Source organism: Nitrosospira sp. TNL200 (assembly GCF_055386305.1).
Genome location: NZ_AP041003.1, coordinates 1,207,198 through 1,263,683, shown reverse-complemented (window position 1 = coordinate 1,263,683; position 56,486 = coordinate 1,207,198). Strand labels below are relative to the sequence as shown.

The following is a 56,486-nucleotide window of genomic DNA, read 5'->3' as shown; positions in this document are numbered from 1 at the left end:
CATGCGTCGTCGAATTGTTGATGGCAAAGGCGAGGTCGCTCAGGCCGCTGCCAAAATCCGGCCGCATTACCCTTTCGCCTTTGGCGGTGGATAGAATGATCCAGATGGACTGGCGCACGGCTTCCTCGTACCGGGCAACGGCAAACCGCGCCGGCTGCCCGGCATTTTCCTCCGGCGCCACCGGAAATCCCCACCCAACCCCGAGAACAGACAATGGCATCAGTTTTTTCCTCATTATCGATCATCTTTTCGATTCACCCACGGGCTCGTGCACGCGTATCGGTCAATTCCCTTCAATTGATGTTGACCAGCGCCCCCTTGATATTGACTTGCGCATTGGCGGTAATGTCGATATTCGCCTGCGCCTTCAACTCGATGCCAATCGCATTCAGCTTGATGTTGCCGGTTTGGGATGTGATTTCGATATCCCCGGTCGCTTCCACCATGATCTTGTTGTCCGACGTGCTGATGACGATCTTGTTGCTCCCTGTTTTGTCGATGATCTCGATCTTCTCGTCTCCCGCCTTGTCGCATAACCTGAAGACATGTCCGCTACGCGACCTGATGCTGCGATTGTCGTTCGCCCCGTCCGGGTTGCTTTCATGCGCCTGATCCCTGCCATTCCATAAGGATCCCACCACATAGGGATGCTCGATGCTGCCATGCTCGAAGGCGAGCAGCACTTCATCGTCGACCTCGGGCAGAAAATAAGCGCCGCGGCCGTTGCCGGTCATGGGGCTCGCCACCCGCGCCCAGTTGCTCTCGTCGTTCTGGCTCAACCAGGGAAAGCGGACTTTGACCCGATGCATGTTGTCCGGATCGCGGTTGTTGGTCACGATACCCACCACCACGCCGTAGCATTTGCCATCCGGATCATGCCCCAGCATGCTGCGCAAGAGCTCGTCCGGCATCATGTCGCATTCCTCCGGGCGGAAAAACTGGTGCGATATCCCTTTTGCATCGAATAGCGGTGCTCGACCGAACACAGGTAGTAAAGCCCGCTGAAGCGATTTCCTATGCCTTCGACCTTCACCACCGTTCCGGCCCGCAGCCCCGGATCTCCTATGCACATCCCCTCGGCGCGGATATAACTCAGAGCCATCCCGGAAAGCCACTGGCGCGCCATCTGGTCCGCCTCTTCCTGGCTTTGCACCGGAGTCGCCGCCCACGTGGCGCCCGTATTGGAGAACAATTGCCGTACGCTGGATGGCCCCGAAGTCTCTCCGCCCATCAAGGTGGGCTCGCTGCCCGCGGCAGCGTGCGCGACAATCTCTTTCTTGTCCTTCGCATTCCATCCCTGGACCACGAACTCCTGCACCTGGCCCATGGTCGTCATGCGCGGGCGGAACTCCAGTAGGCCAATGTCCCGCCGCAGCGTAAGCGTGGCGCTGTCACGGATTTTCCTGGAACGAAACAAGAGCGACTTATCCTCCACCACCACTTCGTAATCGATGCGGCGCGCACGCGCGAGCAGGAATTCCAGATCCGTCTGGTTGTGCTGGAGCACATAGGGAAGCACGACCTTGCTATCCTCGACCTCCGGTTTCAAGCCGGATCCGTTCGCCAGTTGGCTCGCGATATCGCTGTCCTTGAGATTGGTGAAGGAGCGCGTTCTGCGCAGGCGCATCATCCTGTGGCGGCGGTCGTAGCCGCGCACAGTCAGGGTGGGAGGGCGAGCCTCGGGAAAATCAGGTTCCAGCCCCGTGATTTCACCACTGAATATCACCTGGAGCTGGTCGCGATACCCGATCTGGATCTGGACCGGATTACCTTCCCGAAAAAGCGCATCATCCATCCACTTTACTTTCATCTCGACCGCATCCCACCCGGAAAGCGTGATGGCGAACATGCTGGTTGCATCCACGTCCTCCAGTACGTGGATCGAGATGATATCCGCGACCGCGCCGTTGGGCAGCGGCGATCCATTGACCTGTATCCGGAATTCCGGAGCGAGCGTGTCGAATTGGTCTCTGGCTGCCATAGTGGATATTCCGTCAAATATCGTGCAGGGCCGGCAGCACCAGGACTGCTCCCGGATGCAGGCTCATCGGATCATCGATTCCGTTGGCCTGGGCGATGGGCCGCCACTTGCGCGGGTCGCCATATTCCCGGCTGGCGATCGAAGCCAGGGTCTGGCCATGCTTGACCACCCAGACCTTGGCGACGTCGGCCGACATGAGATTCTGTTCCTTGAGATCGCTGGTATTCGATTGCCACTGCCTAAAGGTGCACGTCGCCGTCGCGCGGACCGGGGTACCATCTTCCATGAAAAGCGTGAACTGATTCTGAAGCTGCTGCAATACGCCTTGGAAAAATACGCTCATGCTGCCCCAGATCAGCCTGCACACCGGCGGCCTGTGCTTGTCTCCGTGCTCCTTGACTGTCGTCAGGAGATGCAATTTATTGGTGTACTCCCGGACGCTTTTTTTCTTTTTCTCCGGGTCATCGTAGGTATCAAAGAATAGCTCGACACCAAGGGTACTGGGCTCGGACCCTGTGTACTGGGTTTCCGGACAATCGCGCTTCGCCACTTTCTCGCTTTGCCACTGGACACTCCGGCTCAGCGTGAGCCGGTTGGGATTGAACTTGGCGATGATCACGCTCTCCGGATTGCTCTCGCTGAATTGAAGCTTGCCTCCCTCCAGCTCGACCAGGATTTTCATCTGTGCCATGGCGCCAATCCCCTTCGTTCCTGTTCAATCACCAGCCGCTCCGAGATCAATCGCCAGGTCTGCGCGGCCATCTCATCGGTATCGGGTTTGCCTGTCGAAGTTTCAGCAGCAGCCACTTTGCTCCCCGGCGCGCCATGGACTCCTGCCGGGCCCTGAGAGGGTGCCGGCACCACGCCGTACCGGTCTTCTGGTGTTTCCTGCCGGGCCAGGGGAAAAGAATGGGCTGATCGGCCACGGGCATCATCAGCCGCTCGCATGATCCGACCCCAGGCAGCCCCCCCGTCCCCCATCCCTGCCTCCATTCGCTGCATCTGCGGCATTTGTGGTATCCGGGGTATCAGCACGAGCGGACGCCCGGCTGTGGCTGTATCTGCCCAGCTGCTGGCAGCGCGAGAAGGATTTGCCGGCGTTCCTTCATCCGGGCTTGCTTCCAACCTGTCGCGCCCTTTTCTCCATGGGTGGGCCTGCATCGCGAATATCCGGGATACCGGCGAAAGGACGGGCGAAAGAGCAGGCGATCCGGCAGGAGCGGAATTGGGCTTGCGTTGCACTGCCTCCTGGTAGCTATGCCATGATGGCGTGGCGGCTGACCACGACTCTCCGATTCCTGCTGCTGGCGGATGAACCGGGACTGCAATGGAACCCGATGCGGAAACAGGGCTGGCGATAGCCGTGCGGCGAAGTTCGGCATCAGATGCCCGCAATTCCCCCATCGTGCTGAGACGCTCTCCGGGAAGATACGCGAGTCCGGCGAGAATCGACTCCCCGCCGGATATCCTGCTTGCAGAGAGCGCATGAGACGCGAGGCCGGGTGTCCGCGCGAGAAAACTCCTCTCTTTTCCTCCGCTACCTGATATGGCTGGGGCTATGGCGGGGACCATTCCGCTTACCCTGTCTGCCCGGTCCACCGCACGCAACACCGTATCCGGCATCGCATGCCGTAAGGGAAAATGGGAATGCGTGGAATCGCCGTGCCGGTTTCCCTGTTCCCTTGCCGCCGGGCTGGCGGGTTGCTCCCATATCCGGGAACGGGCTATCCCGGATATTGCCTCCACGCGGGTCGAGCGTATCGCAAGGGCATCAGCCTGGGAACGCAACGGGAGCCGCCCGGCGTGATGCGCATCCATGAATCCCTTTCGGGAAAGGTGTTGCGGCTCAACCTGGCGCAGAACCAAGGTAGACGATGAGGCCGGAAAAACAGATGGGAAAACGATCGGATCCGATGCGGAACCGGCATGCCCATGCACGGCCCGATTGCCTGGCGCATTCGTGTCCTTGGAAACCACCTCTGTGCGTGTGATGCTGTCGGCATTTCCCTCCCCACTATAGATTTTCTGGGCCTCATTGGGCATGGATATATCGGGAATGGATTGCCGCGCCAGAACCGGGGGACGCGCAGTACCTGGAGCATATTCCTCGTTTGCGCTGCCCGGCTGCGTACCCGGTGTGGCAACCTGGGCATTTCGTTCCGGCCCGGCTATCGCGACATCCGTGCTGATACGCGCTTGGCCGCGGGTTCTGGCCGTCTGTACGAGAGATTTTCCATGATATGGCAGGGACCGTTGCAGCTTCGCTGCTTCAGGCAGAATGTGCCGTTCGGCATGTATGCCGATGGGAGTGCCAGCGAGCCGATTTGAATTTGAATCCGCCATGCCGCCTGCTTGTCGCGCAACAATCCCGGAGACCGGGGAAATCGCGGAAATTCCACGATTTCCCCGGTCTGGCGCCAAGGGCAGACGTGAACAGGACCCGATATCCGCGTGACGCCAATGGCTCACCGATAATGCGGATACCGGCATTTCCGAGGAAGCGGGCGGCATGCTTCCGGACGAGCCTTGCAAGGCTGCGTTACCGGACTCTGCCGTGGCCGGCATGACAGGTATCCGGATAAGCGCCGCCGGTATGCCAATCGATTCTGGGCGAACGGGGAATAGCCCTGTTTCCGCGGCCGCCAGTTCTTGTCTCCGTTTTCCGGATCGGTCATTGCCAGCCATGATCCCACCTGCGGCGATGGAAGCGGATCGCGGGGAACCAGGCAATGAGGCGGAATCCTCAGGTCTGCCCCTGGAAGTCTGCGGACTGATCAGGCTGCTTACGCCGTGAATGGCCCTGCGCACGGCATGGTTCCTTTGAACTTGCTGTGCCTGTGCCACCGCTTCCAGTGCAGGTGGGGAGCCAGATATCCGCGCAAATCCGGATTTTTCAGCCGTGGAACGGGTCAAGTCTGTCCGGGCAGATGCGCCGGAACTGCGCGCCCTTCCGGATTGGCTCGCCAGATGAATGAACTCCATGTCGAGGCTATCCTGCCCGCCATGGCCGCCGGAACCCCCAGTCGTGGGGGAGATAGCCTTTCGCGCCAGGATATGGCCAGCAAACTCGCCATGCCGCTCGAATGCCGTTTTCAAGCCACCCGCCGTTTCCCGCACCAAGGGGCTGCGGGCTGCCGGGCTTGCGCACAGGTAGCGTTGCGAGATGGAAAAACCCAGTGATCCAGGTTTATTCCAGGCCATGTCGGTTCTCGTTGTCGCGGAATGGGTCATCTTTGCTTGCCGGTCCTATAGGTTCCTATGTCCCGTGTTCCCGTGTCCTGGCTTGTTCAAATACGTCTTCCTGTCGCCTGCCACCCTATCCGAGGCCGCGATGAACCAGCTCGAGTGTTTCGAATGCGATAGCGGAAGTGCTCGCGCGCAGATCCGGTCCGGTCCATTTGACCGGGCAGGCTGCCTTGAACAGCCATGACCTCAGCTTTTCACCCTGTTCGTCGTTAAGCCTGATGTCGATATCCTTCCGTATGACCTCTCCGCGCGCCACCAGCAGGTACCAGTCCCACAGGAATCCCGCATCGCCGAGCCCACGCTTGAGCACCAGGCGCGAAGGAAACTTCGCAGGGCCGGCGAGTTGAAGCTCCTGATCGTTCATGCCTCCCACGCGCAGCGTATGGACTTCCGTCTCGAAAAGCAGGCCCGATATTTCATTGAATCCGCCGATGGCCCCATCCAGCCTGCCATCCTTGTCCCTGTCTCCCCCCACGACCTTGAGTGAAAAACGGAAAGCGGAAAAAGGATCGCGTTGCATGGCTTGTATTCCCCATCGATTTATGAAAACTCCGGGTACTCGGACTTGTTTTCATCAACACTCTCGCGATTGATGCGCTCATTGATCCTGGCAATTTCCTGGAGCCAGCGGCGCCGCTCGAGATGGTCGAGATTCATCAGCTCGGTATACGGCCAATGGAAGTGATAGGCGACATAGGCTACCTCCTCGAACAGCTCGGCCGAGGGGTAGCCTATGGCTCCCCCGAACTCTGCACCTCGACCTGAAAATTGGCGCTGCATTCGGGACAGGCAACCGCAATCCGGTTATGTCCATTCGCGTTGATGCGGCGGTACATCTCTTCGAGAAACGCGAAATCCGCCGCAAACATTTCCTCTATGACGCGCGGGTTGACTTGAGGCAGGTCCCCCAGCCGGCGTATGACCCGTGATAGAAGAATGATCGCGAGATATCCGGGATTGGATTGCACGCGCGGATCTTTCATTGGCGCAATTTCATCATTCGCCGTCGCAAGCCGCATCACTCCCTTCTTGTGGATATTTCCCTCGGCATCGACATACCCATGCGGAAGCGTGAAATCAAATTCCGTTTGCAGGCTCATTTCGTCCGATCCAGTCCTTCATGGGTAAGTTCGAGCGTGTCGATGGCGACGTCGGGGGCGGTCGCATTGAATGTCGGACCGGTCCATTTGGTGGGCCACGCCGCTACGAAGTCCCATTGCGCGGCGTCATTGCCTTCATCATCCATCAGGATGATGGAACCGTTCTTCCGCGCATCTTTTATTTTCCCGTCCATGACCTGCTTGCGCCATTTCCAAAGATCCAGATCGTCTGTTATGCCCCGCTTCAGCGTGATATTGGCGAATTTCTTCAACCCCGGCAGCTTCGAAATGGTCATCGTCTTGTCGTCTCCCACGCGGTAGTCGACCGAGTCCGTTGCGGAGTCGAGGCCGGATACCTCGCGAAAACCAGCCCGCTGTATCCCGTCGATCTGGACCCTGAACTTGAATCCGCGATAAGGATCTCTTCGTTCTCCTGTGCTTGCCATGCTGTTTGCCTCCTCGATTTATGAAACATTCAACCCAGTCACAGCGATTGCGCTGGCGCTTTGGATAATACGAACCACAACAAATTCGGCGGGAACAGCCGGCGCCAGGCCGACATCGGTGACGATGGCTCCCGCCTCCCGGCTATCCCTGGCGTTGGTCTCGGCATCGCACTTGACAAAGAATGCCTGTGCCGGGCTGTCCCCCGCCAGCGCGCCCTGGGCAAACAGATCCTGGCAGTGAACGGTAAGCCGCTGGGCAACCCGCTCCCATAAAATCGGATCGTTCCCCTCATAGACGATGTCCTGCATGTTTTGCCTGATCCATCGGGCCAACGTAAGGAACAGCCGCCGGACGTTGACGTATCGCCATTGAGGCTGTCCGCTGAGGGTTCTCGCTCCCCAGATCCGGATTCCCCTTCCCGCGGAACCGCGCAGGCAATTCACGCCGGCTTCGTTCAGCGTCCCATGCTCCGTGTCTGTCAGGTCGATGCCTGGTTCAAGCATGCCTTCGATCACTTCGTTCGCTGGTGCCTTGTGCACGCCAGTCCGGGCATCCGTGCGGGAGTAGATGCCGGCGATGTGGCCGCAGGGAGGCACCAGCACCGGGGCATGGAAATCGGCGTAGCCGTTTCCGCGATATCTGTTTTCCAGGATCAGCCGGTCACAGGGAAGTGCTGTCTCCGGCCTCGTATCGGGCCGTGTCAAAAGCAATTTCCTCACGTACATCCAGGGGAAATAGAGCGCGCCCGGCCCCGGCGGCAGGCTGCGCCATTGCGATATCGCCTGGGCGGTTCGGTCATCCGATGCCGCAGCAAGTCCCCGCCCGCTTTCCGGCCCATCCAGGATGGCAAAACGATCACCCATCCTGGCGCAATGCTCCAGCACCGCGGACTGGATTTCCTGGACAGCGCGGGCACCCGCTTTGCGAATAGGGGCCGACATCGCGTCAGGCACGCAAACGAGATCCGCATCTTCGCAGCTATCCAGCGCCGCGCCAGGAGCAAGCAGGCGCAGGAGGGCATCGCTCATTTTTGCCGCGCCATTTTCACTACTTGGGACAGGCGCCACGAAACAATGCTCTCCCCCATTTTCGAAAAACCCACGCACCGCATAGCCGAGGTAGCTTTCAGGCGATGGTTTGCAGAAATGCAGGAACTGCTGCCAGTGGTCGATACGATGGATTTCCGCGGAAGAGTCTCTGCTCCGGGATATCGAATCGCCGAATCCGGCAAAGATGGGCACGGCAGTCTGAAATGCGGCTTGCGCACGCACCGGACCCGGCATCTCGTAGTACACGCCTGGCGCACGGTAGCGCGTGGGCATTTCGCGATGGCCGATCCCGCTTTCCATGGTCAGCGGCGGTTACCGGACATCACCCGGCCAACAATCGTCATGGCGGGCCGCATCAGATTTTTTCCTGGCCTGTGGATTGGGAAATCCGGAAAATGACAAATTCCGCCGGCCGCACGATAGCCACGCCAATTTCTGTAATCACCTGTCCCAGATCGCGCACTTCCGGCGGATTCAGTTCGGCGTCGCATTTCACATAAAATGCTTCTTCCGGAGTCAGGCCGAAAAGCGCGCCGCTGCGCCAGACATTAGTCAGGAACGCGGTCACGTTGAGGCGGATCTTTCCCCACAGCATATAATCGTTCGGTTCGAAAACCACCCATTGCGTGCCTTTGTCGATGGATTCCTGCAGGAAAAGGAAGAAACGGCGCACAGGGATATATTTCCATTCCCCATTGCGATCGCCGCCGATGGTTCGGGCGCCCCATACGGTAACCGCTCCGTTGATGGTGCGTATCACATTGACTCCCTGGGGATTGAGGATTTCCTGTTTCGGCTTGCTGACGTAGTACATGACGCCGGTGGCGCCGCGTACCACACAATTCGCCGGAGCCTTGTGCACGCCGCGCTCCTCGTCGGTACGCGCGTATATCCCCGCCATATGGCCGCTGGGACCTACATAGGTGCGTCCCCGGTATTTCGCTTCGACACCGCGCACCGGATCGGTATCCTGCAACTGTTTCGCCGGATCCACCACTTCGATCTGCGGAAAATAAAAAGCCGCATTCTCGCTCGGGCGCGGTATCGGTTGCTCGCCGGATTCGGAATAGGTCAGTTTCTCGATATCGAAGTCATTAGGATCGCCGACCACTTTCGGACTATCCAGGATGGCAAAAACATTTTCGTGGTTTTCATCCTCGCTGTAATCGATAAGGGCGTTCCACACATCCGGTGTCTTCGGCAAGCCTGGCGCCGCGATGATGGCGACTTCATCGATCGACTCGAAATTCATCAGCACCTTTTCGAGCTCGGCGGGAGATCTTACCCGGGCCACGAAGCAACGTGATCCTCCATTTTTGAAAAACCCGTGGACCGCATGGGTCAGCTCATAATGGCCGGGATACATTGGCCTGGAGGCGTCCGCTCCGGACCTGAATGCAGAAAAAGGCCCAAAGCGTTTCGTATATTCCGTGAAATTCGTGCAAAATTTGGTGTCTCCCGGCGCAACATCCACGTCAAACCTTTTGAGGTAGTACGGACGCTGATCGACCGGTTTCAACAGGTCGGCATCGGGCTCGCCGTGATCGTAGGTGAGATCTTCGCTCTCGGCGGATCCCGCCGCCGGCGCGGGAACCGCGGACACCTCACTTCTGGCGGCGGTTATTTCCTTGTCCTTGTCTTTTATCTGCTTCGCAAGCCGCTTCTCGTCGTCGCCGGGCGCCACGGTCGCCTGTGCAGCCTTGAGATCATCCATTTCGCGCTGCAGCCTGGCAAGCCGGGCATCCGGCGTTTCCACGGGCGTACCTGCCGGACCTGGAGCGGCACTCGTTTTTTCGATTTCCTGGCGGGCAACGACAGGATCGTAATCGTCATTCACCACGGGATAATAAAGCGTATCCGGCACGATGCCGATGAATGCCGCCGTGTTGGTTCCCACCCCGGCTATGGGCTGTCTGGCGGAAGGTATTTCCTCCACGTAAACGCCGGGGGCGCGATAAGTCGTTCTTGCCATTTTTCCTCCCTTTCGGATATGAGTCCTATGAATCGGTATGAGCCGATAACCCAGTTCTTCGAGCCCCAGGATCCCATCCTGAAAACAGGCCTCAAAACAGGTACCCGGTCCACAAAAAAACTTGATCCCCTACCCCAGCGATTGCGGCGGATCGCAGGCCGCGCCTGCCGTTACTGCTGCGGCTGCATGACAAGCTCTATCCGATACCCATCTTCAGCCTGGCGATCCTTTACTTCCTTTTTCCTGGCGTCCTCCTGCACCGAGACGATCTGCTCGGCACGCATGCCGGGCTTCCTGTCTACTGCAGTGATCACATACCGCCCGCCGGGACAATCCAGGAAAAAGAACAGGCCGTCCGCGCTCGATTCCGCCTGCCGCAGTGCCTTGCCGTCTGCAAACCCGGTACTTGCCGGCTGCGATCTCCCGGTACGCAGCGCCGCCTTTTCCATGGCTGGGCGGATATCGAGCTGGATGCCCGGCATCGGGTTATGCTTTGCATCGGTTACCCGGCCGCAAACACTGACGTAATGGCTTATCCTTTCCTGGCTCGTCCATGCGCTCATGACGCGTTTCCAGCCTGCATGCGAAATTCGAGCACTTTTTCAGTAACCAATCCCACCACTTCCGGCTGCGCAGCATCCACCGCCAGGGTAACGGTATAATTGAGCGCCGCCTTGGGCTTTCCTCCGAGTGCCTGCCAGAATTCCCCAAGGCTCTGCAGGCGCCCAGGCTGCAGGGTGCTGACCGGAAGAGGCAAGTCCTGATCCAGGAGGCTGCCCTGAAGCACCTCTTCGGGGAGAGTCCGGTAGCGCAGCAGCGCCCGTATCACCTCCCCAAGCAGCCGATGCTCATCCTCAGATGGATCCGCAACGCTCTGGCTTGGCCACGCGGTTATGAGGTAGGACGCGTCTATCCGCACGGGGGCCACTGTTCGTGTCGCCGTCCCATCCATATGCCGGTCCAGATACACCTCATTGCTTCGCAACTCCAGGTTTTCGCGTATGTCATACAGAAAGAGATCGATCGCCGGCAAGGTAACGGAAGACGGAGGAAATTGATCGTCCGGAGCACCGAAACTGACATGCACCTGCTCGGCCAGCCCCTTGGGCAGCTCCCGCTTCAACAGCACGGCCAGCGTTTCATCCAGATCATTGATCATGATTGCTTTCGATATTTCCGATTTATCGCGTAAACCGCATGCATAGCTGATTGACTTTGACAGATGCAACATCCGTGCCAGCAGAGCCATATAAAATAGAGTTTGGAATCCGCAAGTTAAACAACCTGTCCGATCCACTATAAGTTGCGGCAGCCGTCGGAATCTCCTGCCGCATCGATGGAAATCGTCGTTCTCTATTCGCTAAACCATTTCAATCAGTGACTTATATGCATGGGTTATTTCCAACCCAGGGTGGGTCGTAGTTGCGGGACTAGCAGCCTGCCGGACTTGAAGAATCGAAGCGAAAATGTGACTGGGTGAGGGTGGATTTTTGACGATTTTGAAGACCAATAGTCGTTCTATTAGTCGAAAAAGCGGCGAAATATAGACCAGCCAGATGCTTTTGCAGCCGATTTCCTTTAGGGAAGCGCTGAATAAATCTCCGCTGGCGCGGCGGTGGGTTTGCGGGATGGGATGCGCGAAAGGCGACGACGCGAATGGTTGATCCCCTTCGCTAGGAGCCTGACAAGGCAGACCACTCGCAAAGCCCCGCCCCATAAGGGTTGCAGCAAAATCGGGCGAGACCGCGCAGGGCGGAGCAGTGTCGTCCAGAGGAAGATGCGACCCCGTAGCGGGCTGCTGGCGCCCCATGTATGCTTTGGCGCGCTCTGGCATCCCCGCCGCTGCCCGATCCCCGCTTCGCGGGGCCCCTCGGGCCACGCTCTGGGGAACCATGGCGTTGCGCTCCTTGGCATCGTAGTCCAAGCTACGACCTGCGTCGCGCGCCGCCTTATGATCATCCCGATTTTACCAGCAACGCGCTCAGCGAGGAGTTATTCAGCGCTTCCCTAGGTCCGACAGGCTGCTAGAGCCGGCAATCATCTCCCTTTCCGCCCCCGGATACCGAAACAACCATCCACGCCAGCAGCCAACTGCAAGAAACACGCGGGAAAAAATGCATTGGAACTGTGTGGAAACATGGCGCGACTGATGGGGAAATCGGGCAAATCGAAAAAGTGGGTGGACTTTGACCCATGTTGGCATTCTGTCAGTAGCGGCACAAGCAACTGATTTACCGTGAAAAATAATTCCTGATCACCTATCCGGTCCGTGCTGTTCCCGATCGGTGGACAGGTATACCCCACTCCCGCAGGCGAATCAAAAGTTGATTAATGCCTGATTTTAAATATTTTATTTTTGTAATACCTCGGCATGAAATTTGCTTTGAAATGAATCATGGAGCCCTGAAAATCCCTATCCGGATAGTTGCCGCTGGTTTCCTGGTTTCAGGGAAATAGGGAAGTATTCGCTTCAGAAGATCTTTATCGGCAGCCAATAGCAGCCATCGGATGGTCAGCATGGATTATTTACGGAGCTTATGGAGAGCGCTTGCGGGCGGTCCTGGGTCTACTGGCTGCAAGGCCGCCATCGTTCCTTTATTTTTCGCATACGGGTTTCTCCCGTATGAGCTCACGCATGCCGGCGCGTTCCAGCTTTTATCGGTCAACGAACACCCTCCCGGCACGGTAGCGGCAACCGTTGCGATCCTGACCGGGGACAATCCTCGCGCTATCGCCTTCCGGCTGAAGGTGAATGAGCACACCGTCGGCGCGAACGATATAAAGCCTGCTTCAGCAGTTGCGTTCGATACGTCGATTATTCTCGAAATCGACCAAAGCGGATCGATGGGAACCAACCGTATCAGGCAGATCCAGGAGGCGTTGCGGACGGTTCTGGGCAAGCCCGAGTCGAAACCGAATCTCGCCCTGTGGGCTTTCGACACCGAGGTAAGAAAAATCCAGGGCTTTTCGAGGGACCCAGCCAAGATATCGAAAAGCATCGCTGAAATCAGCGCCAGATACGGGAGGGACAGCAAAACCAAGCTGTTCGAAGCCATCGAGCTGGGTCTCTCGGAGTTGCGCAGCCGCGATGGCAAGGATCTCAAGCGCCTGATCGTCATCACGGATGGAAGGGATGACGGGAGCAGCATCACGGAGGACGTGGTCGCGAGCAAGGCCAACGCGCAAAACATCGCCATCGATGTGATCGGATTCGGCAATGTTGCCGCTCCGGACGCTGAACTGCTTGCGCGTCTGACGAAAAACACCGGGGGGTATTTTATTCCTGTGCGCTCCGCGCAGGATTTATCGCGGGAACTCTATAAATTGTTCAATATGGCCCCGCCCCGGACATTTGACGTGACATTCCGCTACCAGCCTTCCCCCGATGGACGGCAAGCGGATTCCGCCCAAGTGGAATTCAACCCGTCCGGCAAAGCACCTGCGATACAGGCAGTTGCGCAGAGGCTTTCGGCATTTCAAGCTGTGCAAGCTGTGGGTTCGCCAAAATCCGCTTCCAGCGATAAAACCAGGGAGGGAAATCTCGACGTGGGAACGCTACTGGGTATCCTTATAGGCATCATTGTGGCCATTGTCCTGTTCGTGATGGTAAGAAAACGGCCGTCTCCTCCCCCCGCTCCGCTGCCGCCGCCCGTGACCACGCCTGCGCGGCCTGTACCCGTACGGCGTGCGCGGACATCGGTGGGCTTCACATTCCCCGATCCTGCCCCCGGACGGCCCGCGGCTTTCCTGTACTGCACTGCCGGTCCCCTCAAAGGGCGGAAGATTCCGGTGGAGCAGCCAGTCTTCCGGATTGGATCGGGGGAAGACAGTGAACTGCAGCTAAGCGATGATTACGTGTCGAACAGGCACGCTGTCATAAAGTATGACGAAGGCAGTCTTTACCTGAGCGACAGCGAATCGCGCAATGGAACCTGGCTGAATGATGCAAGACTGGACGAAACCGCCCGGGCGCTTAGTCCTGGCGACCGCATCCGGACCGGAAGATCGGCCTTCGAACTGCGAGCCCCGAGTGAGGAAGCTGCGGGCGAGGTTTACCAGAAAGATGAAGGAGAATCCCTGGTGCCATGAACCCGACCATGCCGTATCAGGGAGAATCGCATGGATAAGGAATCCCGAGGTGCGCTCACCAGGGAATGGTCGGTAGGCGCGCGTTCGGAAACAGGTTATGTTCGCAATGAAAATCAGGACAGGATGAGTTGCGTCGGCACGCCTGCCGGTTATGCTTATATCGTATCCGATGGCATGGGAGGACATCGCGCCGGTGCGCTGGCGGCCCAAATGACGATCGAAACCTTGACGCGGGCCTTGCCCGGCATCCAGTCCATTCCATGCGCCCCTACTCAAATAAAGCAGGCACTGGAGGAAGCTAACCGGAGAGTGTACGAGCAGGGGCATTCGGGCAATGCCGAAACGCAGGGCATGGGTGCGACCGTTGTCGTGCTGTTCGTAGCCGGCTCGCAGGCGTTGATCGCCCATGTGGGAGACAGCCGGGCTTACATCTATGCCGGTGGCACGCTGCGGCAGCTCACCAGGGACCATAGCTGCGTCCAGAAAATGGTGGATGCAGGCCTGCTTGCCGCAGCCGACGCGGCATCGCACCCGGATGCCGGCGTATTGGACCGGGCAATCGGGGTGCTGCCGGATGTGAAGGTGGAACTTTCCGGCTGGATACCCCTGCACGGCGGCGATCGCATGCTTCTGTGCTCGGATGGCCTCCACGGATATGTCACGGACAGCGAAATCATGACCGTCCTCGAATATAAAGCCAGCCCGCAAGAGCTGACAAACCGCCTTGTCGATCTTGCGCTGCAGAAAGGGGGGGAAGATAACATTACGGTCCAGTTGCTTGAGTACGGACGCTCGCGGAAAAACGCATGGTCGAAAATAATCCGGTGTATTGCCTGCAAAAAGACAAGGCGGGCAGCGAAAGCTTCCGGAATACAACATTCCGCACCATTCCCACTGCCTGTTTCAAGCAGGCCGATAGTGCCAATTATCAGGAATTCTGCAAATGGACTCCAGATCAAAATCTGAGGGCATTTTCGGGTGGTGGAAGAAATTTACCGGATCTGATTCGTCTGACAGTCCCCGCGTATGTGAAAAAGGACATCCGATGGATCCCAACTGGAAGACCTGCGCCTATTGCGAGGCCGAGAACCGCGCCCACCAGAAGACAGCTCAGGAACCTTCCCAACCTGTTTCAAGCGAACCACTGCAAAGGAGCACAGCCATGGAAAGAACAACCACGAAGGTGGAGGGCGCGATATCGCAGGAAGGCCAGGGAGAAACAAAATTCGATACCTCTGGCTTCAATCCATATGAGGATGCCCCGCCCCCTAGAAGACCCTCCCCCACCCATCAACGGAGACTTACCGGCGTGCTGGTCACGTTCAAGTGGAGGCTGCAAGGGGAGTTGTTTCCACTATACGAGGGACGCAATGTCATCGGATCGAACGAGACCTCCGATGTGCACGTCACGACGGACAGGATGATGTCCGGCGAACATGCCGTGATTCTCTGCCGCGCCGGCAGGGACGAATTGCACGACATGCTGAGCACCAATGGCACCTTTCTCAATGAGAAATATGTGGAAAGGGATGGCGCAGACCTGGTAGATGGTGCGTTGATCAAGGCGGGAGCCACTATTTTCGAGTTCCGGAAATTTACCAGCGGAGGCGAAAGGCGTCCGGAAGGAGAAAGAACCGGCTATTACGAGGATGAAGGCGGCAGCGGGCGATCCCGCTCCCAGGGAGAAACATCGATCTGACAATGAGGCTACGGCAAGAGGAAGCACATCTGGTGGGATTCGCGGCAATCGATGGAGGGAACACCGTGAGGATTAGCGCTGTAATGCTGTTGGCCGTGATGACGGGGTGCAGCACCATGGGGGAAAAGCCGGGAAGCTCGGGAATGGCTGCGCTGGAATGCGGCGCAGTGGGCGCCGGCCTCGCCACCGCAATATGCATCGCGGCGGGCGGCAGTGCCGCGGCCTGTGCCGGCGCCGCCGCTGGCGGTGGAGCGCTGGGAGCCGGGATCTGCTATACGTATGCCCAGAAGTATGAAAAGCGCCGCCAGGAGCTCGCCGGAAAAGAGAATGACCTGGACGCGCGATTGAAATATGTGCGTGGGCTGAACGCAGACTCCGAAAAACTGAACCAGGACCTGAGCACGCGCGTGGCACAAGTCTCGAAGCGCACCGACAAGATCGTGGCGCAAATAAATGAAGGCACCATTTCCCAACAGGAATTGGTCAGGGAAAGAGAAGGACTGCTCAAGGAGGAAAATACGGCGAAAGACCAGATCGCGCTTGAGAAAAGCGCACTGGAAGACATGAAGCGGTTCCAGGTGCGCCAAGCCAGGGCAGGAAGCCAAAGCGCGGAACTGGATGCCGAAATCCGCAGGCAGGAGCATCTGCTGGCCGAAACGCAAAATGCAACCCGGGCGCTCGCGGCACAGCGCCAGCGGATATAGCCTGGATATCATGCCATTGTGGCGGATGAGATGACGGACGGAAGAGCAGGCATCGGCACATTGACAGCGGCAGCGCTTTTAGCAGCCGGCGTCGGCGGCTGCACCGTCATACAGCTCAAGAAGGACGTGGAGGCCGATGAGCTGCGGGTGGCGACCAAGGAAGAAGAGCTCAAAACCCAGGAGGCGCGGCAGGCTTCGTTGCGGGAGCAGATCGCCTCGCTGCGCAAGGATCTTGAAACCCGTCAGGTCACAATGGAAGACTTGCAGTCGCGCCTTGCTCAATTGCAGCAGGCAAACATGAATATGCATGCCCGTACCCAGGAGCAGCAGGCGCTTAGGCGCCGTCGGGAAATAAAATTGACGGCGCATCAGAAAGAACTGGCCGACATCCAGCAAAGCAACGCAACTATCGAGGAGAAGAAAAGAAAGCTGGAACATCTCAAGGAAGAAATCAGGAAATCCCTCAATCTCCTGGTGCACTCCTGATTCGGCATGGAACAGATATGCATCCGCAAAGAAGTCGCCATCCTGGTATTGATGGCGGCCTTCCTTGGCGGCTACGTTGCCGGGCCTGCCCTGCCCTGGATGAAGGAAGCAGACGTTCCGTCAGGTGCGCGGCCGTCTGAAACCAACGAACCGGCAATCAGGCACTACGCGGAAGCACTGGTTCATATAGAGCGCGACGCAATGTTTTCAACACCTGCCGACAGCCCCCAGGAAATCGTCGCTTCATCCCTGAGAGCTTATCTCGGGCAAAAAGATCCTTACTCGGATTTCCTCACGAAGGAAGAATATGCAAAATTCATGGAGGCGAGCCGCGGGGAGCAGACTGGGATTGGCATGGATATCGAAAAACGGCGCAATGGAGACATCCTCTGCTATCCCATCCCGAATGGTCCCGCCGCACAGGCGGGAGTCAAGCCGGGAGAGCAGTTGCTTTCGCTCGATGGCGTTGCCACGCGCGGGAAATCCCTTCCCGCTATCGTCTCCCTGGCTGCCGGCAGACAGGGAATCCCCATCGTGGCCGAACTGGAGAACAGCAGCGGCAACCGCAGGCTGGTGTCCATCATTCGCGCCAGATTCTCTGCCCAGCCGGTATCGGAATATACCCATCGCTCCAGCCGCATTATCAGGCTTGCCAGCTTCACGCCCAATACCAGACAGGAGCTCGACTACCTCGTTTCGAAACAGCGCCAGCATGACCATATCATCATCGATCTGCGCGGCTGTGGCGGAGGGGATTTTTATGCCGCGGTGGATTCGGCAATGCTCTTCCTGGCAAAAGGCGAAGAGATCGTTTCGGTAAGCGGGCGGTCCGGCAGCCAGGATTATTCGGCCACGATTTCGCATGCGCCTCCCGCGCAGCGCATTTTCCTGTGGCAGGATGAATTCACCGCCAGCGCAGCGGAGATATTCATCGCCGCGCTCACGGAAAATGATCGCGGCATTTCGGTCGGCACGGCAACCGCCGGAAAAGGAACCCGGCAGGACATCATCAAGCTGCAGGATGGCGCAGCATTGATTCTGACCACCGGGTACCTTCTGACCCCGCGGGGAGTCCAATTCGACGGCTCAGGTTTGAGACCCATGCATCAGGTCGAGGGGGATGCTCCCGATGAGGATGACTTTTTAAGCAAGACGGCGATGTTGACGGGTTGAGTGAGCCTGAAGGAATGGAGCGATGGCATGGAAAACGATGACCTGGTCGGCACGATAGTTCATGGCAGCTATGCCATCATCTCCAAGCTCGGCGAAGGCGCGATGGGAAGGGTTTACCTGGCCGAAAATGCCCTGGTGAAGGACAAGAAATACGCTATAAAAGTTCTCAAACGGGAATTGACCCGGAGTCCAAATTTCAAGCAGCAGTTCTATGATGAGGCCGCGCACCAGGCGCAGCTTTCCCATCCCAATATCGTTCAGATGTACGATTATTTTCAGGTGGGCGAGGACTATTTTCTTGTCCTCGAATACGTCGACGGCCGCTCGCTGGCCGACATGATCGATGCGCTGGGTGGTCCGATGCCGGAGAAGCAGGCCCTGGCCATCTTCAAGGGCATCCTCGCGGGTCTCAATTGCGCGCACGAGAAAGCCATCCTGCACCGCGATATCAAGGCGTCGAATGTGATGGTCGATAGTTCCAACCGCGCCCTCCTGACCGATTTCGGCATCGCACGGCAGATTGGGAGCGAACATGCGGCCAATCTGGGACGCGTCATTGGCACTCCCGAATACATGAGCCCGGAGCAGTTCGTCAATTCCGACAAGATTGACCACCGGTCGGACGTGTATTCGGCAGGCATTCTCCTGTTCGAAATGCTTACCGGGCAGCTTCCATTCAAGGGCGCCACCCAGGACGTACTTAAGGCGCAGCACGTAGGCACGCCCATTCCCAATCCTCGCACGATCAATCCCAGGCTCAAAAAACCCCTTGTTGAAATGATATTGAAGGCGACCGAGAAGAATCCAGACGCCAGATATCAGGGCTGTCTCGCTTTCCTGAAAGCGATCGAATCGTATGAACGGGGCACAAGCTGGAAAATCTGGGGACTGAGCCTGTCCATCCTCCTCGCGGCAAGCATATGGTATTTTGTGCAAAACCTGAAAGCAGTCAGGACCCTGGCAACCCTTGCAACCGATAACTATGCGTTGCTATGCCGGGAAGCGGAGATATTGAAGCGCAAGGAAACAGGCTTGCATGTCGCGTCGGAAACCGGCAACGCGGAGATGGTGGAAGCATTTTCACGACATGTGAAGGACCATAATGCGAATATCGAGAAATTTTATGAAGACTATGCCAACGCACTCCGCGAATTGGCAAAATTCCGCACGGCTACCGCATACAAGGTATTTGCCGCGCCGGAACAAATAGATGAAGCGCAGCGTGCGCGATACGAGCAGGCCGATGAATTGAAGCGGGCGCAATTCTGGGGACTCACCGGCGGGGACTACGAGAGATTCAGGAATAGCGGCGAAGATCCATCGAAGGCAGCGATGCTGGCGCAGTGCCCGCCCTGACGGCAGTCTGGAGCAAGGCGGCAGCCTGCCGGTCTTTCTATTCGAGATAAAAAGGAGAATTGAAATGGAACTGCAGGTAAAACGGACGGATTTCTTCGATAACAGCACGATAGGCGAACTGTCGGTAAACGGACAATTTGAATGCTATACGCTGGAAGACAAGGTCAGGCCGGTCAAGATCAAGGGAGCGACCGCGATTCCGGCCGGACGCTATGAGGTCATCATCAACTACTCCCAGCGTTTCGATCGTCTGCTCCCGCTTTTGCTCAGCGTCCCCAATTTTGAGGGCGTGCGTATCCATCCCGGCAATACAGCGGCCGATACCGAGGGGTGCATATTGGTGGGTATGACGAAAGAGCAGGAATTCATAGGTCAAAGCAGGGTGGCGTTCGAACAGCTTTTCGCCAAGCTGAAGCCCGCGTCCGAAACTGAAAAGATATTCATCGAGATAGCATGAAAGTACAGGCACTCCGCCAAATCACACTGGGCTTCCTGAAAACTTTCGCTCTTGGCTTTGCTATCCTGGCTTCTTCCAGAGCCTCGGCGCAAGAGGCGCCCACCCCCTTCCTGCACGACAAGACATATATGCTTCCATCGGGGAAAAAAGTTGCAGTGAAATTCCGCGAACGCCGCTGCGCCCCTGGCGAATGCCGCGAGGTCGACGCGGGCGTCTGGGGGATGGATGGAGGCATACCCCGATTTGTCACCGAAACTTTCTCGGTGGTCATCGACGGCAAGCAATTCCTCATTCCCGAGAAATTCTACAGGGACCTGACCAATACCACCCATCTCGCCGTTTCCGAAATACATGAGCAAATCATCATGGAACTCCAGGGAGGAGAAGGCACCGGTGCCTACAAGGCCAAATTCATGCTCGGCGGCATGTGCGGATTCGAGCGAAAAATTTGCGGTGAAATATGCAATGAAATCTGGGAACAAAGTGTGTGGCATAACTCGTTCGCATACACGTCCGATCCATTTTGCAAAAGCGGAATTCAGTGAAAACCCATTCCGCAAATATCAATCGAAACTCGACAAGGAGACCCGGCCATGCCGAATCACGTTTGTAATGGCGCAACGCTGACATGCAGTTTCGGGCTCGCACCGGGTCAGCTTGCCGTATTGCCCGTCAACAGGATGATGACAAGCAGCCAGCCCGCAGCCACCATCATGGATTACAAGCCCATGGTAAATATCCTGCCCTTTGGCGCATGCACCAGTCTCGCCAATCCGGCCGTGGCCGCAGCCACATCCGCGGCTTTTGGCGTGCTTACCCCGCAACCCTGCATCCCCTTCACGGCGGCCCCCTGGGTGCCGGGCGCCGCAACTGTCCTGTTGGGAAATCAGCCCTCCCTGGATAATGTCTCGACGCTCAATTGCATCTGGGGAGGAATTATCCAGGTTGCCGCTTCCGGACAATTCAAGGAACTCATCCCATAGTATTGAACCTGGCTGTATTCGAACCGCCCCGAAAAGCCATCTACCTCTTTCGCGTTTCCCTTTCCCATGTTCCTCCAGTTTTCTTCTCTGACGGGCATGCTTCTTCCCGGATACTCCGTTCCCCCCGGCATTTTGTACGTTACCGCACAGACCGGGAAGACAGGGTACGAGATTCTCAATTCCCTATATTTAATATAGGTATTAGCGCGCTCGAACAAGGTTTTCGGAAAACACCGGTATAGGCGAACTTAAAGGGGGATCGCATGAACTACGAAGAGTATGAGCCTTGCCGCAAGGGAAAAGCGGATGCGCAAAGACTGTTTGCCGCGGAAGACGGCATGGCTGAATCAGGAATCAGGACGGACAAATTTCTCCTTCTGGGCCGCTCCGAGGCCTTCATCCGCATGATTGCGTTAATCGACAAACTTGCAAAAGTGCAAGCGCCGCTACTCATCGAAGGCGAAACCGGAACAGGCAAGGAAATGGCGGCACGCGCCATACATTATCGTGGAGCCCGGCGCGACCAGGCATTCGTTCCGATAAATTGCGGAGCGGTTCCGGATAATCTGGTCGAAAGCGAACTTTTTGGACACGTAAAGGGCGCATTTACCGATGCCCGGATAGACCGGCCTGGCCTGGTGGAAACCGCCGCGGGAGGAACCCTGTTTCTCGACGAAGTCGATGCCCTCACGCCCCGAGCCCAGGTGACGCTGTTGCGATTTCTCCAGGATGGCAGTTACCGCCCCATCGGCGCCCGTGTAGAGCGCAAGGTGAATGTCCGCATCATCGCTGCCACCAATAGCCGCCTGGAGGACTTGGTGAAAATGGGGGCTTTCCGCCCGGATTTACTGTACAGGCTGCGAATTCTCGGGATGAAGCTGCCGCCGCTTCGTGAGCGGGAAGATGACGCCGCATTATTGGCGAATGCCTTTTTCGAGCGCTGCAAGCAGCAGTTTCCCTGTAATGCCAGGGAGATCGATGAGCGGAGTTGCAGTTGGTTCCGAAGCTATCCCTGGCCGGGGAATATCCGCGAACTGGAGGGATTGGTATACCGCCAGGCGGTCATCTGCGATGAAACCACGCTGCGATTGACATGCCCCGCCGGAATCGACTCCGGAGTTGAAGATGGAATCGGCCACCGCATGGCCAACCTATGCACACACAGCTATTCCACCTACTCGTCGGCGAAATCCGCGGCATTGGAACAATTTGAACAGGAATATCTCAGCCGTTTGATGACGCGAGCACATGGCAATGTCAGCCAGGCTGCCCGTCTCGCAGGAAAGGAGAGGCGCGCGCTGGGCAAACTGTTAAAAAAGCATGGAATCAGGGCGCGCGAACTGTGACAAAACTGACCCAGGTGGGTGATATTTGGCACACTTGCCAGAACCCGTTAAACAGGCCCCGCACCTGGGTTTGTTCAGGTGATCGCTTCCCGGTTCGGCATCCGGACACGCATCCCTCTCGCATGAAAAAACTGATGTCCCGCTTTGTCAACGCATGCAGCTGCCAGGCAGTTTCTTATACAAGGGCACAATTTTTGCTTCTGTATTGAACAGATCAATTGCATATCATCGCACGTTCAAGGAAGCAATGCCGATGACACCCACCGAGAGGACAAAGTCCGAACCCGGACCGTATACAGGTACGGATCCCCGCCTGGAAATAATAGAGTATCTGCACCTGCATCCCTACGCTGCAGACACCGTGGATGGCATCATCCACTGGTGGCTCTCCCGTCAGCGATACGAGACGGCAAAGGCGGTGATACAGCGCGCCCTCGACGACCTGGTAAACCAAGGCGTCATCGATTGCGTGCAAGCCGCGGACAATACCAAGGTTTTCCGGCTATCCCCGGATCGCAAATCGCAGGAATCGCCGAGGAATGAGTAGAGAAGATAAAAAAGAATCAGGAAGCACTGAATAAATCCTCGCCAGCACGGCGGAGATTTGTTCAACGCTTCCTTAGGAGATCCGCTTAGCCTCTGCGCCAGCTGGTGCCTTGAGGACCATCCTCGAGAACGATGCCTGCCTCGAGCAGTTCCCTGCGAATACGATCCGCCTCCCCGAAATTCCTGCTCATCCGCGCAACGAGGCGTTGCTGGATTAGCTCGTCCACGTGCTTCGGATCCAGGCCGGTGCCACCCCCCGTGGCCTCCTGCAAGTAATGTTGCGGATCCTGCTGCAGCAATCCCAGCATTCCCCCCAGGGTTTTCATTAAGACGAGATCCTTGCCCGACCCGGTTCTATTGGCCTCGCTAGCTAGCTCAAACAGCACGGCAATGGCATCGGAGGTATTGAAATCATCGTTCATCGCATGCCGGAAGCGCTGCGCATACGGCTGCTCCCAGTCCGGCTCCGCCGTGACGCCTTGCGCTTCGACCGCCTTCAGTGCCGTGTAAAGCCGATCGAGCGCGCGCCTGGCGTCTTCCAGATTCTGGTCGGAATAATTCAACGGGCTGCGGTAATGTGCCCGCAGGATAAAAAACCGCACCACCTCCGGCTGATATCGGACAAGAATCTCGCGCACGGTAAAGAAATTCCCCAGCGATTTCGACATTTTCTCGTCGTCGACCCGAACAAAACCATTATGCATCCAATAGTTGACGAAAACATGATCGTGCACGCCTTCGCTTTGCGCTATTTCATTTTCGTGATGGGGAAATTGCAGGTCCTGTCCGCCGCCGTGTATGTCGAAATGCCAGCCCAGGTAATGTTCGCTCATGGCGGAGCATTCGATATGCCACCCTGGCCTGCCCATGCCCCACGGCGACTCCCATTGCGGCTCTCCAGGCTTGCCTGCCTTCCAGAGCACGAAGTCGAGCGGATCCCGCTTGTGCACGTCTACGCCGACCCGTTCACCCGCGCGCAGATCATCCAGCGATTTACCCGAGAGCTTGCCATAATGGGGAAATTTGTGCACCGCGTAATACACATCGCCGTTATCCGCGCAATACGCAAGATCCTTTTCGAGCAATGCGCGAATCATGGCGACCATGTGCGCCACATGATGCGTAGCTCGGGGTTCGCACGTGGGCGCAAGCACGCCCAGAGCAGCCGCATCTTCCTCCATTGCCCGGATAAAGCGGTCCGTGAGAACTTCGATCGGCTCGCCGTTCTCAAGCGCCCGCCTGATGATCTTGTCGTCGACATCGGTAATGTTGCGCACGTAGGTGACATCGAAACCGCTTGCCCGCAACCATCGCACCACCATGTCGAACACGACCATCATGCGCGCATGGCCCAGATGGCAATAATCGTAAACGGTCATGCCGCAGACATATATTCCGACCTTGCCGGGCACTATGGGCACAAAGTCCCGTTTTTCTCTGACAAGGGAATTGTGAATTTTGAGCATATGGCGAGATTGTGGACTGAGCAGGCTTCTTGGTAGAATTTTGGGGTAGAATCCGGGGAAATATTGAGGTACCTTGAAGTCATGCGCAGACGCGACGCCAGGGAATCCGGCGGCCGCCAAAGCGGGATGCGGAGATCGGCACGTCGCTCCAGCCTGGCGAAGCAGTCCTTCCGGAAGCAATGTTCAATGCGGCTTGCAGCAATATCAAACACCCTCCGCGCATGTCTCCAGCACAGGAGACCGAGCCGCGATCTCACCATTTCCTGCCGGCCATTCCGGTCCAGGAAATAATTCCTTCCGCACCAAGCCTTGGTCAGGAGCTTTCTTCGACACCCCATGAACAAGAGGGGCAGTATAGCATAATGAAAACACGTAATTTTCACCGGATAAACGTACCCATGGCCATTGCTGCCTCGGTTGCCGCCGTGCTGCTGGCGGGACCCGCTGCGTTCGCCGATGAAAATGAGGACGTTTCCAAACTGTACAAACAGGGAAGCCTGAGCAAGGCGCTGGAGCGGGCGGACGCTTATCTCGCGTCTCATCCCAGGGATGCGCAAATGCGTTTCCAGAAAGGACTGATTCTAACTGAGCAGAACGAGACCGATGATGCGATAAAAATATTTTCGGCACTGTCCGAAGATTATCCGGAACTGCCGGAACCCTACAACAACCTTGCCGTGTTATATGCCAGCCAGGGTGATTATGACAAGGCGAAGACAGCGCTGGAAATGGCGATGCGCACCCACCCCAGCTATTCCACGGCACATGTGAATCTGGGCGAAATTTACGCGAAAATGGCGAGCCAGGCTTATGGCAAGGCTCTACAGCTCGACAAGGAAAATACTACGGCCCAGACCAAGCTTGCCATGATAAAGGACCTGTTCACGCCGGGCAGATCCAGGGAAAGCCAGACGGCATTGGCGATGTCCGGTGGTGGCGTAGCTCCCGCCGTCACGGAAGAAATTACGGAAAAAGTACCAAAAAAAGTAGCAAAAAAAGTCCCAGAAAAAATCCCAGAAAAAATCCCGGAAAAAGTACCGGAAAAAGTACCGGAAAAATCATCGGGCAATGCCCTCGGGAAAACAGCAGAAAAAACACGGGAACAACAGGCTCCAGGGAAACCCACCCTTGCGGAAAAACCAGCGCCGGAGAAACCCGCTCCTGCGGATGATTCCGATAAAGTCCTCGAAGTCCTCGAAACCGTGGCCTCTTGGGCAAAGGCTTGGTCTGACAAGGACGCCGCCCGGTATCTCGGGTTTTATTCCAGCAGTTTCCATCCTCCGCACGGAACCTCCCGCGCCGCCTGGGAGAACCTCCGGAAGGAGCGTATTGACAAGCCGAAGTCGATTCATGTATCAATCATACATCCCACCGTCAGCTTTAAAGACGCAAGACACGCCAGGATCCGCTTCAAGCAATTGTATCATTCGGATAATTTTAAAAAAATCATGACATCCAAGACACTGGAAATGGTCAAGGTAGGAGAAAAATGGCTGATTCAGCAAGAATCGGCAAGCAAATGATGCGCCGCGGCAGCATGGCTGATCGCAGGCACAGCCAGTTCGGTTTGGCGGTTTCCACCATATTGGCGGTCTTCTGCCTTTCGCCAGCTGGCGCTTTATCCAGCGATAGCTTTTCCGGAGCAATCCCGGCTCCGGCGAGACCGGAAACCATGCTCGTCAAAAGTCTGCAGGAAATCGCGGAAAACCGGATCGACTCCGCACTGAACGGTATCGAGCAGCTTCTCAAGGCCAATCCCAATTTCCGGCTTGCCCATTTGATCAAGGGAGATCTGCTCCTCGCCCGTGCCCGGCCCATCAATAAAATTGGCGAAATGCAAGGGGTTTCGCAGCAGCATATTGATGAGCTGCGAGAGGAAGCGAGGGCCCGGATGCAGCACTACCAGGATCCGGTGCCGCTCGACAAGGTTCCCCGGTTTCTGCTGCAGATGCAGTCCGAACAAAAATATGCCCTGGTCGCGGATACGCACAAAGCCCGGCTTTACATATATCGGAATATCGGCGGTGAAGCCCATTATGTTGCCGACTACTATATCAGCACTGGCAAGAATGGCTCCCAAAAGCTGAGAGAAGGGGACAAGAAAACGCCTATTGGTGTTTATTTCGTCACGGCCAATCTGCCCCGCCAGAAACTGGCCGACTTTTACGGAAGCGGCGCATTTCCTATCGATTATCCCAATGATTGGGATAAACGCCACGGACGCAGTGGTTTTGGAATCTGGCTGCATGGCACGCCTTCGAATACCTATAGCCGCCCGCCCCGAGCCAGCGACGGTTGCGTGGTACTCGCAAACCAGGATCTCGATGCCGTGGGGGCGACACTGCAAGTCGGCGTTACACCCGTCATCATCAGCTACGGGATGGAATGGGTCAAGCCGTCTGAAAGCCTCCCCTTGCGTGAGAAACTATCTCGTTACCTGGAAAATTGGCGCCAGGACTGGGAAAATGGCAATATTGATGCTTATATCCGGAACTATGGGCAAGACTTCGCCAGCGGGAAGCAAAACCTGGATGAGTGGATAAAGCACAAGCGCGAGGTAAATGCAGCCAAGCCACGGGTGAAAGTAAAAATCAGTAATGTGGGTATGTTTTCGTATCCGGGCAGGGACGATCTCGTTGTAGTCAACTTCGACCAGGAATATTCAGACGACAACCTTTCCAGAAAAATGAAAAAACGGCTATATTGGAAAAAAGAAGACAAGACGGGGCATTGGAAAATCGTGCACGAAAGCGCGGTCTGCCGAGCCGGCAAGATTGATATGTTATTCTTTCCAGGGGAACCATGCACATCACCAGGCACATCATGAAGCTTATCCCGGTCCTGCTGCTTCTTTGCAGCACGGCATCCTCCGTTGCCGGCGAAATCACGCATCCCCAGGTCGAAATAAAGACCAATCTGGGCAGCATGATACTGGAACTGTATCCTGACAAGGCGCCGAAAACCGTTGAGAATTTTTTGCAGTATGTAAAGGACGGCTATTATGCCGGAACGATTTTCCACCGTGTCATTCCCCGGTTCATGATCCAGGGCGGCGGAATGGATAAGGAATTCAGGCAGAAACCCACAAGACAACCCGTCGGGAACGAAGCGTCCAATGGCCTGAAAAACGACATTGGCATGGTTTCCATGGCACGGACCTCTGACCCGCATTCGGCTTCGTCGCAATTTTTTATCAACGTCGCCAATAATGCATTCCTGAACCATACGGCGCCCACTCCGCAGGGCTATGGCTATACCGTATTTGGCAAGGTGGTGAAGGGAATGGATGTCGTCAACAGGATCGCCGGGGCGCCAACAGGACCGGGAGGCCCCTTTCCGGCGGATGTGCCGCGCTCGACGGTGATCATCGAGGATGCACGGCTCCTCCCGGAATCCCCGCAGCGGGCGGGCACTCCCGGGGAGACCAGCAGTAAGACCAATCCATAAAAGGGGAAAATATGATCAAACTTGAAACGACTCTCGGCGATATCACTCTTGAGCTCGACAGCGAAAAAACGCCGCTCACCGCGAAGAATTTTCTGGAATACGTAAACAGCGGCCATTATGACAACACCGTGTTTCATCGGGTCATAGATGGCTTCATGATCCAGGGAGGAGGATTCGAACCGGGCATGAAACAGAAGCAGACCCGCGCCCCAATTCAAAATGAGGCTGCCAACGGCCTCAAAAATGAAAAATATACCATCGCCATGGCCCGTACGTCCGACGTGCATTCCGCAACCGCGCAGTTCTTCATCAACGTCGCGGACAATTCCCCCCTGAATCATACTTCACCCACGCCCCACGGCTTTGGTTATTGCGTGTTTGGCAAGGTCGTGGATGGCAAGGACGTGGTGGACAAGATCAGGAAGGTAAAGACAGGCAGCCGAAGCGGTCATCAGGATGTTCCGCTGGAAGACGTGGTAGTGCGTAAAGCCTATGTGGTTTGAAGCGCATCTTGCAGAGTTCCAGGATCGTCTTGATGCGGGCTCGCCGGTAGACAGAACAAGGATACATGCAATCGACATCCGGCACCTCCGGACGCTGGCCGGTCCGGAAGACTCGCCGGAACCCGTGGGACAGGCGTGGGCTACGGGGATCATCGCCAACTTAACCCAGTGAGGAAACCATGCTCGTCTTTCGTTTTTTAGCCGCCATCGGTATCGGTATCGCGTCACTTACGCTCAATGGATGCGCGACCACGACTTCCGCAGGAGCGGTGGGCGCAGACCGGTCCCAGCTGATGCTCGTCTCCTCCGACCAACTGGAGCAAACCGCCGCGCAAGGTTATACCAAGCTGAAGAACGACTCCACGCAAAATGGAACGCTCAATAAGGATCCCAAAATGCTGGCGCGATTGCAGGCCATTGCCCGCCGGATCGAACCCCAAACCGCCGTGTTTCGCAAGGATGCGCCTGGCTGGAAATGGGAAGTGAACATAATCGACAGCAACGAGCTGAACGCCTTCTGCATGCCAGGGGGGAAAATCATGTTCTACTCCGGACTGATCAACCAGTTACAACTCACCGACGCGGAAATCGCGGTAGTGATGGGACACGAAATAGCTCATGCGTTACGCGAGCATTCGCGGGAACAGGTATCCCAGGCGATCGCAGCCCAGGCCGCGCTGGGCCTCGGATCTGCGGCGCTCGGCCTCAGCCAGAATACCGCAGCGCTGGCCAATGTCGGTTATGAAGCCCTTATTGCAACCCATTTCAGCCGTACAGACGAGGCCGAGGCAGACCGCATCGGCCTGGAACTCACCGCGCGCGCGGGCTATAACCCTCGCGCGGGAGTAACCTTATGGCAAAAAATGATGAATGCCAACCAGGGCGGACAGCCACCCGAATTCCTCAGCAGCCACCCTGCCGACTCCTCGCGCGTCCAGCAGATCGAATCATTGCTTCCGGTCGTCACGCCGCTGTATAACGCGTCGCGACGCTAGCAGCGACGGGGCGCCGGACCGCGCCAAAGTACTGTTGGGGCGGGCGCCTACAATCTGCTATGGGGTTGCATCCCTGTGGATGCCTAGGTGGCTGCCAGACCTCTCGCCAGATCCGCCTGGATATCCTTCGCTGCTTCCAGCCCCACTGCGATGCGCAGCAGGCCGTCCGTAATTCCGGCTGCGTCCCGGCTTTCCTGGCTGATGCGGGCATGGGTAGTGGTGGCGGGATGCGTCAAGGTGCTCTTGGTATCGCCCAGATTGGCGGTAATCGAAATCATGCGGACGGAATCCACCACCCGCCAGGCCGCATCCTTTCCATTCTTCAATTCGAAGGACACAATGCCCCCGCCGGTTTTCTGCTGGCGCCGCGCGAGATCATATTGTGGATGCGACGTCAGGCCGGGGTAATGAACTTTCGCCACGCTTGGCTGCGATTCCAGCCAGCGTGCAATCTCCAGCGCGTTGCTGGAATGCGCCTCCATGCGAATCTTCAGCGTTTCCATGCCTTTCAATATCACCCAGGCATTGAAGGGGCTCAGGCTCGGCCCAGCAGTACGCAAAAAACCGAATATCCCCTGCTCCATCACCAGGTCCCGGCTTCCCAGCACAGCCCCGCCCAATACCCTTCCCTGACCCTCCAGATATTTTGTCGCGGAATGGATTACCAGATCCGCACCCAGTTGCAGCGGCCTTTGCAGCGCCGGGGAACAAAAGCAGTTGTCCACCGCGAGCCAGGCGCCCGCCTTTTTTGCAACGGAAGCCAGCGCGCCAATATCCGAAATTTCGGTAAGCGGATTGGATGGCGTTTCCACGAATAATAATTTCGTACCGGGCCTCATCGCCGCTTCCCATTGGGAAATATCCGTAGCGGAAACAAATGTCGTCTCGATGTTGAAGCGCTTGAGAATATTGGTGAAGAGATTCACGGTAGCGCCGAACAGGCTGCGCGATGCGATGATATGGTCGCCGGCGGAGAGCAGGCCCATCGCACACGCAAGAATTGCCGACATGCCTGAAGAAGTGGCCACGCACGCTTCAGCACCCTCGAGCGCGGCCAGGCGTTCTTCGAAAGCGGTAACCGTGGGGTTGGTGAAGCGCGAATAGATATTTCCGGGTTCCGTGCCGGAAAAACGCGCTGCGGCCTGGGCGGCATTCTCGAATACGAAGCTCGAAGTCAGGTACAGCGCTTCCGCATGCTCATTGAACTGGCTGCGATGAATACCCGTGTGCAGCGCCAGGGTCTCCAGCTCGAAATCGTCAGACATCAGGATCTCCTTCCCAATAAAAAAACCCGTCCAGCATTTGCTAAAACGGGTTTCCCGCTTTAGCCGAATTTATAACGCGCCCGCAAGCTGAATATCAAATCGGCGCAAGATCGAAACTACACTTCCCCATTCTTTTTGTCAAATTGCTGCGATATGGCTTCCCGGAAAATTTCTGTGCCGCCGGTAATCATGCGCAAAGCGAAGCAGCGATCGGAAGGATTTTCGCATGATGCCCGCAAAGCAATCGCCTCAAACGGGGAGTGCGGAAGCCATTGTTCACATTAGCAGAGTTTGTTCAGTGCTTCCTTAGTCCACCGCCGCCAGGTTCAAATCCAGCTGGCTGCTGGTGCCAGTGCTCGTCAATGGCATGCCACTGCCCCGCTGCGCCTCCAGTATGGCAAGATACTCTTCCGTGATATCACCGGTGATATAGCTGCCGTCGAAGCATGAAGTTTCATAATGGGAAATCGAAGGATTGAGCCTGGAGACATCTTTCACGAGCGCATCGAGATCCTGGTAAACCAGGTAATCCGCACCGATTTCCCGGCAGATTTCATCATCATCCCTGCCGGTAGCAATGAGCTCATGGCGTGTAGGCATGTCTATCCCGTAAACGTTGGGAAACCGCACCGGCGGCGCAGCGGATGCGAAATACACCTTGCTCGCCCCCGCGCCTTGCGCCATCTGGACAATTTCCCGACTGGTCGTGCCGCGCACGATTGAATCATCCACCAGCAACACATTCTTTCCGCGAAATTCGACGCTCATCGCATTGAGTTTCTGGCGAACGGATTTACGCCGCTGCTGCTGTCCCGGCATGATGAAAGTCCGTCCTATATACCGGTTCTTGACAAAACCTTCCCGAAAGCTGACACCCAGGCGATTGGCAAGCTGCAAGGCGCTAGGCCGGCTGGAATCAGGGATGGGGATGACCACATCGATGTCCAGATGCCGCATGGTCCTATTGATCTTGTCGGCCAGGCTCTCACCCATGTTGAGCCGTGTTTCGTATACGGAAATACCGTCCATTACCGAGTCTGGGCGAGCCATGTAAACGAACTCGAAGATGCAGGGGTTACGCACAGGCGCGGCAGCGCATTGCTTGTTGTAAAAATTACCTTTCTCGTCGATGAAAATCGCTTCCCCTGGAGCGACATCGCGTATCAGATGGAATCCCAGCGTGTCAAGCGCGACGCTTTCGGACGCCACCAGGTACTCTGTCCCGAACTCGTTCTCCGCGCGACCGAATACCAGTGGTCGAATGCCATGGGGGTCGCGAAAAGCCAGCAAACCATAGCCGGCTATCATAGCCACTACTGCATAGGCGCCCCGGCAGCGGCGGTGCACCCCCGAAACCGCATCGAATATGGCGGCTGGATCGAGATGATAGTTTTTCGTACTCCTCTGCAGCTCATGAGCCAGCACATTGAGCAAGACTTCCGAATCGGAATTGGTATTGACGTGACGCAAATCTTCACGGAACAATTCCTGGTTGAGCTGGACGGCGTTCGTGAGATTGCCGTTGTGGCCCAGAACGATCCCGAACGGAGAATTTACGTAAAACGGCTGTGCTTCGGCTGGGGATTCGGACGATCCGGCAGTTGGGTAGCGTACATGTCCAATGCCCATGTTCCCGACCATCGAACGCATGTTGCGGGTGCGAAAAACATCCCGCACCAGGCCGTTTCCCTTGTGCATGTGGAACCTGTTATGCTGCGCGGTAACGATACCGGCGGCGTCCTGCCCCCGATGCTGGAGCACCAGCAGGCCGTCGTATAGCAACTGGTTGACGGGAGTTTGCGCAACAAGGCCAAGAATTCCGCACATAATGTTTTCCCGAGTATGCCCTAATCAATCAACTGCACAAAATCCGCAGGCCCGCCATTCGCGGCGCAGTGCCAGCATGCCTTTCCCGTAATGAAAACCCGGCGTGAATCCATGCGTCCGGCGCTAATTTTTCTGCTTCGATTTCGCATAGCTGATATGGCTGGACAGATCCGGCGGGAGCCACGGCATTACCATCAGTGCTGCCATTTCAAGCGGCTTGCTCAGCATCGCGTTCTTCCAGGCCGGCTCCTGGGGCAAGGTAGTGAATCCCGCCGCCAGGATCGCCAGCAGCACGACAAGCAGGCCGCGCGCAAGGCCAAACAGCAAACCAAAAAAACGGTCTGCAAACCCAAGCCCAGCCGTCCTCACCAGAGCCGAAATCAGCATCGTCAGCAGCCCGGCGCCCAGCAATGTGGAGAAGAAAAGCACCGCGAATGCCAAAAACACGCGTATCGATTCGCCACCGATAGAGGAAGGAATCATGGGCGCAAATCCCGATGCGAATGAATTGGCCGCCATGAATGCGGCTATCCAGCCCGCCAGCGATAGCAGCTCGCGTACAACCCCGCGCATCAGGCTCAGCAATACCGATACGGCAAGGACTGCGATAACGCTGTAATCTAAAATGGTCATGCTACACGAAATGGCGCCCTGGATCTGATGGGTTATCTATCTATCACCACTCCCTCGAATCCCAGTTTCCTGAGCCTCTCGCGGGCAGCCTCCGCTTCCTCCCGCGTCTGGAAAGGACCGACGCGAACACGCGTTATCTCGCCGTCATCCGCTTCCTTCCTGCTGTCCAGCCCGCGCGATCCCGTCCCCTTGCCTGTCTTTATGGTTTCGGTATAGGCCTTGACATCCTTCTCTTTCGAGATCAGGCTCTGCAGTTGCCGCTGCGCCTTGGCGGGATTCGCAAAAGCGCCCAACTGCACCACGAACATATTGGCGGCGATGGAACTTGTCCGAGCGCTCTCCGCGCCTGGCGCGATCTCCGGCGCGGAACTGTTCGCCGCCGGCTTACCCTTTTCCGCTACCTGGGCCGGGGGTTGCACCTTTTCCGCTACCTGGGCCGGGGGCTGTATGGGCTTGCCTGGCTGGAGCACAGCAGCCTCCTGACGCCGGGACTCGGAAGTTCCGGAATCCGGAACCCCTGCGGAAGGTGTCTGGGGGAAGGTTGCCGCTTCAGGCGGGAGCTCGTCAGCTGTATCTTCCGAAGGAATGCGGATTTCGATTTCGTGATTGCGCTGCTCCGGCTTGTTGTCCAGTACCATAGGCAGGACGACGACTGCCACCGCAACCAGCACTATTGCCCCTATGAGCCGCCTTCTGGCCCGTTTCCGGAGCTGAATTTCATCTTCACTGAGAGTCTTAGCCATCAGATTGAAACCCGCCATGCACACCCGGCCGCTCTCGATAGCGCAACACGTCGGCAACGGTATGGAATGAACCGAATACGCAGATTCTATCATTTTCGCCAGCCTGCTCACAGGCATATGCGTACGCCGCAGCCGGATCTGAAAATGCAAGCATGGTCTTCCCTGCCTCCTTTATTCCCGCAGCTGCCAGCGCCCGCGCCACCTCGTCCGCGGAAGCGCCGCGCGGCGCGTGAATATCCGCTGTCAACCATACGTCCACCCTTTCCAGAAGTGCGCGTCCTACGCCAGCGATATCCTTGTCCTTGAGCATCGCGAATACGGCATAGGTAGTCCGGTAGCTTCCCATCCTGGCCAGATTGCCGGCAAGCGCTTCAGCAGCGGCAGGGTTGTGCGCAACATCCAGCACCGTCGCGGGCCGTCCGGCTAAAACCTGGAACCTCCCGGGCCAGTTGATTTCCAGCAGGCTCCTTCGTATATCCCCCATCGTAACCGGAAGAATATGCCTGAGGGAATCGAGCGCCGCCAGGCAGGCGCTGGCGTTACGCAATTGATAATCGCCTCGCAGCGCCGGATGAGGAAGCGCATGCCGGCGCCCTCCCGGGCCCCAGAAACTCCATTGACTGGCGTCCGCCGAGTAACCGAAGTGCTCTCCGATATGCAGCAAATCCGCCTCGATCGAGCTGGCGTAACGGCCGATGCTCGCGGGAATATCCGGCTCGGAACAGATTGCCGTCTTTCCTCTCCTGAAGATCCCTGCCTTTTCCCACCCGATTTTCTCGCGCGTATCGCCAAGATAATCCATATGATCGAGGTCGATGCTGGTCAGCACTGCGCAGTGAGCATCAAAGATATTCACCGCATCCAGCCGGCCACCCAGCCCCACTTCCAGAATGGCCACATCCACGCCTGCCCGGCTGAAGAGCTGCATTGCCGCCAGCGTGCCGAACTCGAAATAGGTCAAGGACTCGCCGCTGGCTATCCGCGCCGCCTCCACCATCTGGAATGAGTCACATAGCTGCTCGTCTCCCGCTTCCCGCCGGTTGATACGCACGCGCTCGTTATAGCGCAGCAGATGCGGCGATGTGTAGCATCCCACTGCATATCCAGCGCTGCTCAATATGGCTTCCATCATGGCGCATGTCGAACCTTTGCCATTGGTTCCCCCAACAGTGATTATAGGAAAAGCCGGATCGAGATCGAGACTGGATCCGACCCGTTTCACGCGTTCCAGCCCCATCTCGATAGTTTTTGGGTGAAGGCATTCCAGATAACCTAGCCAATCCAGCAGCGTCTGGAATTTCGGAGCGGGTTCAATCATCCTGAATCCGCCAGCCGGACAGGGTGGATATGGATGAACGTCGAGTACCGCAGATAGTCTTTTTGGATCATATCTCTAAACTGGAAATGAGTGGCCAACTGCCGGATTTGGGATCATGGAGTGTCACGGCTGCCGGCTTGCCGGCCGGACCAGGAACACCGGAGGAATGCCGGCGGGCGGTGAAAGCGATGAGGGCAGCAAGAACGGGAAAACAATGCGGTTGCGCGCATGGCGCATCAGGGCGGCGAGACGGATGAGTGCATGAGCAATGTGCACAGGGAAGCGACCTTGTCCCGCATGCGCCTGCGATCCACTATCATGTCTATCGCTCCGTGTTCCAGGAGGAATTCGGCGCGCTGGAAGCCCTCCGGCAGGGTTTGACGCACTGTCTGCTCGATGACGCGCGGACCCGCGAAACCGATCAAGGCGCCAGGCTCGGCAATGACCACATCGCCGATAAAGGCAAAGCTGGCGGACACGCCTCCCATGGTGGGGTCGGTAAGCACCGAAATAAAGGGAAGTCGCGCTTGGCTCAACCGGGTCAGCGCTGCGGACGTCTTTGCCATCTGCATCAGCGACAGCAGGCCTTCCTGCATGCGGGCCCCGCCGCTGGCGGCAAAACATACAAAAGGCAGATGAAGATCAATGCATGCCTGGACGCCCCGGACGAACCGCTCGCCCACCACCGATCCCATCGATCCGCCCATGAACCCAAACTCGAACGCCGCTGTGATAAGAGGGATGGTTTTTACGCTGCCCTGCATGACTACCAGGGCATCATCCTCTTCGGTCTCCTTTTTGGCGGACGACAGGCGATCTGCATAGCGTTTGCTATCCTTGAACTTCAATGGATCGAGCGGCAACACTTCCGAGCCTATCTCATGGCGTCCCTCGGTATCCAGAAACAGATCGAGCCGGACCCGGGCGGAAATCCGGTTATGATGGTTGCACTTGGGGCAGACATTGAGATTGTTCCCCAGGTCGGAATAATACAGCACCGCCTCGCACGAAGCGCACTTGCTCCATAGCCCCTCGGGCACAGCCTTTTTTTCGCCACTTTCCTTGCGTTTGATTTTGGGCGGGAGAAGTTTCTGGAACCAGCTCATGGTCTGTAGGGCCGTTACCTGATACAGGGTTGATTTATTCGAGATTTCGATCAGCGCCAGGTTATCGGCCGGCTATCGTCTGGCTGGCCTCGTCCATCGCTCCACGCAGGCCGGCCACCACGCGCGCCACATTCGTCAATATCTGGTCATGTGGGGAGCGTTCTATCTCCTCGACGAGCCGGCTTCCCACTACCACGGCATCGGCGATCCCCGCAATCGCCCTTGCCGTCGCATTATCGCGTATTCCGAACCCGACGCCGATCGGGATGGAAATGGATGCGCGCAACTGGCCAAGCCTGCTGGCTACTTCGTCGAGGTCGAGCGTCGGCGCGCCGGTCACTCCTCTCAATGACACATAATATACATAGCCTTTTGCCATTTTCGCCACTTGCTCGATGCGTGTCTGCGGCGTAGTCGGCGAAACCAGGAAAATGGGATCGATCTGCCAGCGTTCCAGAATAGCGACCCACTCCTGCGATTCCTCAGGGGGATAGTCCACCGTCAATACCCCATCGATTCCGCACGCTTTGGCCCTTTGCGCAAATATCTCATGCCCCATCGCTTCTATCGGGTTTGCATACCCCATGAGCACTACCGGCGTGGAATCGTCGCGCTCCCGGAACTCGCGCGCCATTGCCAGGACATCTTTCAGGCTTACATGCCGCTTCAGCGCCCGTTCGGACGAACGCTGTATCGCGGGGCCATCGGCCATGGGATCGGAAAAGGGAACACCCAGCTCGATGATATCCGCGCCGGCTTCCACCAGCCCGTGCATCAAAGACACCATGATGGCGGGTTCGGGATCGCCGGCGGTGATAAAAGGAATCAGAGCCTTTTTATGCCGCTGGTGCAGCCGGTCGAGAGTGGCGGAAATTCGGGACATGGAATGCACGGGCCGGTCAGAGCATGATTTGAGAGGCTTGCGCCACCGTGCCCATATCCTTGTCACCCCTTCCCGACAGGTTCACCAGCAAGAGCTGGTCCCGGCCCAGCGTTGGCGCAAGCTGGGCGGCATAAGCCAACGCATGGCTGGATTCGAGGGCAGGAATGATGCCTTCATAATGACAAAGGGAATGGAATGCTGCCAGCGCTTCGCTATCGGTTATCCCGACGTATTCCGCGCGCCTGTTGTCCTTGAGCCAGGCATGCTCGGGGCCGACGCCCGGATAATCGAGGCCGGCAGAAATGGAATGCGTCTCGACGATCTGCCCATTGTCGTCCTGGATCAGATAAGTGCGGTTCCCATGCAGCACACCGGGCCTTCCTCGCGTCAGCGTCGCGGCGTGCTGGCCGCTTTCGATCCCGAGTCCCGCCGCCTCGACGCCTATCATCCGGATATCACTGTCCAGATAAGGGTAAAACAGGCCGATGGCATTGGATCCCCCGCCCACGCACGCAATTAGCGCATCGGGTTGCCGCCCATATTCCTCCTGCATCTGCAGCATCGCCTCGCGTCCGATGATCGTCTGGAAATCACGCACCATCATGGGATAAGGATGAGGTCCCGCCACGGTGCCAATGATATAAAAAGTGTCCTCGATATTAGTCACCCAGTCGCGCATCGCCTCATTCAGTGCATCTTTCAGAGTGCGGGAACCGGATTCGACCGGCACCACTGTGGCACCGAGCAATTTCATCCGGTAAACATTGGCGGACTGGCGGGCAACATCCACCGATCCCATGTAAACCACGCACTTCATTCCATAGCGCGCTGCCACCGTGGCGCTCGCCACGCCATGCTGGCCCGCACCTGTTTCGGCAATGACGCGCGACTTGCCCATGCGCCGCGCGAGAAGCGCCTGCCCGACCGCATTGTTGATCTTGTGGGCTCCCGTATGATTCAGGTCTTCCCGCTTGAGCAAAATCTGCGCGCCTCCCAGGTGGGCCGACCACCTGCTTGCATGATAGATGGGCGTAGGGCGGCCAACGTAATGCTTCAGCTCATGGGCAAGTTCGGCCTGGAATTCTGCATCGTTTCGGGAAAGCTCATATTGCGCGCGCAACTCATCCAGCGCAGCAATCAGCGTCTCGGCGACAAAAATTCCCCCATACGGACCGAAATGGCCGTATCTGTCGGGTAGATCATAAACTCTCACTGGCTCGAACTCCTCGCATGAAAGCGGCGATCTTATCGGCATCCTTGATACCCTTGGATGCCTCCACGCCGCTGGATACATCCACCGCCCATGGTTGAATCCGGCTGATCGCGAGCGCGACATTCTCCGGGCGCAACCCTCCGGAGAGGATCAAAGGCAAGCTTACATCACGTGGCACCAGGTCCCAGTCGAACCCCTGTCCGGTACCGCCGGGCTCGCCTTCCACAAACGTGTCGAGCAACAATCCTTTTGCGCCGCTATGACGGGTCGCGTATTGTATCAAATCTACCCCTTGCTTGACGCGAACAGCCTTTATATAAGGCAACGAAAATTGCCGGCAAAAATCGGGAGATTCTACACCGTGAAACTGCAGAAGATTCACGCCTGCGCGAGAGGATGTCTCAACCCAACTACGGTCGGGATCGACATAAACGCCCACTGCGGTGATGAATGCGGGCAACAGGGAAATGATTTCTCGTGCCTTATCCGGTGAAATATATCGCGGGCTTCGCTTCCAGAATACGAATCCGATGGCGGTAGCGCCCAGGCGAACTGCCGCCTGCGCATCCTCGGCGCGAGTGATGCCGCAAATCTTTACTGGTGTAGCCATATATGAATCACGTCCTCCATCGATACCTGCCTACGGCGCTTTCCGGCCAATGATGCATCCCGGCCTCGGACCTATCCATCGGGGAGCAAGAGTGATCCGGAGCACTGCTCACTCCATGCCGCCGGGCAGGCTTGGCTCCCGGGAACTTGTAGGCAATGACCTGTTCGACTTTTGCAGTACCGCCGCCAGTGGCGGTTCGATGAATTCCGGAACCTGCCATCTGGCATCATAGCCGATGCCCGCCAGATACAGGCCGGCTGCCGGAAAAGTGGGAGCGGCAAGTTCACGCCTCCGCCGGGCCAGCACTTCCGCCATCCATGCCGGGGGATATTTGCCCTTCCCCACGTAAACCAGCGAACCGACAATATTGCGCACCATATGATGCAAAAAGGCGTTGGCGCGTACTTCAAACACAATGATATCGCCATGCCGGGTGATTTCCAGCTTCGTCAGCTTGCGCACGGGCGACTTCGCCTGGCATGCAGCGGCACGAAACGCGCTGAAGTCATGCTCCCCCAGCAGAAACCCGGCCGCGGAACGCATGGATTCGAGATCGAGCGATTGATGAAACCAGCCCATCTTGCCCTGGTTGAGTGCCGGCCGTACCGGATGGGTGAGCAACAGGTACAGGTAGCAGCGCTCAGTGGCGCAGTAGCGTGCATGAAAATCGGGCGGCATTGGCAAGGCCCATAATACCGCAATACTGTCCGGCAGAAATGCATTGACTCCCCGTATCCACGCATTCATGGGCCGCTTCGCTTCGGTGTCGAAATGCACCACCTGGAATACGGCATGCACGCCAGCATCGGTGCGCCCCGCCGTCAGCACTCTGGTAGCATTGCCGGCGATCCTCGATAATGCAGCCTCCACCGCGTCCTGCACCGAGCCACCGGACGGCTGGCTCTGCCATCCGCAAAAATTGCTTCCATCGTACTCGAGGACCAGTGCGATCCTCACGCTATCCTCCCGGCATAGGCGAGGAGTTCGACAAGGTCGGCAAGTTCGTTACCTGGAGAAAAGCATTCCCAGGCGATGCGTGGACAAAATGCCCGGCCTACCACAGGAAATCCGCCAGGACCAGTGGCTGAAGAAGCGTGTAAAGATATCGTCCACTCATTATCCTGAATCCGGCAGTTGGATAGCGTGGAGTGTGGTTTTTGGAGCGCAGGGTAAGGCACAACGACGCGCAATGGCCATTCCGTTCCAGGGAGTTGAAACGCAGCCATGTGCCGCAAAATTCAGGTTATGGAAGCCGGCAAGCCTGGCGGGGCCTGCAAATTTGACAACAAGGCCCTGCTCGCGCCTATTGCTGGATATCTCCCTCACGCACAACCTCCTGAAGGACTCGCTCGGCAGCCTTCAATTCCGCAATAGGCGCCCCTGTCGCGTCCAGCGGCCGCCCTCGGTTCCATTCCATCGTCTGGGTATCGACTTCCTTGTCGGCCTCCATGCGGGAGATGGCCTTGATCTCCATCACGTCCGGTATTCTTAAAATGGGTCCTGCCTTGAGCTGGTGGATGTTGTTGCCCAGGAAAGCATCCCTGTTCGCACGCTGCAATGCAACCAGCATCTGGTTGAAGCTTATTCCGGGAGGAATCGCAATATGTTTTACTATCCCCCCCAGGGTATCACCCTGCTTCACGGGTCCATAGACCGTATTTTCCTTTGCGGAGAGCGTGGAATCCGACGCGCCTTCCTGCGCTCTTCTCTCCTCCGTCTTTTCCGGCAACTGCTTTCCGGACAACCTTTCCACCCTGTCCATGGGAGCATGTCCGGATGCCGCGACAGGAGTGGACGGCGGCCTGTCGGAAGAGGAGGAAGCGGAACGCGCCGCCGAAGTCTCGTTTGCATGTGCTTCAGCCATCGGAAGCAGTACCGCGTACTCGCGCAACACGCGCCCCGAAGGCCAATTCAATTCGATCAGCATGTTCAGGAGCGGCTCGGCCACGGGTTGCGCAGAAATGACCTTGATATAGGGCTGCCCATTGGCACGAGTTTCAACGCTGGTTTTAAATGCCGAGAGAGAAGGCGAGTAATCGACATGAGCGAGGCGAAAAATATCCCGCGAGGCCAGATGCGCATCCAAAAACAGCCGTTCTTCCACTTTCACTGCAACCAGGTCGATTTCTGCTCTGAAGGGCTGCCCCAGCGTGGAATTGAGGGTTAATCTCCCAAGCCCCGCTGCGTCGATCGCCCCGATGAAACCAACCGTGGCCAGGAACAGGAATGTTTTAAAGGCAGGTTTGCGCACGACCACCCCAGGAGAAGAATCAGTCAGGCCTCCACGAGGATCCTCAGCATTCTGCGCAAGGGCTCGGCCGCGCCCCACAAGAGTTGGTCGCCAACGGTGAATGCCGACAGGTATTCTCCCCCCATTGCCAGCTTGCGTAGCCGTCCTACCGGTATCGTAAGCGATCCGGTGACGGCAGCCGGCGTCAATTCCTTCAAGGTTGTCTCGCGTTCGTTGGGAATGACCTTCACCCAACTGTTGGACGCAGCAAGAATATCGTCGATTTCGTCCAGCGGAACATCCTTTTTCAATTTGACCGTCAGCGCCTGGCTATGGCAGCGCATGGCCCCGACCCGCACGCAGATCCCATCAACCGGTATCGCATGCTCTGTGCGCCCCAGGATTTTGTTCGTCTCGGACTGGCCCTTCCATTCTTCCCGGGTCTGCCCGTTACCCAGATCCTTGTCTATCCATGGAATGAGGCTGCCTGCCAGCGGCACTCCGAAATTCGCGGTGGGAAAGTTACCGTTGCGCAACGTTCCTGCCACCTCCTTGTCGATATCCAGAATGCCGGAAGCGGGATCATCCAGCAGATCCTTCGCCACGCGATGGGCTTCACCCATTTGCAGCAGCAACTCGCGCATATTCTGCGCGCCGGCTCCCGAAGCCGCCTGATAGGTCATCGCACTCATCCATTCGACCAGGTCTTCTTCGAACAATCCCCCCATCGCCATCAGCATCAAGCTCACGGTGCAGTTGCCCCCAATATAATTCTTCACGCCATCGTGCAGAGCCTGCTCGATGACCGGCAGGTTCACCGGATCAAGTATAATGATAGCGTCATTTCCCATGCGCAACGTGGAGGCTGCGTCGATCCAATGGCCTTTCCAGCCTGCCTCCCGCAGCTTGCTGAAGATCGCGCTCGTATAGTCGCCGCCCTGGCAGGAAACCAGGATATCCATCGACTTCAGTTCGTCAATGTCATAGGCATCCTTGAGCGGAGGAACTTCCTGGCCAATATCCGGAGATTTGCCGCCCGCCTGGGACGTAGTGAAAAATGTGGGCTCAACCAGCGCAAAATCGTTTTCTTCGCGCATCCGCTGCATCAGCACGGAACCCACCATTCCGCGCCAACCGATAAAACCTGTTCGCTTCATGCTTGCACTCTCTATTATCTATTATCCCAAATCCTGCAGTTGACCACTTATTTCCAGTTTAGAGCCATGATCCACAACGGCTTTCCGCAGTACTCGACATTCACCTGTATGGTAAGTTTCTACAGAGCGGATTCAGGATCATAAGTTTGCCAGCACTGCGGCGCCCATGGCCTCGGTGCCGATCTTCCTGGTACCTGTTTCGTAGATATCGGCCGTACGGTATCCATCCGCCAATACTTTCCTGACCGCATTTTCGATCCGTGCTGCCGCCTCCTCCTGATCAAAGGTGTAACGCAGCATCATGGCTACCGAGAGAATGGTAGCCAGCGGATTGGCGATATCTTTTCCCGCGAGATCAGGCGCAGAGCCATGTATCGGCTCATACAACCCCTTATTATTTTCATCCAGCGATGCCGACGGCAGCATGCCGATGGAACCCGTCAACATGGAAGCTTCATCCGAAAGAATATCGCCGAACATATTGCCCGTCACCATGACATCGAATTGCCGGGGATTGCGCACGAGCTGCATGGCGGCATTATCCACGAGCATGTGGGAAAGTTCCACTTCTGGAAACGCCTGTCCCGTCTCCGTGACAACATCGCGCCAGAGCTGCGTGCATTCGAGCACATTCATCTTGTCCACGGAGCAAAGCTTGCGATTGCGTTTCGCTGCCGCCTGGAATGCCACTCGCGCAATCCTGCGAATCTCGGCTTCATTGTATATCATGGTGTTGAAACCGATGCGCTGGCTGTCGCGCCATTCTATTCCGCGCGGCTCGCCGAAATAAATATCGCCGGTAAGCTCTCGCACGATCAGTATATCCAGCCCCGCCACGACATCGGGTTTAAGCGTCGAAACAGCAGCCAGCTCGGGATAGAGGATGGCCGGCCGCAAGTTAGCAAATAAATTCAAAAACTTGCGTATTTCAAGCAGGCCTCGTTCCGGCCGCATCTGCCGTGGCAGCGCATCATACCGCGGGCCGCCGACAGCACCCAGAAGGGCAGCGTCAGCGGCTGCAACAAGGCGGCGAGTGGCTTCAGGGAACGGCTCGCCCAGCGCGTCCACCGCGCATCCGCCGAGCAATTCCTGCTCCAGCTCGAATCCCAGGCCGTCGCTCCGCAGGGCTTCCAGCACCCTTACCGCCTGAGCGACGATTTCGGGACCGATTCCATCACCGGGCAATATGGCGATTTTCATTATGGACATATATAAACTGGAATAAATGGGACTGCGGGCAAGACTGGTGATAAATCTTGCTGCTCTCCGGGCAAGTCTGCAGCATTGGCGGAAAATCTATGCTGCTGTTGCGGCCTGTCCGGCCGGAAGCCAGAATCCGGATCGAAGGATCACGATGAAAGAACAGGGCTGCGGCGGAAAAAAACAGGTCACTGAAACAGCCATGGCTGGGATGCCGCATGCCTGGCTTCAAAGGCGGCGATCTGTTCCGCATGCTGCATGGTCAGGCCAATTTCATCCAGGCCATTTAGCAGGCTATATTTGCGAAAAGGGTCGATATCGAAGAAAAAAGACTCGCCGCGCGGGGTTCGCACCGACTGGGCCTCCAGGTCGACGGTCAACCGGTAGCCTTCGACCGCATTTACTTCATCGAACAGTTTATCGACGACGCTCGAATCCAGCCCAATGGCGAGCAGCCCAATCTTGAAGCAGTTATTGAAAAAAATATCGGCAAAACTGGGCGCAATGATGACCTTGAAGCCGTAATCCTGCAATGCCCAGGGGGCATGCTCACGGCTCGAACCACAACCGAAGTTTGCGCGTGCGAGCAGTATTTCGGCCCCGAGATACCGGGGCTGGTTAAGGATGAAATCCGGATTGGGCTTGCGCCGGGAAGAGTCCATCCCTGGCTCGCCATGGTCCAGATACCGCCACTCGTCGAACAGGTTCTGTCCGAAACCCGAGCGCTTGATGGATTTAAGGAATTGCTTGGGAATGATGGCGTCCGTATCGACGTTGGCGCGGTCGAGCGGCGCCACCAGTCCGTCGCAATACAGGAATTTTTTCACGAGCTATCCGGTCGGGAGTTATTTTGCCTGGTTCTCTATTGCCTGTCCGCCGCTCTTGATATCCTTCCCGAGACCTTGCATCGTATTACATGCCGACAAACCAAAAACAGCGATCAAGCCAAGCACTGCTGTTAGTGTTCTCATGCCCACCCCTTTCTAAAGAAAAAAAGCTCTGATGTTGCGTTTGAATTCTAATATATTTTTCGTATATCCACAAAATGCCCGGCTATCGCCGCGGCCGCCGCCATAGCCGGGCTGACGAGATGAGTGCGCCCGCCCGGGCCCTGCCTTCCTTCAAAGTTGCGGTTTGACGTGGAGGCACAGCGTTCGCCCGGCGCCAGCCGGTCCTCATTCATTGCAAGGCACATGGAACAGCCGGGCTCGCGCCATTCAAATCCCGCGTCCCGGAATATCTTGTCCAACCCTTCCTGCTCCGCCTGGTATTTGACCAGGCCCGAGCCTGGCACCACCATGGCCAGCTTGATGCTGGGCGCAATGCTGCGGCCTTTCACCATCTCAGCCGCCACGCGCAGATCTTCGATCCGCGAATTGGTGCAGGACCCGATGAATATCTTATCGGGATGGATATCACTGATCGGCGTATTGGGAGCAAGCCCCATATATTGCAAGGCATGCTCCATGTCATGCCGCTTCACCGCATCGGAGATCCGCGACGGATCGGGGACTTTACCATCGACGGTCGTCACCATTTCCGGCGATGTCCCCCAGGTCACCTGGGGCTTGATCGATGCCGCATCCAGTCGCACCACTTTGTCGAATGTCGCATGCTCATCGCTTTTCAGAGTGCGCCAATGGGCGACCGCTTTCTCCCAGAGACCGCTTTTCGGCGCAAAAGGACGGCTTTGCAGGTACTCGATAGTGGTATCGTCCACGGCGATCATTCCGGCCCGCGCGCCTGCCTCTATCGCCATGTTGCACAATGTCATGCGCCCTTCCATCGAAAGCGACCTGATGGTGCTGCCCGCAAACTCGATTGCGTAGCCGGTACCCCCGGCAGTCCCGATCTCGCCGATGATCGCCAGCGCAATATCCTTTGCCGAGATGCCATGGCCCAGCTCTCCCTCCACCAGAACCTGCAAGGCTTTGGCTTTCTTCGCCCACAGGCACTGGGTAGCCAGCACGTGCTCCACCTCGGATGTGCCGATGCCGATGGCCAATGCAGCGAATGCCCCATGCGTACTCGTATGCGAATCCCCGCATACCACGGTCATTCCCGGCAATGTGGCTCCCTGTTCCGGACCAATGACATGGACGATGCCCTGCCGCCTGTCATTCATCCTGAATTCCGTGATCCCCAGTTCCTGGCAATTCTGGTCGAGCGTCTCGACCTGCAGGCGCGATATGGGATCAGTGATTCCGTGAGCGCGTTCAGTAGTCGGGACATTATGATCGGCCACGGCCAGAATGGACTTCAGCCGCCACGGCTTGCGCCCGGCGAGCTTCAATCCTTCGAATGCCTGGGGACTGGTGACTTCGTGCACCAGGTGGCGATCGATATAGATGAGCGCCATTCCGTCCGGCTTACCGGACTCTTCATGCACTACATGGCTTTGCCAAAGCTTATCGTATAGAGTCTGCATCTTCGTATTTCCCCGTTCAATGTGAAATTATCCCACATCGGCGGAGCAAGAAACAGGCTACCCTGCAAGCCGGATTCCCGTCGCCCCCGGTTTTCATTCTCCAAATTAGCGGGTGAGTTCTTTTCTCCATACTATCAAACTCAACCCGGTCAGAGCGGCGGTCGCGCTTATGGTGAAGGTGAGGCTGGGGCCCAGCCACTGCCAGCCATAACCGCTGAGTATCCCTCCCAGGGTGCCACCGACGCCAAAAGCCAGCCCCGTATACAGCGCCTGCCCCTTGGCCTGATGGCGACCGCTGAAGAAGCGATGAACGAGAACCATCGCAGCCGCGTGATGGGCGCCATAAGTCGCCGCGTGCAACACCTGTGCCAGAAGGATCACAAAAGGCCATTCTGTTCCCCAGCCGATCATCAGGAATCGCGCGGTCGCGCAACTGAAACTGAAGACCAGAATCTGCCTTACATCGAACCGGCGCATGAGTTGCGGCATCAGGAAAAAAATACCGATTTCGCAGGCCACGCCCGTAGCCCATAACAAACCCACGGTACTTTTGCTATAACCCTGTTCCACCAGATAAATGGAATAAAAAGTGTAATAGGGCCCGTGCGCCGCGGCCATCAGCAGGCATGCCGCGAAGAATGCGAGTACTTCTGGCCGCCAAAATATTTCACCGATAGGCGAGCTATCGCTGGAGCGTACGACCGGCTGCCCGGCATCGGGAATCTGATGGGAAAAAAACAGGATGCCCAGCTTGAATCCGAGCACAGCCCATAACAAGGTCGTGATTTCCGTCGCCTCCAATAAATAACCCACTCCAACCACGGCAAGGATGAATCCCACCGAACCCCAGCCTCGAATTCGCCCATACCTGTCGGTGCCGTGTCCGAGATAGGCGAGCGTGGTGGCCTCGATAAGCGGCAGCGAGGCGCCCCAGAAGAAACTCATCAGGGCCATGACTGCGGCAATCCAGGCAAACGACTGATCGAAAAAAATGCCGCAATAACTGATCAAGCCCATTGCCGCCGCGACCTGAACGATCAAAAGGCGTTTGCCGGTGTGGTCGGCAAGCCAGCCCCAGGCCGACGGAGCAAAGATGCGGGTGACATGCAATAGCGACATCAGCACGCCGATCTCGAAGGCGTTGAAGGAAAGGGACTTGAGATAAAGGCCCCAATAGGGAGAAAACGCCCCGATAAATGCGAAATGGAAGAAGTAAAAACCGGAAAGCCGCCAATAAGGGAGGGGTTGGGTAATGGATTGCATTTCGCGATTTTAATCTTCCGATCATCCGCATACAGCGGCTTGGGTCTTCATGCGAGAATGGGGACAATTGATAGAATGCATTCGCCCGGCCAACCCGCTGCAGCCAGCCGCACCCTGGAGCCACGGTGAAAGCATGGTGATCGAGCGAGGATAATCCAGGGCAACTGAAATATAGCGTGCCTGTATGCGCATTGTGCGAGTTCACCGCCAGACCGCGCGATCCCGATCCGCGCTCTCTGCGCTTTCCGCACAGGAAGGAATTGCCGGCCATGGAATGGTTGCATCGCGCGGCGCCTCCTCCTATCAGACCGAAATCAGCCTGGCAGGCGATTATAAGCATTTATCCGTCCGCTGACAGGCGGACGGATATGATCCTGCCCGTATCCGGCTGGAAGAGATCAAGACATTTCGCAACCTTGGGATTGTCTCAGGTCAATTCCATCAATGAACAGATAAAAAACCGGATGAACGCGGCCTTTGGCCACGATTACAACTATACTTACCTATTCCCAGGCATGAGAAATGCGTGCAGGCGGCGAGTAGGGCCATTCGCACCGCGCTTGACTACGGCGTCGTCTATCTGATCGATGAGTCCAGGAAAAGAGCGGTCAACCGCCGGATTCAGGTTCAATCCACGGAAGCCTTGCCATCAGCAAGGCCGCCTTGGCTCGGGCAGTGCAAGCAAATCCGAACAGGTGTAAGCGGGCACGGGAGCGCGGCTTTGCTGGCTTCGTAAACTGCGGATCTTCCAACTCTTCTTATGTCTGGCAGCGCACGGAGCAAGCCTCAGTCGTTCCCGATAATAAATGGGAAGCCTGGGGCTTCAGGGGGAGAAAAGCAACGCATGGCAATCTGGAATCCAGGCCTTTAATCTTGTTGAATAATTTTGGGAGAACGGGCCCATGGCGGAGCTTTCCGGCCTGCCCAGGGAAGAAAACGGGAAGGATAAAGAAGGAATGCAGTCACGCGAAGCTCTGGATCTCCTGGACCTGCATGACACCCAGATGGCACTGCGCGGCGGTTCCTGCGCCACCCCCGCATCGTCAATGCGCAAGTCCTGCCGCAATTACTTCGCGCCGCAGGCGCGCTGGCAATTCTCAGGAATCCGGTTCTCTCGCGATGGAGACACTTCATGATATCCGCAACCCAGCCTCACTCCCGATCATATACTTGCCCGACTACCAGGCCGGAGATCGCCACAGACGTGCTGGAGGGCCTGCGCCGGGTTCCTAAAAGCCTGCCGCCCAGGCTGCTCTATGATGCTCGCGGCTCCGCCTTGTTTGAGCAGATAACCGACTTGCCAGAGTATTACCCAACGCGGACAGAAGCCGCAATACTGGCCGCGCATGCGGAGGAGATCTGTTCAAGGCTCGAGCGGGATATTTCTGTCAGCGAGCTGGGAGCCGGCAGCGCGACCAAGACGCGGATTTTGCTGCGCTCCCTGCTGCACCGGCAGTCCACCGTTGATTACTTTCCCCTCGACGTTTCACACGCCGCGCTGCAGATTGCCAAGGATGAGGTCGAGAACGAATTGGATGCGGTGACCGTATATCCCCAGATCGGCGATTTCACCGATCTGGCATTTCTCGTCCGGCAGTCTTCTCCACGGCTGGTCCTGTACATCGGATCGAGCATCGGGAACCTGGAACAGGCCGATGCCATATCGCTTCTGCAAACCATCGCGGGGCATTTGTCCAGCGGAGACAAGCTGCTTCTGGGGGCGGATCTCGTAAAAGACAGCGCTGTGCTCAGCGCCGCGTACAACGACAGCGCGGGAATAACCGCTTCGTTCAACAAAAATCTGCTCCTGCGCATCAATCGTGAGTTAGGAGGACACTTCGAGCCCGACGCGTTCTCCCACGTCTCCTTCTGGAATGAACCGGAATCGCGGATCGAACTGCATCTCGAAAGCCTGTGTTCCCAATCGGTTCGGGTCGATGCGCTCGACGCCACCCTGAATTTTTACCCTGGCGAACGCATCCATACGGAAAACAGCTATAAATACACACTGGAGCATCTCAAGAATCTTCTACGATACGGCGGCTTCCAGGTGGAGCATACCTGGACCGACCCAGATTGCTGGTTCGCCGTAAGCCTGGGCGTCGTCGCCTAGATATTATTTCTCGGCAAACTGTCTACCCAAGATAGGAGAGACTGAGGTTGAGGGGTCTAGGTTACTATTACACTGGGGATAAAAGTGATGAAAATAGAATAGTTAGCGATATCTACCCAAAAAGGCTGAACCGTCATCGGTAGATAATCTTGCATAACCCTCATAATTAGGTTGTTCGGTGTAGGAAATCAATATGTCCAAAATCAGTATCCTGATGCTCACGCACAATGCGCCGGAGCATGTGAAGCTAAGGAAGCGCTGAACAAATCATCATTTGATCGAAGATGGCACGAGCAGGCGGCACTCATTCATCATTTACATCGACGCGGGCAAGAAATGCCTGCTCTGCTCCTGTTTTTGGGCGGCATTTGCCCTGTTTTCCCGCGAATTTCATCGTTTCGCCTATTTCAGGACGCACCTTGGGCGTCGAGTGCAAACCGTCGCCGCTTGGCGATCAGCAGATTCGCCAATCCGAAGAGGGTATAAAGCTGTGCCGTGTTTTTGGCCAGTCCGCGATAGCGCACCTTCTTCATGCCGAAGAGGTTCTTGACGATGTGGAAGGGATGCTCGACCTTGGCCCGCACACTCGCCTTGATCTGCTCGATCTGCTCCTTCAGGCGGCCAATTGGAGTATCCGGCAACGTCTTGCGCTTGCCGGGGCGCATCGCTACTTCCCATTGAACTTCGGTATTCAGGTTCTCTTCCCGTTTCTCGACACCCTGATAGCCAGCGTCGCCAAAGACAACCTTCTCATTCCCATGCAACAGCGCATGGGCTTGGGTAACGTCATGGGTATTGGCTGGCGTGGTAACCAGCGTATGGGTAATGCCAGACTCGACATCGACGCCAATGTGGGCCTTCATGCCAAAGTGCCACTGGTTGCCTTTCCTGGCTTGGTGCATCTCTGGATCACGCCCGCCACTCTGGTTTTTGGTCGAGGACGGGGCTGCGATGATCGTCGCATCGACGACGGTGCCCTCCTTGAGAATCAACCCCTTCACGGCCAGCAAGGTATTGATGGCGGCAAAGATGCGCTCGGTCAGCTTGTTGTCTTCAAGCAGGCGACGGAACTTGAGCAGGGTGGTGGCATCCGGTGCCGACTCACGCAACAGGTCAATCCCGACAAAGGACCGGAGAGCCTGACTGTCGTAAATGGCATCTTCAATGCCTTCATCCGAAAGACCAAAGCATTGCTGGGCGATGTACATGCGCAGCATGCGTTCCACGCCAATCGGTGGACGACCACGGCCTGTGCCCTTGGGGTAGAATGGCTCAATCTCGGCCACCAGTGCCAACCACGGTGTCACAGCATTGATCTCGCCCAGAAATCGGTCGCGTCGCGTCACCTTCTTCTTCGCCGCGTATTCCAGGTCAGAAAAACTCCCTTGCATCGCCAAGTGCCTATCTGTTTTCAATGCACCAATTCTCGCATGTCATCCACTGCCTCCGTTCGTCAAAATGCATTAAATCAGCGTTTCCCTAAGTATTCGCTCGGTACGTGAACACACAAAAGATGTCGGTTACGAACTCGTTGTGGTGGATAACACATCGGAAGCCGAAACAGTCTCGTTGGTCACAAATCTGCATGCAGAAGGTCTGATCGATACGCTCAAGCTGCTTGACTACAACTCGCTCTTTGCCGAGGGCAACAATATTGCGGCAAAGCTCGCCTCGACTGACAGCAGTTATTTCCTGCTGCTCAATAGTGACATCGAGGTCAAAAGCCCCGATTGGTTGTCGCATCTTCTCGCGGTACATAAACGTGGCATTACCTCCTACGGTATTGCGGGAAACCCTTGGGGAAGCGTCGGTAATGACCCGGGTAAGATCCCACTTCGCGTCGATGGTTTCTGTCTCCTGATAGACCGTGATTTGTACGAAAAAACACCGCTCGACGAAAAACATCAGTGGTGGTACGCTGTAACGAAACAGCAAGCCAGATTGCTGCAGGAAGGCTGGAGTGTTCAGGGATACGCATCGCATGAACAGTGGTTGCATCACTTCGGCGGAAAAAGCGGGACCGCCTTTAAATCCGCACAAGGGATGAACGTATCCCAGGAAGAAGTATGCGCATGGTTTAACGGCAAATCCGCCCGGATACTTGCATAATTATCTTTCCATAAAATTACGGCAATGAGTCCTATTATAGGGTGACAATACCGCGCGCATAATGGCGGATACAATACACACCTCCGCCGGCTCATCCCGTTTTTTACCAGAAAAAGCAAAACTCTCCCAAAGTTTCAAATATAGTTTCGTGGATGTCGAATGCATACTTCCGCAATGATCAATTGCCAAAGTTTTTTTGAAACTTATGCGAAATCATTCAGTAATGAGAACGTTAGGGTTATCGAGATAGGTTCGCAAAATATCAACGGAAGTTTGCGAACCCTGTCTCCTCAGAGCTTTGAATATATTGGAGTGGATTTTGTTGCTGGCGAAGGTGTCGACGTAATACTGGATGACCCTTACAAGTTGCCATTCGATTCTGGCTCTGCCGATATCGTGCTCTCAAGCTCCTGCTTTGAACATTCCGAAATGTTCTGGATTATTTTTTTAGAAATATTAGATAGTGTAGTCACGAGATATTTGCCCAAAGAGCGATACATCTGATTTGCACAGCGGCGAGGAAAGAGGCGGTATTTTTGGCGTATCTTGTGGCGATGCCGCGCCATCTCTTGAGATGGAGGAAAGCGTTTTCGACAAGATGCCGCAATTTATAGAGTTCTTTGTCGTAAAACCTTTGTGCTGTGCGGTTTTTCTTTGAGGGGATCACGGTTTCCATACCCTGTCTCCTTGCCTGTTCAATAATTGCGTTGCTGTCATAGCCGCGATCCGCCAGCAAATAATCCGCATCAAGTCCTTCGATCAGGCGATCAGCCTGCGTGCAATCCGCTGTGGTACCTTGTGTAATAAGAACTCTGACCGGCATACCATGCGCATCCACGGCCAGATGTATCTTGGTATTGAGCCCCCTTTTGTACGGCTCATATCCTGATTTCCGCCTTTGGCCCCGGCGGCATGGGGATGAACCTTGCAATGGCTGGCGTCAATCATAAGCCATTCGTAATCCGGATCGTCAATCAGGGCTTCCAGTAATCTTTCCCAGACGCCCTTGTCGCGCCAGCGGATAAAGCGGCGGTGCGTATTGCTCCAATCCCCGTAATCCGGCGGCAAATCCCGCCACGGTGCGCCTGTGCGCATAATCCAGAAAACAGCATTGATGAACTGGCGGTTATCTCTAGCTATGCCTCCCCAAACACCTTGGCGGCCAGGCAAATGGGTCTCAAGCAGCGCCCATACTTCGTCTGATATGTCATGCCTGCGGTGTGAATGTGTCATATGCGATCCTTTCATCTTTATAAGAATCTCATATCTCTCATCTCGTGACTACGTTATTTAAGAGTACTAAAACCGAAAGGCCTCTTTTATCTCAACGTCCCATCTAACGGACCTTTCCATCGATATCCGGTAGATTGCTGGAGATTTTATCCAGATAGTGGTCGAGCTTTGGTAGCCTGGGCAAAACGAAATGGCATAAACGCAGCGCTGCTTGAATCATATACGAGCGTTCAAGTCGAAGATGTCTGGAACGACTTTGTAGCTGTTTTCGTCAGAAACGAAAGATTCGTTTCCGAGTTTCCCCGAAGAATTTTGGACAATAAAGAAGACATAACTAACGGCCTTCTATATCAGCAGGAGGAATTTATCAGGCGGGAGCGTCTACCGGAAGATCAAAAGAAGCTTTTCACCATCTCGGAACTCCAGTCAACTTAAATCACCTCTGTCAAAGGCCGGTTTTTTGCTTCTTCGATGTGTTATTAAGGAGGCCTTTTAATATCCTTGTATCAGCCTTATGGAAATCAGTAACTTATAGCTAAATTGGTCGTTGGTATTTTTGGGCCGGATTAATAATTGAACCAGGCCTCCGGTCGAATAGCACTCGCCCCTGCTGCTCTTCACATGATTCGTTGTGTGATTCATGTGCGTCAAAATGACGGGCAGCTTCTGACTGATCCCTTCCAGAAAATTCCCTGCCTCTTATCCCTGGGCTTCGCATTCTTCGCGGAACCAATATTGAATATCAGGATAAAATCGGTTTTAGGCGGAAAATGCCGTGCCTCCACGTCAACCGATTCAACAGGTCATCATGGCTCAATACTGTTCTGGCACAAGTCCGGGATGAATGGGACAATAACCGGTTCAGGATAAAGAGGGGAAGCGGATGTTCGAGTGGCTGGCCAGCCCGGAAGCGTGGATAGCACTGGTGACCTTGACTGCACTGGAAATCGTACTGGGAATCGACAATATTATCTTCATCTCGATTCTCGTAGGCCGCATTCCTGAAGCACAGCGGGATTTTGCAAGAAGAATGGGGCTTGGACTGGCCATGCTGACCCGTCTGGGTCTGCTTTTCTCCATCTCGTGGGTCATGAGCTTGACTGCACCCTGGTTTACGATCCTTGGCAATTCGATTTCGGGCCGGGACATCGTTCTGATCGGAGGCGGGTTGTTCCTGCTTTTCAAGGCAACTCATGAAATACATAACAGCATGGAAGGGGTCGACGAAAGCAGTCACGCAGTCGTGGCCAACAGTATGGGAATGGTTTTATTGCAGATTGCCGTTCTGGACATCGTTTTCTCGCTCGATTCAGTCATCACGGCCGTTGGCCTGGTCGATCATGTCTCGCTGATGGCCATTGCCATCGTACTGGCGGTGCTGGTTATGCTGATGGCTGCCAAGCCAATAGGAGATTTTGTCGATGCCCACCCCACCATCAAAATTCTCGCCCTTTCATTTCTGATACTCGTGGGGGTAACGCTCATCGTCGAGGGTTTTGATATCCACGTGCCCAAAGGCTATATCTATTTCGCCATGGCATTTTCTGTTGGCGTGGAATTTCTCAATCTGCGGATGCGCAAGAAAAAGGCTCTCAGACGACTGCACAAGCGGACTCCTGATATCGATGTCGATATTGACTGATCCAGATCCAGCCAGTGCTGAATGCTGAATTTTCGCGCAGACATCGAGTGGGTGAACGGGCAACCGTTTTCGCGCCGCTACGGCGATATCTATTTCTCGAGAGAGGGAGGGCTGGCGGAGAAACGCCACGTCTTTCTGGATGGCAATAACCTTCGGGAACGTTTTGCCTCACTGGGGTGCAGGCAGACATTCACCATAGGCGAGACAGGCTTTGGCATAGGTCTTAATTTCCTGTGCGCACGACAATTATTTGAAGAAACCGCCAACGCAGGCAGTAGCCTCGACTATTTCAGCGTGGAGAAATACCCGCTGGATGAGCGCGAACTGGAACAGGCACTCGCGCCATGGCCGGAATTTCGACGATACGCGGTGGAATTGATCCAGCGCTGGCGTCGCCGTGTCCCTGGCTGGAACCGGTGGAGTTTTGCAAATGGCCGTGTCCGGCTTACGCTGGTGATCGACGATGCGCTGACGGCGCTGCCCGAAGCTTCCGCGTCTGTCGATGCCTGGTTTCTCGACGGATTTGCCCCCTCGCATAATCCTGAGCTCTGGACGCAACCCGTGTGCGAGAGCATCGTATCCGCCTCGAGGTCCGGCACCACTTTTTCCACCTACACATGTACCGGCTGGGTGCGGCGCAGCCTGGAAAAAGCCGGTTTCCAGGTCGACAAGGCTCCGGGCTTCGGCCGCAAACGCGAAATGCTCCGGGGATGTCTGCCTGGGGCAGCGAATCCCTCATCGCCTCCGGCGACAGCCATTGTGATTGGCGCGGGCCTCGCGGGTTGCAGCGTGGCTTCCGCCCTGGCGGCCCGCGGCGTTGCCGTATCGCTCATCGAGCAGGCGCCGCGCCTTGCGGCTGCCGCCTCCGGAAATTCCCTGGGCATCCTCCATGCCCGCCTGAATGCGGGAATGAGCCCGCTGCAACGCTTCGTTCTTGCCTCGTACGGATATGCTCTTGCCTTGCTCGACGAAAAGCTGCCCGTGGACGGAATTGCACGCGCGGAATGCGGAGAATTGCAGCTTGCCTTCTCGGATGACGAAACCAAGCGTATCGACAAACTGGCAGCGCTTGATTGGCCCCCACACATCTTGCAACATGTCGGGCCGGCAGACGCATCGAGCCTGGCTGGCCTCAAGCTCGCACATGGCGGCTTGTGGTTCCCTGCAGGAGGATGGGTCGTACCGGCAAGCGTGTGCGAGGTGCTGGCGGCTGATCCCCGGATCACGCAACGGCTGGGTTGCAGCGCAGATTCGCTGGCCTGGAAAAAAGATACCGATGCAGGATGGCATGTGGCAGGCCAGGATCAGAATGGACAATCCTGGGAGCAAGCCGCTCAGATAGTGGCGGTTTGCACGAGTTACCAGGTGAAGAACTTCAAACCGCTGGCAGACTTTCCGCTGACGCCGGTGAGGGGACAGATTACCGCGCTGCCCGTCACGCCGTCCAGCAAAAATTTGCGCACTATTGTGAGCGCTCGCGCTTACCTGTCTCCCGGGGTTGCGGGCACACATGTGGCCGGCGCCACGCATGGCTTCAACGATGTGTCGCTCGAACTGCGAACCTGCGATCACCTGGAAAACCTGCACAAGCTCTCCGAAATCTCTCCGGCCCTCGTGGAGGCATGGGATAACGATACGCTCCATCCCGCCTGGCTCGGAGGTCGCGCATCGGTGCGTGCCTCGCTTCCGGGCGCCATGCCGCTGGCCGGCGAATTTCTCCCCGGGTTATTTACGAGTCTGGGGCACGGCACGCGCGGCCTGCTGACCGCCGGGCTCTGCGGAGAATTGATCGCAGCAGCAGCTTACAAGCAGCTGCTCCCCCTGCCGGGGGCGCTGTCCAAAGCGCTGAATCCGGCTGTGCGGCACGCAAGCCGCACCGCTCGCTGATTGAGTGCCAGGTGCTGAAACTGGAAAACAGGGGAAAAGAGGAATGGCGGAGAAAAGTGAGATACAGCCGGGATAGCTTAGTCTTTCGCGTTCATCCTGATGCGAGCTTGCGCATCGGCCTTATTGAGAGCCGAGATCTGGCGGCCGAACGCATCGCGCGTTTTCCTGTCGGCCTGGGCGCTCTTGATGCTGCGCTCGCACCTCCAGCGTTTTCCCGTTTTTGTCACCACCAGGCGCATCTCGTCGCGCGTATGGGGAATATGGCAATGATAGCAATAGATAGTGTTAGGCATGCTCGTGTCGGAAATATTGGCTTAAGTGCAGATGCTGCCTGATATCAGCAGGAAAACGGGATTCGGGATTAGGTTTTTGCATCCAGGGCACTCTGATTGGGAATCAGCCTTTGGCAGTTTATCATGAATCGGCTGGTTAAATCACGAAAAACCATGCGCGGCAAACATCGGACTGGCGGCCCGGCTTCGGACGAGCGGCTGATCTCGAGGTTGTTTGTTCTCCACGGAAATCGCGGGACTATTTTCCTTTTTCACCTTTCGGCTCCTTCTTTTTCCATATATCCATAT

At 56.5% G+C, this 56,486-nt stretch carries 57 protein-coding genes and 1 pseudogene (2 of these 58 only partly in view); 23 read left to right on the top strand and 35 right to left on the bottom strand.

Features of this window, described 5'->3' with window-relative positions; genetic code table 11:
• The 13 genes from ACZ5CE_RS05645 to ACZ5CE_RS05585 form a co-directional block, all read right to left on the bottom strand.
• Positions 1–220 carry the 5' portion of a GPW/gp25 family protein gene (locus ACZ5CE_RS05645; RefSeq protein WP_464576831.1) on the bottom strand. It extends 191 nt beyond the left edge of the window, so the window shows 220 of its 411 coding nt (coding positions 1–220); its start codon is at positions 218–220; its stop codon lies off the left edge, out of view.
• A 73-nt stretch (positions 221–293) separates the two neighbouring features.
• Positions 294–914 (bottom strand): phage baseplate assembly protein V, encoded by a 621-nt coding sequence (locus tag ACZ5CE_RS05640; protein ID WP_464576830.1) that lies wholly within the window; start codon positions 912–914, stop codon positions 294–296.
• A complete protein-coding gene (locus ACZ5CE_RS05635; protein ID WP_464576829.1) occupies positions 911–1,981 on the bottom strand; it encodes a phage late control D family protein in 1,071 nt (356 codons plus the stop codon). Before ACZ5CE_RS05635 ends, ACZ5CE_RS05640 begins: the two co-directional genes overlap by 4 nt.
• A 13-nt stretch (positions 1,982–1,994) precedes the next feature.
• Positions 1,995–2,672 (bottom strand): CIS tube protein, encoded by a 678-nt coding sequence (locus ACZ5CE_RS05630; RefSeq protein WP_464576828.1) that lies wholly within the window; start codon positions 2,670–2,672, stop codon positions 1,995–1,997.
• Positions 2,660–5,182, bottom strand: coding sequence for a serine/threonine-protein kinase (locus ACZ5CE_RS05625; RefSeq protein WP_464576827.1), 2,523 nt, complete (start codon positions 5,180–5,182; stop codon positions 2,660–2,662). The genes ACZ5CE_RS05630 and ACZ5CE_RS05625 overlap by 13 nt, the downstream gene beginning before the upstream one ends.
• Positions 5,183–5,297: 115 nt before the next feature.
• A complete protein-coding gene (locus ACZ5CE_RS05620) occupies positions 5,298–5,747 on the bottom strand; it encodes a phage tail protein (RefSeq protein WP_464576826.1) in 450 nt (149 codons plus the stop codon).
• A 20-nt stretch (positions 5,748–5,767) separates the two neighbouring features.
• Entirely contained in the window at positions 5,768–6,007 is a 240-nt protein-coding gene (locus ACZ5CE_RS05615) for a DUF6760 family protein (RefSeq protein ID WP_464576825.1), read from the bottom strand.
• Positions 5,959–6,327, bottom strand: a complete 369-nt coding sequence (locus ACZ5CE_RS05610) for a hypothetical protein (protein ID WP_464576824.1) — start codon at positions 6,325–6,327, stop codon at positions 5,959–5,961. Before ACZ5CE_RS05610 ends, ACZ5CE_RS05615 begins: the two co-directional genes overlap by 49 nt.
• Positions 6,324–6,773, bottom strand: coding sequence for a phage tail protein (locus ACZ5CE_RS05605; protein ID WP_464576823.1), 450 nt, complete (start codon positions 6,771–6,773; stop codon positions 6,324–6,326). The genes ACZ5CE_RS05610 and ACZ5CE_RS05605 overlap by 4 nt, the downstream gene beginning before the upstream one ends.
• An 18-nt stretch (positions 6,774–6,791) precedes the next feature.
• On the bottom strand, positions 6,792–8,123 hold the full coding sequence (locus ACZ5CE_RS05600; protein ID WP_464576822.1) for a phage tail sheath family protein: 1,332 nt from the start codon (positions 8,121–8,123) through the stop codon (positions 6,792–6,794).
• A gap of 55 nt (positions 8,124–8,178) precedes the next feature.
• Positions 8,179–9,795: a phage tail sheath family protein gene (locus ACZ5CE_RS05595; RefSeq protein ID WP_464576821.1), complete on the bottom strand. Its 1,617-nt coding sequence runs from the start codon at positions 9,793–9,795 to the stop codon at positions 8,179–8,181.
• 170 nt (positions 9,796–9,965) lie between these two features.
• The gene (locus tag ACZ5CE_RS05590) at positions 9,966–10,358 is read right to left on the bottom strand and encodes a carboxypeptidase-like regulatory domain-containing protein (protein ID WP_464576820.1); all 393 of its coding nucleotides are present in this window, start codon (positions 10,356–10,358) and stop codon (positions 9,966–9,968) included.
• Positions 10,355–10,954: a Pvc16 family protein gene (locus tag ACZ5CE_RS05585; RefSeq protein WP_464576819.1), complete on the bottom strand. Its 600-nt coding sequence runs from the start codon at positions 10,952–10,954 to the stop codon at positions 10,355–10,357. Before ACZ5CE_RS05585 ends, ACZ5CE_RS05590 begins: the two co-directional genes overlap by 4 nt.
• A gap of 1,358 nt (positions 10,955–12,312) precedes the next feature.
• On the opposite strand from ACZ5CE_RS05585, the gene ACZ5CE_RS05580 reads away from it, so the two are divergent.
• The 12 genes from ACZ5CE_RS05580 (at position 12,313) to ACZ5CE_RS05525 (ending at position 22,635) form a co-directional block, all read left to right on the top strand.
• Entirely contained in the window at positions 12,313–13,884 is a 1,572-nt protein-coding gene (locus tag ACZ5CE_RS05580) for an FHA domain-containing protein (protein ID WP_464576818.1), read from the top strand.
• A gap of 30 nt (positions 13,885–13,914) precedes the next feature.
• Complete coding sequence (locus ACZ5CE_RS05575) at positions 13,915–14,850, top strand: PP2C family protein-serine/threonine phosphatase (protein ID WP_464576817.1); 936 nt, start codon at positions 13,915–13,917, stop codon at positions 14,848–14,850.
• Between the two features lie 196 nt (positions 14,851–15,046).
• Positions 15,047–15,583, top strand: coding sequence for an FHA domain-containing protein (locus tag ACZ5CE_RS05570; protein WP_464576816.1), 537 nt, complete (start codon positions 15,047–15,049; stop codon positions 15,581–15,583).
• Positions 15,584–15,585: 2 nt separating this feature from the next.
• Entirely contained in the window at positions 15,586–16,287 is a 702-nt protein-coding gene (locus ACZ5CE_RS05565) for a hypothetical protein (RefSeq protein ID WP_464576815.1), read from the top strand.
• A 30-nt stretch (positions 16,288–16,317) separates the two neighbouring features.
• A complete protein-coding gene (locus ACZ5CE_RS05560) occupies positions 16,318–16,773 on the top strand; it encodes a hypothetical protein (RefSeq protein WP_464576814.1) in 456 nt (151 codons plus the stop codon).
• Between the two features lie 6 nt (positions 16,774–16,779).
• Positions 16,780–17,946 carry a S41 family peptidase gene (locus tag ACZ5CE_RS05555; protein ID WP_464576813.1) on the top strand — a complete coding sequence of 389 codons (1,167 nt, stop codon included), beginning with the start codon at positions 16,780–16,782 and terminating at the stop codon, positions 17,944–17,946.
• Positions 17,947–17,973: 27 nt separating this feature from the next.
• Positions 17,974–19,302 (top strand): serine/threonine-protein kinase, encoded by a 1,329-nt coding sequence (locus ACZ5CE_RS05550; RefSeq protein WP_464576812.1) that lies wholly within the window; start codon positions 17,974–17,976, stop codon positions 19,300–19,302.
• Between the two features lie 64 nt (positions 19,303–19,366).
• Positions 19,367–19,759, top strand: coding sequence for a DUF5675 family protein (locus ACZ5CE_RS05545; RefSeq protein ID WP_464576811.1), 393 nt, complete (start codon positions 19,367–19,369; stop codon positions 19,757–19,759).
• Positions 19,756–20,304: a hypothetical protein gene (locus ACZ5CE_RS05540; protein ID WP_464576810.1), complete on the top strand. Its 549-nt coding sequence runs from the start codon at positions 19,756–19,758 to the stop codon at positions 20,302–20,304. Before ACZ5CE_RS05545 ends, ACZ5CE_RS05540 begins: the two co-directional genes overlap by 4 nt.
• A gap of 48 nt (positions 20,305–20,352) precedes the next feature.
• On the top strand, positions 20,353–20,742 hold the full coding sequence (locus ACZ5CE_RS05535) for a DUF4280 domain-containing protein (protein ID WP_464576809.1): 390 nt from the start codon (positions 20,353–20,355) through the stop codon (positions 20,740–20,742).
• A gap of 263 nt (positions 20,743–21,005) precedes the next feature.
• The gene (locus tag ACZ5CE_RS05530) at positions 21,006–22,088 is read left to right on the top strand and encodes a sigma 54-interacting transcriptional regulator (RefSeq protein WP_464576808.1); all 1,083 of its coding nucleotides are present in this window, start codon (positions 21,006–21,008) and stop codon (positions 22,086–22,088) included.
• 253 nt (positions 22,089–22,341) lie between these two features.
• Complete coding sequence (locus ACZ5CE_RS05525) at positions 22,342–22,635, top strand: hypothetical protein (protein WP_464576807.1); 294 nt, start codon at positions 22,342–22,344, stop codon at positions 22,633–22,635.
• A gap of 85 nt (positions 22,636–22,720) precedes the next feature.
• Here ACZ5CE_RS05525 and cysS read toward each other — a convergent pair whose 3' ends face one another.
• Positions 22,721–24,100, bottom strand: coding sequence for a cysteine--tRNA ligase (gene cysS / locus ACZ5CE_RS05520; RefSeq protein ID WP_464576806.1), 1,380 nt, complete (start codon positions 24,098–24,100; stop codon positions 22,721–22,723).
• 362 nt (positions 24,101–24,462) lie between these two features.
• Between cysS and ACZ5CE_RS05515 the strand changes: the two genes are divergently transcribed.
• The 5 genes from ACZ5CE_RS05515 to ACZ5CE_RS05495 all read left to right on the top strand — a co-directional run bounded on the left by ACZ5CE_RS05515 (position 24,463) and on the right by ACZ5CE_RS05495 (position 29,045).
• Positions 24,463–25,623 (top strand): tetratricopeptide repeat protein, encoded by a 1,161-nt coding sequence (locus ACZ5CE_RS05515; RefSeq protein WP_464576805.1) that lies wholly within the window; start codon positions 24,463–24,465, stop codon positions 25,621–25,623.
• A complete protein-coding gene (locus ACZ5CE_RS05510) occupies positions 25,590–26,927 on the top strand; it encodes a L,D-transpeptidase family protein (RefSeq protein WP_464576804.1) in 1,338 nt (445 codons plus the stop codon). Before ACZ5CE_RS05515 ends, ACZ5CE_RS05510 begins: the two co-directional genes overlap by 34 nt.
• Positions 26,924–27,547 (top strand): peptidylprolyl isomerase, encoded by a 624-nt coding sequence (locus ACZ5CE_RS05505; protein ID WP_464576803.1) that lies wholly within the window; start codon positions 26,924–26,926, stop codon positions 27,545–27,547. Before ACZ5CE_RS05510 ends, ACZ5CE_RS05505 begins: the two co-directional genes overlap by 4 nt.
• An 11-nt stretch (positions 27,548–27,558) precedes the next feature.
• A complete protein-coding gene (locus tag ACZ5CE_RS05500) occupies positions 27,559–28,050 on the top strand; it encodes a peptidylprolyl isomerase (RefSeq protein WP_464576802.1) in 492 nt (163 codons plus the stop codon).
• 179 nt (positions 28,051–28,229) lie between these two features.
• Positions 28,230–29,045, top strand: coding sequence for a M48 family metallopeptidase (locus ACZ5CE_RS05495; protein WP_464576801.1), 816 nt, complete (start codon positions 28,230–28,232; stop codon positions 29,043–29,045).
• Positions 29,046–29,128: 83 nt separating this feature from the next.
• Here the strand turns inward: ACZ5CE_RS05495 and ACZ5CE_RS05490 are convergent, their stop codons facing one another.
• The 17 genes from ACZ5CE_RS05490 to ACZ5CE_RS05410 all read right to left on the bottom strand — a co-directional run bounded on the left by ACZ5CE_RS05490 (position 29,129) and on the right by ACZ5CE_RS05410 (position 46,921).
• Positions 29,129–30,310 (bottom strand): O-succinylhomoserine sulfhydrylase, encoded by a 1,182-nt coding sequence (locus ACZ5CE_RS05490; RefSeq protein ID WP_464576800.1) that lies wholly within the window; start codon positions 30,308–30,310, stop codon positions 29,129–29,131.
• A gap of 306 nt (positions 30,311–30,616) precedes the next feature.
• A complete protein-coding gene (gene purF / locus ACZ5CE_RS05485; RefSeq protein WP_464576799.1) occupies positions 30,617–32,137 on the bottom strand; it encodes an amidophosphoribosyltransferase in 1,521 nt (506 codons plus the stop codon).
• 123 nt (positions 32,138–32,260) lie between these two features.
• Positions 32,261–32,770 carry a CvpA family protein gene (locus ACZ5CE_RS05480; protein ID WP_464576798.1) on the bottom strand — a complete coding sequence of 170 codons (510 nt, stop codon included), beginning with the start codon at positions 32,768–32,770 and terminating at the stop codon, positions 32,261–32,263.
• Positions 32,771–32,802: 32 nt separating this feature from the next.
• Positions 32,803–33,513 (bottom strand): SPOR domain-containing protein, encoded by a 711-nt coding sequence (locus ACZ5CE_RS05475; protein WP_464576797.1) that lies wholly within the window; start codon positions 33,511–33,513, stop codon positions 32,803–32,805.
• Complete coding sequence (gene folC, locus ACZ5CE_RS05470; protein WP_464576796.1) at positions 33,506–34,831, bottom strand: bifunctional tetrahydrofolate synthase/dihydrofolate synthase; 1,326 nt, start codon at positions 34,829–34,831, stop codon at positions 33,506–33,508. Before folC ends, ACZ5CE_RS05475 begins: the two co-directional genes overlap by 8 nt.
• A gap of 236 nt (positions 34,832–35,067) precedes the next feature.
• A complete protein-coding gene (gene accD, locus ACZ5CE_RS05465; protein ID WP_464576795.1) occupies positions 35,068–35,937 on the bottom strand; it encodes an acetyl-CoA carboxylase, carboxyltransferase subunit beta in 870 nt (289 codons plus the stop codon).
• 61 nt (positions 35,938–35,998) lie between these two features.
• Positions 35,999–36,820 carry a tryptophan synthase subunit alpha gene (gene trpA, locus ACZ5CE_RS05460; protein ID WP_464576794.1) on the bottom strand — a complete coding sequence of 274 codons (822 nt, stop codon included), beginning with the start codon at positions 36,818–36,820 and terminating at the stop codon, positions 35,999–36,001.
• 16 nt (positions 36,821–36,836) lie between these two features.
• A complete protein-coding gene (trpB, locus tag ACZ5CE_RS05455; protein ID WP_464576793.1) occupies positions 36,837–38,033 on the bottom strand; it encodes a tryptophan synthase subunit beta in 1,197 nt (398 codons plus the stop codon).
• Entirely contained in the window at positions 38,020–38,643 is a 624-nt protein-coding gene (locus ACZ5CE_RS05450) for a phosphoribosylanthranilate isomerase (RefSeq protein WP_464576792.1), read from the bottom strand. Before ACZ5CE_RS05450 ends, trpB begins: the two co-directional genes overlap by 14 nt.
• A gap of 108 nt (positions 38,644–38,751) precedes the next feature.
• A complete protein-coding gene (truA, locus tag ACZ5CE_RS05445; RefSeq protein WP_464576791.1) occupies positions 38,752–39,600 on the bottom strand; it encodes a tRNA pseudouridine(38-40) synthase TruA in 849 nt (282 codons plus the stop codon).
• Between the two features lie 346 nt (positions 39,601–39,946).
• Positions 39,947–40,894, bottom strand: coding sequence for a type IV pilus assembly protein FimV (locus tag ACZ5CE_RS05440; protein WP_464576790.1), 948 nt, complete (start codon positions 40,892–40,894; stop codon positions 39,947–39,949).
• A gap of 23 nt (positions 40,895–40,917) precedes the next feature.
• Positions 40,918–42,030 (bottom strand): aspartate-semialdehyde dehydrogenase, encoded by a 1,113-nt coding sequence (gene asd, locus ACZ5CE_RS05435; RefSeq protein WP_464576789.1) that lies wholly within the window; start codon positions 42,028–42,030, stop codon positions 40,918–40,920.
• Between the two features lie 138 nt (positions 42,031–42,168).
• Positions 42,169–43,230 (bottom strand): 3-isopropylmalate dehydrogenase, encoded by a 1,062-nt coding sequence (gene leuB, locus ACZ5CE_RS05430; protein ID WP_464577440.1) that lies wholly within the window; start codon positions 43,228–43,230, stop codon positions 42,169–42,171.
• 188 nt (positions 43,231–43,418) lie between these two features.
• Positions 43,419–44,057: a 3-isopropylmalate dehydratase small subunit gene (leuD, locus tag ACZ5CE_RS05425; RefSeq protein ID WP_464576788.1), complete on the bottom strand. Its 639-nt coding sequence runs from the start codon at positions 44,055–44,057 to the stop codon at positions 43,419–43,421.
• Between the two features lie 18 nt (positions 44,058–44,075).
• A complete protein-coding gene (locus tag ACZ5CE_RS05420) occupies positions 44,076–44,201 on the bottom strand; it encodes an entericidin A/B family lipoprotein (RefSeq protein WP_464576787.1) in 126 nt (41 codons plus the stop codon).
• A 47-nt stretch (positions 44,202–44,248) separates the two neighbouring features.
• The gene (leuC, locus tag ACZ5CE_RS05415; RefSeq protein ID WP_464576786.1) at positions 44,249–45,658 is read right to left on the bottom strand and encodes a 3-isopropylmalate dehydratase large subunit; all 1,410 of its coding nucleotides are present in this window, start codon (positions 45,656–45,658) and stop codon (positions 44,249–44,251) included.
• A 105-nt stretch (positions 45,659–45,763) separates the two neighbouring features.
• Positions 45,764–46,921, bottom strand: coding sequence for an MFS transporter (locus ACZ5CE_RS05410; RefSeq protein WP_464576785.1), 1,158 nt, complete (start codon positions 46,919–46,921; stop codon positions 45,764–45,766).
• 902 nt (positions 46,922–47,823) lie between these two features.
• Between ACZ5CE_RS05410 and ACZ5CE_RS05405 the strand changes: the two genes are divergently transcribed.
• Both ACZ5CE_RS05405 and egtD read left to right on the top strand, forming a co-directional pair.
• Positions 47,824–48,057 (top strand): hypothetical protein, encoded by a 234-nt coding sequence (locus ACZ5CE_RS05405; protein WP_464576784.1) that lies wholly within the window; start codon positions 47,824–47,826, stop codon positions 48,055–48,057.
• Complete coding sequence (gene egtD, locus ACZ5CE_RS05400; RefSeq protein ID WP_464576783.1) at positions 48,054–49,034, top strand: L-histidine N(alpha)-methyltransferase; 981 nt, start codon at positions 48,054–48,056, stop codon at positions 49,032–49,034. The genes ACZ5CE_RS05405 and egtD overlap by 4 nt, the downstream gene beginning before the upstream one ends.
• A 407-nt stretch (positions 49,035–49,441) precedes the next feature.
• On the opposite strand, the gene ACZ5CE_RS05395 is transcribed toward egtD, so the two are convergent.
• Entirely contained in the window at positions 49,442–50,425 is a 984-nt protein-coding gene (locus ACZ5CE_RS05395) for an IS5 family transposase (protein WP_464575276.1), read from the bottom strand.
• Between the two features lie 76 nt (positions 50,426–50,501).
• On the opposite strand from ACZ5CE_RS05395, the gene ACZ5CE_RS05390 reads away from it, so the two are divergent.
• Together ACZ5CE_RS05390 and ACZ5CE_RS05385 are read left to right on the top strand one after the other, a co-directional pair.
• Positions 50,502–51,143 carry a glycosyltransferase family 2 protein gene (locus ACZ5CE_RS05390; protein WP_464577439.1) on the top strand — a complete coding sequence of 214 codons (642 nt, stop codon included), beginning with the start codon at positions 50,502–50,504 and terminating at the stop codon, positions 51,141–51,143.
• A 159-nt stretch (positions 51,144–51,302) separates the two neighbouring features.
• Positions 51,303–51,647 (top strand): methyltransferase domain-containing protein, encoded by a 345-nt coding sequence (locus tag ACZ5CE_RS05385; protein ID WP_464576782.1) that lies wholly within the window; start codon positions 51,303–51,305, stop codon positions 51,645–51,647.
• Here ACZ5CE_RS05385 and ACZ5CE_RS05380 read toward each other — a convergent pair.
• Positions 51,613–52,376: pseudogene (locus ACZ5CE_RS05380) on the bottom strand (IS5 family transposase). The gene ACZ5CE_RS05385 and the pseudogene ACZ5CE_RS05380 sit on opposite strands and share 35 nt — an antisense overlap.
• Positions 52,377–53,259: 883 nt before the next feature.
• Between ACZ5CE_RS05380 and ACZ5CE_RS05375 the strand changes: the two are divergent.
• A complete protein-coding gene (locus ACZ5CE_RS05375; RefSeq protein WP_464576781.1) occupies positions 53,260–54,018 on the top strand; it encodes a TerC family protein in 759 nt (252 codons plus the stop codon).
• 21 nt (positions 54,019–54,039) lie between these two features.
• Positions 54,040–55,905, top strand: coding sequence for a bifunctional tRNA (5-methylaminomethyl-2-thiouridine)(34)-methyltransferase MnmC2/FAD-dependent 5-carboxymethylaminomethyl-2-thiouridine(34) oxidoreductase MnmC1 (gene mnmC, locus ACZ5CE_RS05370; protein WP_464576780.1), 1,866 nt, complete (start codon positions 54,040–54,042; stop codon positions 55,903–55,905).
• A 77-nt stretch (positions 55,906–55,982) separates the two neighbouring features.
• Here the strand turns inward: mnmC and ACZ5CE_RS05365 are convergent, their stop codons facing one another.
• Both ACZ5CE_RS05365 and ACZ5CE_RS05360 read right to left on the bottom strand, forming a co-directional pair.
• The gene (locus ACZ5CE_RS05365) at positions 55,983–56,198 is read right to left on the bottom strand and encodes a hypothetical protein (RefSeq protein WP_464576779.1); all 216 of its coding nucleotides are present in this window, start codon (positions 56,196–56,198) and stop codon (positions 55,983–55,985) included.
• 251 nt (positions 56,199–56,449) lie between these two features.
• On the bottom strand, positions 56,450–56,486 hold the 3' end of the coding sequence (locus ACZ5CE_RS05360; protein WP_464576778.1) for a hypothetical protein. 1,184 nt of this gene lie beyond the right edge of the window; the window shows 37 of its 1,221 coding nt (coding positions 1,185–1,221); its start codon lies off the right edge, out of view; its stop codon occupies positions 56,450–56,452.

Excerpts from the sequence above, each read along its gene's own strand:
- leuC (WP_464576786.1), bottom strand. The coding sequence starts at position 45,658 with ATGCAGACTCTATACGATAAGCTTTGGCAAAGCCATGTAGTGCATGAA.
- ACZ5CE_RS05505 (WP_464576803.1), top strand. The coding sequence starts at position 26,924 with ATGAAGCTTATCCCGGTCCTGCTGCTTCTTTGCAGCACGGCATCCTCC.
- ACZ5CE_RS05450 (WP_464576792.1), bottom strand. The coding sequence starts at position 38,643 with ATGGCTACACCAGTAAAGATTTGCGGCATCACTCGCGCCGAGGATGCG.
- ACZ5CE_RS05545 (WP_464576811.1), top strand. The coding sequence starts at position 19,367 with ATGGAACTGCAGGTAAAACGGACGGATTTCTTCGATAACAGCACGATA.
- folC (WP_464576796.1), bottom strand. The coding sequence starts at position 34,831 with ATGATTGAACCCGCTCCGAAATTCCAGACGCTGCTGGATTGGCTAGGT.
- ACZ5CE_RS05640 (WP_464576830.1), bottom strand. The coding sequence starts at position 914 with ATGATGCCGGACGAGCTCTTGCGCAGCATGCTGGGGCATGATCCGGAT.
- ACZ5CE_RS05570 (WP_464576816.1), top strand. The coding sequence starts at position 15,047 with ATGGAAAGAACAACCACGAAGGTGGAGGGCGCGATATCGCAGGAAGGC.
- ACZ5CE_RS05595 (WP_464576821.1), bottom strand. The coding sequence starts at position 9,795 with ATGGCAAGAACGACTTATCGCGCCCCCGGCGTTTACGTGGAGGAAATA.
- ACZ5CE_RS05420 (WP_464576787.1), bottom strand. The coding sequence starts at position 44,201 with ATGAGAACACTAACAGCAGTGCTTGGCTTGATCGCTGTTTTTGGTTTG.
- leuB (WP_464577440.1), bottom strand. The coding sequence starts at position 43,230 with ATGAAAATCGCCATATTGCCCGGTGATGGAATCGGTCCCGAAATCGTC.
- ACZ5CE_RS05585 (WP_464576819.1), bottom strand. The coding sequence starts at position 10,954 with ATGATCAATGATCTGGATGAAACGCTGGCCGTGCTGTTGAAGCGGGAG.
- ACZ5CE_RS05500 (WP_464576802.1), top strand. The coding sequence starts at position 27,559 with ATGATCAAACTTGAAACGACTCTCGGCGATATCACTCTTGAGCTCGAC.
- ACZ5CE_RS05535 (WP_464576809.1), top strand. The coding sequence starts at position 20,353 with ATGCCGAATCACGTTTGTAATGGCGCAACGCTGACATGCAGTTTCGGG.
- ACZ5CE_RS05490 (WP_464576800.1), bottom strand. The coding sequence starts at position 30,310 with ATGTCTGACGATTTCGAGCTGGAGACCCTGGCGCTGCACACGGGTATT.
- ACZ5CE_RS05395 (WP_464575276.1), bottom strand. The coding sequence starts at position 50,425 with ATGCAAGGGAGTTTTTCTGACCTGGAATACGCGGCGAAGAAGAAGGTG.
- ACZ5CE_RS05375 (WP_464576781.1), top strand. The coding sequence starts at position 53,260 with ATGTTCGAGTGGCTGGCCAGCCCGGAAGCGTGGATAGCACTGGTGACC.
- ACZ5CE_RS05590 (WP_464576820.1), bottom strand. The coding sequence starts at position 10,358 with ATGAGCGCATGGACGAGCCAGGAAAGGATAAGCCATTACGTCAGTGTT.
- ACZ5CE_RS05575 (WP_464576817.1), top strand. The coding sequence starts at position 13,915 with ATGGATAAGGAATCCCGAGGTGCGCTCACCAGGGAATGGTCGGTAGGC.
- ACZ5CE_RS05480 (WP_464576798.1), bottom strand. The coding sequence starts at position 32,770 with ATGACCATTTTAGATTACAGCGTTATCGCAGTCCTTGCCGTATCGGTA.
- ACZ5CE_RS05610 (WP_464576824.1), bottom strand. The coding sequence starts at position 6,327 with ATGAGCCTGCAAACGGAATTTGATTTCACGCTTCCGCATGGGTATGTC.
- ACZ5CE_RS05600 (WP_464576822.1), bottom strand. The coding sequence starts at position 8,123 with ATGGAAAGCGGGATCGGCCATCGCGAAATGCCCACGCGCTACCGTGCG.
- ACZ5CE_RS05510 (WP_464576804.1), top strand. The coding sequence starts at position 25,590 with ATGGCTGATTCAGCAAGAATCGGCAAGCAAATGATGCGCCGCGGCAGC.
- ACZ5CE_RS05580 (WP_464576818.1), top strand. The coding sequence starts at position 12,313 with ATGGATTATTTACGGAGCTTATGGAGAGCGCTTGCGGGCGGTCCTGGG.
- ACZ5CE_RS05630 (WP_464576828.1), bottom strand. The coding sequence starts at position 2,672 with ATGGCACAGATGAAAATCCTGGTCGAGCTGGAGGGAGGCAAGCTTCAA.
- mnmC (WP_464576780.1), top strand. The coding sequence starts at position 54,040 with ATGCTGAATTTTCGCGCAGACATCGAGTGGGTGAACGGGCAACCGTTT.
- accD (WP_464576795.1), bottom strand. The coding sequence starts at position 35,937 with ATGAGCTGGTTCCAGAAACTTCTCCCGCCCAAAATCAAACGCAAGGAA.
- asd (WP_464576789.1), bottom strand. The coding sequence starts at position 42,030 with ATGAAGCGAACAGGTTTTATCGGTTGGCGCGGAATGGTGGGTTCCGTG.
- ACZ5CE_RS05555 (WP_464576813.1), top strand. The coding sequence starts at position 16,780 with ATGGAACAGATATGCATCCGCAAAGAAGTCGCCATCCTGGTATTGATG.
- purF (WP_464576799.1), bottom strand. The coding sequence starts at position 32,137 with ATGTGCGGAATTCTTGGCCTTGTTGCGCAAACTCCCGTCAACCAGTTG.
- ACZ5CE_RS05635 (WP_464576829.1), bottom strand. The coding sequence starts at position 1,981 with ATGGCAGCCAGAGACCAATTCGACACGCTCGCTCCGGAATTCCGGATA.
- ACZ5CE_RS05620 (WP_464576826.1), bottom strand. The coding sequence starts at position 5,747 with ATGCAACGCGATCCTTTTTCCGCTTTCCGTTTTTCACTCAAGGTCGTG.
- egtD (WP_464576783.1), top strand. The coding sequence starts at position 48,054 with ATGATATCCGCAACCCAGCCTCACTCCCGATCATATACTTGCCCGACT.
- trpA (WP_464576794.1), bottom strand. The coding sequence starts at position 36,820 with ATGTCCCGAATTTCCGCCACTCTCGACCGGCTGCACCAGCGGCATAAA.
- ACZ5CE_RS05495 (WP_464576801.1), top strand. The coding sequence starts at position 28,230 with ATGCTCGTCTTTCGTTTTTTAGCCGCCATCGGTATCGGTATCGCGTCA.
- ACZ5CE_RS05515 (WP_464576805.1), top strand. The coding sequence starts at position 24,463 with ATGAAAACACGTAATTTTCACCGGATAAACGTACCCATGGCCATTGCT.
- ACZ5CE_RS05405 (WP_464576784.1), top strand. The coding sequence starts at position 47,824 with ATGGCGGAGCTTTCCGGCCTGCCCAGGGAAGAAAACGGGAAGGATAAA.
- ACZ5CE_RS05625 (WP_464576827.1), bottom strand. The coding sequence starts at position 5,182 with ATGGCCTGGAATAAACCTGGATCACTGGGTTTTTCCATCTCGCAACGC.
- ACZ5CE_RS05560 (WP_464576814.1), top strand. The coding sequence starts at position 16,318 with ATGACGGACGGAAGAGCAGGCATCGGCACATTGACAGCGGCAGCGCTT.
- ACZ5CE_RS05540 (WP_464576810.1), top strand. The coding sequence starts at position 19,756 with ATGAAAGTACAGGCACTCCGCCAAATCACACTGGGCTTCCTGAAAACT.
- ACZ5CE_RS05530 (WP_464576808.1), top strand. The coding sequence starts at position 21,006 with ATGAACTACGAAGAGTATGAGCCTTGCCGCAAGGGAAAAGCGGATGCG.
- ACZ5CE_RS05565 (WP_464576815.1), top strand. The coding sequence starts at position 15,586 with ATGAGGCTACGGCAAGAGGAAGCACATCTGGTGGGATTCGCGGCAATC.
- ACZ5CE_RS05385 (WP_464576782.1), top strand. The coding sequence starts at position 51,303 with ATGCATACTTCCGCAATGATCAATTGCCAAAGTTTTTTTGAAACTTAT.
- ACZ5CE_RS05475 (WP_464576797.1), bottom strand. The coding sequence starts at position 33,513 with ATGGCTAAGACTCTCAGTGAAGATGAAATTCAGCTCCGGAAACGGGCC.
- ACZ5CE_RS05525 (WP_464576807.1), top strand. The coding sequence starts at position 22,342 with ATGACACCCACCGAGAGGACAAAGTCCGAACCCGGACCGTATACAGGT.
- ACZ5CE_RS05550 (WP_464576812.1), top strand. The coding sequence starts at position 17,974 with ATGGAAAACGATGACCTGGTCGGCACGATAGTTCATGGCAGCTATGCC.
- ACZ5CE_RS05410 (WP_464576785.1), bottom strand. The coding sequence starts at position 46,921 with ATGCAATCCATTACCCAACCCCTCCCTTATTGGCGGCTTTCCGGTTTT.
- ACZ5CE_RS05365 (WP_464576779.1), bottom strand. The coding sequence starts at position 56,198 with ATGCCTAACACTATCTATTGCTATCATTGCCATATTCCCCATACGCGC.
- ACZ5CE_RS05605 (WP_464576823.1), bottom strand. The coding sequence starts at position 6,773 with ATGGCAAGCACAGGAGAACGAAGAGATCCTTATCGCGGATTCAAGTTC.
- ACZ5CE_RS05615 (WP_464576825.1), bottom strand. The coding sequence starts at position 6,007 with ATGCAGCGCCAATTTTCAGGTCGAGGTGCAGAGTTCGGGGGAGCCATA.
- cysS (WP_464576806.1), bottom strand. The coding sequence starts at position 24,100 with ATGCTCAAAATTCACAATTCCCTTGTCAGAGAAAAACGGGACTTTGTG.